Below are 57,671 nucleotides of genomic sequence, written 5' to 3'. Positions count from 1 at the left end.
TCAGCGCTTAAGTTTGGATGATGCGATATTAATTGCCCTTCGATATAATCCGAATATTCAAAACAAAGCTTTGGACCGTATCATACAACGATACCGACTGCGCTTAGCAGAAAACCAATTTGAATTGCAATATGCCTTGAGTGCCTCCGCCAATGCCAATAATGATCGTTATGAAGGCGTTGGTAGTCAAAAAACCTATTCAGCATTAGCCAGTCCTGAAATTGACTGGCAAAGTAAATTAGGCGGCAAAGTTTCTTTAAAAATGGATAACACCGGCAATACGTATGATAATTATCATCCCACGCTCAATTTTTCTTTTACTCAACCTTTATTGCGTGGATTTGGCAAGATCAATGAAGCGAGTTTGTTAGATGCAAGAGACCAAGAATATTTAAATAAGCTTAACCTTAACCAATCGGTGGCTGATCAAATTACAGCGGTGATTAGCAACTATCGAAGTTTGATTTTGAGTGGAAATAACCTGATAACCCAGAAACGACAACTTGAAGAAGCAAAAAAGCAATATGAAATTAATGAAAAGAAAATCCGTGCTGGTCAATTAGAAAGAACGGCCAATATTCAACAGTCCTATCAAGTGGAGTCCTTGAGGCTAGCTGTTGAGCAGGCCATTAACCAATTCGAAAATGCCAGTCAAACATTACTGCAAAATCTCGGATTAAACCCACTGGTTAGGATAAGTGTTCCCGATGATGTTTCGATTCACCCTATTGAAACTCCTGAGTTGCAAGGCACGATTGATTACGCTTTGGCACACAATGTTGCTTATCAAGCTCAAAAACTGGTAGTCAAAGCGGATGAACGTGCCTATGAGGTGGCGAAGAATCAACAGCTTTGGAAACTCGATTTATCCGCTAATGTACAAACAGGGACTGTCACCAATGTTGACCAAATTGGTAGGGGAATCAAAGGAATATATGATGGTCGTAACGTGTCAGAGTCTGCGCGAATTAATCTAACGATTCCCCTGGGCGATGTTAGTTTAAAAAGTAAGTTAATCAATGCGAAGGTTAAATTAGAACAAGATAGAACGCAATTATTAGCGAGTAAGAGAGCATTAATCAGCCAAGTTACAACCTTAATTAATAATATTAAAAGCCAGGCAAAGCGCTATCAACTGGCCGAAAAGCAAGTGAAATTGGCACGCCAAGCTTATCAATTACAGATAAAAAGGCAATCCGCCGGGATTGCAACGTCGTTAGATGTCAATAACACGCAGAATCAGCTGATTAATGCGCAAAACAGTTTAATCAATGCCAAAATAAACTATTTAAACCAGTTATCCGAATTGGACAAAGTACTGGGGACAACGTTGCAAACTTGGCATATCAATTTGAGGTATGGGCAATGAAAAGCGCATTGAACGTTCTTTTAGTAGTGGTTCTGATGGGTATGAGCGCTTGCTCAAAAAGTCCATCGAAGCCAAACCAACAAAAAGACAGCACTTATACGGTTAAGAAAAGCAGTATGCATAAGACCTTGCATTTTAATGGGATTATAGAACCTATCGCCCAGACGAGCCTGATAAGCCCTGTTGATGCCGTGGTTGAAACCGTTGTCCACCCATTTGGTGAAACAGTTAAGAAAGGCGAGAAAGTTTGGGTTTTACATTCGGCAGAATTACAAAAACAATACAACGATGTTTTGACGGAGTATTTGAAGGCGAAAGATAATTTCTTAATTGCCAAGGCAAAGTTCAGTGGCACAGACGATTTATGGCAGTCGGGCTTGGTGTCAAAAAATGCGTATTTGAGTGAAAAATCAAATCTAGATACCCAGCAGGTTAACTTGGAACAGTCTCGCAACCGCTTAACCGCTTTATTGAAAAAAATGGACAGTGAGCAAACGGAATCACTCAGTAAACTAAACCTAGCTGAATTTGATAAAGTCCGACGCGCCTTGGCGGTGAACCATCAACGTATCACCCTCAAAGCACCGGCCGATGGTTTGGTGCTTTATCCACCCAAAAGCAGTGATAAAGATCAGGTTTTAAGCGTGGGTGCTGCGGTTAAATCGGGTCAAGTCGTTGCTTTGATCGGTGATTTGTCAGGTATCCGGGTGTCGATTGATGTGCCTGAAGTGGATATTGACCAAATCCATCGGGGAATGAAAGCCACCGTAACAGGTGTGGCACTCGGTAAAGAAATGCTTGAAGGAAAGGTTGTCGCAGTGAATGGACAGGCGGTCAATAGTAATAGTGGGTTGCCGAGCTTTGCTGCAACCATTGAAGTGAAACAGTTAACGCCTGAGCAAATGCTTCGTATTCGCGTTGGGATGAGTGCGATGATTGATATTTCGATTGATCAAAGTGAAGCGCTAGCCGTACCAATACAAGCGATTCACCAAAAGCAAGGCCAGGCGATGGTAACGGTGATTGAAAAGGGTAAACACGTGGAGCGTCCCATTCAAACTGGCAGTGCTCAACAAGATAAAGTGGTCGTGGTGTCAGGATTAAAAGATGGTGAACAGGTGGTTTTAAATGGAAATGGTTGAACCGGTCATTCACTTGCACCAATTGATAAAACAATATCATCTGGGATCGCAGACCATCGATGTATTAAAAGGCATTGATTTGTTGATTCAACCCGGTGAGATGGTTGCGATTATTGGTGCATCCGGTTCTGGTAAATCAACATTAATGAATATTATCGGTCTACTCGATAGACCAACCTCCGGTGTTTATCAATTACAAGGCACTGACGTGTCTCATCTTACCGATGATGCTTGTGCAAGCCTTCGCAATCAGCAGATTGGTTTTGTCTTCCAGCAATTTAATTTGTTGCCCCGGCTAACGGCGGAAGAAAATGTTGCATTGCCATTGGTCTATGCGCAGGTCCCTCTTGCTGAACAACGAGCTCGTGTGAAAGATGCCTTGACCAATGTGGATATGTACCAATATGCCCATCATCGCCCTAGTCAGTTATCCGGTGGTCAGCAGCAACGAGTGGCCATAGCGCGCGCCTTAGTCAATAAGCCTTCTATTATTTTAGCGGATGAACCTACGGGCGCTTTGGATTCGAAAACAAGCGCTGAGGTGATGCAATTATTTCATCAGCTCAATGGTCAGGGATGCACCGTCGTCATCATTACCCATGATCCCAGTGTCGCACAGCAGTGCCAGCGTATCATCCGCATTAGCGATGGCTGTATTAGCCCAGGAGGTCATGGATGAAGATGCGGCAGCACCTCCAGCAAGCCTTATTGAATATTATGGCTGCCAAACTACGCGCATTTTTAGCGTTATTAGGTGTGCTGGTGGGAACGGCTGCGGTGGTTGCATTGATTAGTTGTGGCCAGTTAGCCACTGAAAAAGCCTTAGCGCAGTTTAAAAAATTAGGAACAGATTTATTGGCCATTGGCGTGTATTCCACCACCCATGGAAAAGGGACTCATTCGACGGATATATCCTTAGATAATTGGCGAAAGTTGCCGGGATCCGTGCCCGCAATCAAACGCATCGCGCCGTATATCACCACCTACCAACAAATGAGTTACCATGGCAAAACTGTCCAAGGGGCTATTATCGGGGCAGATGAATCGTTGGCAGAGACCATTCATATTAGGCTTAATGAGGGTCGGTTTATTTCCTTTGTTCATCAGTATGAACACTTTGCGGTGGTGGGCCAGGGGTTGGCTAAGGAATTAAAGCAAATTGATGGAAAAGAGCCCATCGGGCAAACCATACAGGTGGGACAGGTTATTTATACGATTATCGGGGTGGCGAAGAAATGGCAACAAAGTGGCTTTTTCAACGAAGATGTGAATCGAGCCATTATTGTGCCAATTGCCGGCATGAGTTTGTTGAATAAAAACGCGCAAGTGAATAATGCAGTGGTCACGTTACTTCCCAATCAATCGATTGAAGAAATCACCAATCAAGTACGCCAATATATTCATTTGATTGAGCCCAACAAAAATATCTTCTTACGAAGTGCCCAGCAAATCATTGATAGCATGGAAAGCCAGGGGCGGACATTTACATTACTGCTTGCGGTTATCGGTAGCATATCTTTATTAGTCGGTGGCATTGGGGTCATGAATGTGATGCTGGTATCGGTGACCGAGCGCAAAAAGGAAATTGGTATTCGCAAAGCCATCGGTGCCAAGCAGCGAGATATTCAGCGACTTTTTTTGGTTGAATCGATGACACTGTCTTTTCTAGGAGGGGCATTAGGGGTGATGTTGGGCATTGTTGTCACCTGGATCATCGCCTATTTCAGCCGTTGGCCATTTTTCATAAGCTTAATCCCTGTGCTAGCAGGATTTATCATCTCAGTAGCAACGGGTGTCTTTTTTGGCTATTATCCGGCAAAACGTGCCGCCCAATTAGATCCAGTAGTGTCATTACGCAGTGAATAATGGCATTAGCCAAGGCAAAAGCTTATTTTTGTTTAAAGCCCTCGCTTTCGTGGTCCGGGTCTGGCCCTGTATCTTTGGCCGTTGAACTAGGGCCTGCTGCGTTACTTTGGAAAAAACGCATAAAATTACCCACTGGGTTCCCAAGTTTTTCCTGTTTTAAGTTTTTAATGTCGTCTTTTGTTTTTTGAAACGATGCGTTATCGTTGACGGTGCCTATTTTTTCAACTGGCAGCAGATCTTTGACTCCCGTTAACTTCTCAACAAAACTGTTTAACAAACTTTTAAACTGATTAAAAAAGCCAGGCGCTGCTTCTAATGGTGTTTCGTATTTCTGAATAATATTAAATGTATTCATTAAAACGGTCTCAAAATCCGTGGGTATGCTAACATCCGAAGATCGTTGTAGGAATTTTAAATCGCTAAGCATAGCCACCGCTGCTTCCTTTGACTTCTCTGGCATTTTTGATGCCTGTTGTTTAACAAGCGTCTCAATATCATTAATCAAATTTTGAAGATGCTGGTGGATAAGTTCGTTATCAGCAACTAGATGGTTCCATTGCCACTTTTTGAATTCAAGAATAACCGAAGCAAAAAGTAATTTATCGTTTACCTCACCTTCCGCAGTAGAAGGGTGATTTTCCTCTTTAGGCATTCTGTTCCCCTGTTGTTCCAATCGATTAATATAAATATATCATGATTACAATATAATCAATATAGGCCGGGTGCCCTTCTTTGTAAAGTAAGCGCAAATTTGTCCTGATGGCAATGTGGCTCGATTTTCGCTAATCTGTTCTATAATTAAATCAGAATAATTTTAATCAACTTAAGACAATGAAAATAGGATCGTTTCAATACCTTCAAAACCAAGGATGGAATATTCAACCATTTCCTGACCTTGATTCCGAAAACACCTTAATTTTAATTTTTGCGAGCCCGATATTTAGAGCGGATACAAAACCAATACAAGAATTAGCAAAGGTTTATAAAAAATCAAAAATATTGGGGTGCTCAACGGCCGGGGAAATATTTGGTCCGAATATTTTTGATAATAGTATTTCTGTTGTTGTCGTTCAATTTGAATTCACCAAGCTTCATTTAGCAAAGGCTGAGGTCAATAGCTCCCAAGACTCTTTTACCGCGGGTTCGCAACTGGCAAATGTATTAAATAACAATCAGCAGCCTAAAAATATATTTGTTTTATCGGATGGGCTAAATGTTAATGGATCGGAATTAATTAAAGGGCTAAACAAGCATTTGCCTAAAGCCATAACGATTACGGGTGGTTTGGCAGGCGATGGTTCCGATTTTAAAAATACTTGGATTATCTATCAAGGTGAAATAATGGACCATAGTATTGGCGCCGTGGGTTTTTATGGAGACCAAATTCATGTTGGCTATGGGTCACGGGGTGGTTGGGATATTTTTGGTCCCGAAAGGGTGGTGACTCGTTCAAAGGGTAATGTTCTCTACGAACTTGATAATCAACCTGCATTAAAGCTATATAAAACCTACCTGGGTGATAGAGCCAGCGAATTACCCGCATCAGGATTACTGTATCCTCTTGCTATTAGAAACCCTCAAGATCCCGAGTCGCCTCCAATAGTTCGGACGATATTGGGGGTGGAAGAAAAATCCCAGTCATTAACTTTTGCTGGTGATTTACCCTTGGGATACTATGCGCAATTAATGCGTGCTAATTTTGATAGGCTCATTGACAGTGCTCAAGAAGCAGGTGAATGTGCCAATAATCTGATTTTTAAAAACAATGCCATTGAAAAACAACCTATTTTGGCAATTGGAATTAGTTGTGTCGGGAGAAGGTTGGTTTTAGGGGAGCTTACGGAGGAAGAGACTGAAATAACACTTCAGTCGATCCCAAAAGGATCAACGCAAATTGGTTTTTACTCTTATGGTGAATTATCCCCTATCTCAACGGGTAGCTGTGAGTTGCACAATCAAACCATGACGATGACAACACTGTTAGAGCTTCCCCATGAAACATCGAGGAAATCATAACCAATGACGGAAATCCATCGGTTGCTTCAGCGACAGCTGAAAAAATATGATATCACTATCGATAACTTGCCTAATCAACTTGAAAATTGGGTTGAATTTATTGCACATATCAACAAAAAATATCATGAAAATGACCAAGATAGATATCTACTTGAGCGCTCGATTGACATTTCTTCACAAGAAATGAGAGAAAATAATGCCAAATTAGAATTTGCCCAAGATTTAGCAAAAATGGGCTATTGGCATTATAACGCAGACACAGGCGTTGTAACGTGGTCGAAAGGATTATTTAAAATTTTGGGATTAGAACCGGGTGGCCACACACCAGACTACCCTGAGTTTTTAGAAATGGTTCACTCAGATGACAAAAATAAATTAATAAATTTAGTCGATAAGGCCTTAAAAGATAAAGTTAATTATGACTATGAATTACGAGTGCTAAGCAAAAATAATCATTACCGATGGTTTCGAACAATCAGTCGAGTCAGCGCTGATAAAAATGAAATATCCGGGATATTAATGGATATTAATAAAAAGAAAAAAATAGAAGCAGAAGTTCAAGAACTAAATTACAAACTTGTCTCAACAGCTCGACATGCTGGCATGTCTGAGGTGGCAACGTCTATCTTGCATAACGTAGGTAATATATTAAATAGCTTGAACGTATCTTCGACCATTTTAAAGAACAATATGTCCGGGATGTGTCACCAAAAACTATTGGCGATTAAAACGATCCTTGAGGATAACAAAGACAACTTAAGCGATTATCTTTCCAATGATCCCAAAGGAAAGCTAACCCTTCCTTATTTGGAGGCACTCGCCGCTAATATAAAAGAAGAATATGAAAAAAATATAAAAGAAGCGGATAGTTTAGAAAAAAATGTCAATTTCATTAAAGAAATAATCTCAAGGCAACAGTCGCTTAGTGGTGGATCAAATCTCATTGAAAAAATTTCAGTCGCCGAGATAATTGATGATGCCGTGAAATCCGTTATTTTGGAGCAATATCAAATCAATGTTCAAATTAGTATTGATACCAACATTAGTACGTTTGAAACAGATAAATCCAAATTATTTCAAATTCTAACTAATTTACTGTCTAATGCGAAAGACTCCGTTTTGTTAAACAATGTTTCGCAAACTAAGGTCATTATCGTTTCAGCCAACAACATAGATGGAAGCGATATTTCTATCAAAGTAGCCGATAACGGCGTTGGTATCCGAAAAGATGACTTAAATCGAATTTTTTCCTTTGGATTTACAACTAAGAAACAGGGGCATGGTTTTGGTCTTCATTGCTCCGCCATTTATGCTCGAGATCTGGGCGGTCATTTGTTTGCTGAAAGTAATGGCCCTGGAAAAGGTTCTCAATTTGTATTGGATATTCCGTTGAATCAGCACAAAACTAGTTCGAGGGAGCCATGATAACAACTGCCTTTCGCATCCTAATTATCGATGATAATCCTGCAATCCATCAGGATTTTATGAAAATATTAAGTGTTAGCAAAAGTTCCCTATCTTTAAACCAGTTAGACCGAGCGCTATTTGAAGGTGAAGCGGATCCCAGCGAATCGTCTCTGCCTGAGTTTGAAATTGATTGTTCAACTCAAGGTATCGAGGGAGTAGAAAAAGTTAAACAAGCAATGGAAGACAGCAAACCCTATTCGCTGGCATTTGTTGATATAAGAATGCCGCCGGGAATCGATGGGATAGAAACGATTAAACGGATTTGGGCTCTCGATCCTCAAATACAAATTGTCATTTGTAGTGCCTACTCCGATTATTCTTGGGAAAGCACGGTCCATGAATTAGGCGTTAGCGATAATTTATTAGTGTTAAAAAAACCATTTGATTTGGTTTCCGTAAGACAGTTAGCCAGTGCTTTAACGCAAAAATGGGTACTCACAAAAGAAACACTAAAACAAACCCAATTTTTAAATCAACTCGTAGAGGAACGAACCGAATCCTTACAAAAATCGCTCTCATTATTAAGAGCAACTATTGAGTCTTCTTCTGATGGCATATTAGTGATTGGTTTAACGGGTGAAATTGTTGATTATAACAATAAAATCGTGCAGTTATGGGATATACCAGAGTCTTCTTTGAGCGAGATAAGTGGCAATGATTTGGTTGAACATATCTCAACAAAACTATTAGACCCAGAGCAACATAACCGACATGTTAAAAAACTTTCCCTGCATTTTGATACCCCCAGTGTTGAGACATATCATTTAAAAAACGGGAAAATACTCGAGTGTTGTTCAAGGCCCCATTATATTAACCATCAAGTCATGGGGCGTGTATGGAGCTTTAGAGAGATCACCGAGCAAGCAAGATTAAAAGAAAAGTTAGAGTATCAAGCAACCCATGATGCCTTAACCAATTTGCCAAATAGGTTGTTGTTGATTGACAGGATCGAACAAGCAATCCGAATTTATTCTCGGCACAAAAAGAAATTTGCCGTGTTATTTTTTGATTTAGATCGGTTTAAAAGGATTAATGATAGCTTAAGCCATGAAGCAGGCGATCAGTTACTTTGTCGTGTTGCTGAACGTTTGCGCACGGTTGTGCGAAGAGAAGACACACTTGCAAGGCTAAGTGGTGATGAGTTTGTCATGGTGTTTCAATCATTTACCTCGGAAAAAGATATCATTCATTTGGCTCAAAAAATTCTTAACACATTTATCGAACCATTTTATATTGCTGATACAACCATCAATGTTCACGCCAGTATTGGAATTAGTATCTACCCATCCGATGGTAAGACAGTCAATTCCTTATTGAGTAAAGCGGATATGGCAATGTATCATGCTAAATTTCTGGGTGGCAATCAATTCTCATTCAATACGGAAAAATTGAACAAACTAAACACACTGAAATTTCAACAAGAAATTGAACTTCAAAATGCCATTGCTAATCAAGAATTTTTTCTGCTTTATCAACCGCAATTTGAGATGAAGTCGAATAAAATCCGATGCTTAGAAGCGTTGATTCGATGGAATCACCCAGAAAAAGGCATGGTGCTACCGTTGGATTTTATCCCAACGGCAGAAAGTTCAGGACTGATTGTCCCCATTGGGGAATGGGTTATAAGAGAAGTTTGTCAGCAGATAAGCAATTGGCATAAACAGGGATTTCCATTCATTCGCGTGGCATGCAATGTCGCTAGCAAGCAGTTAAGACAACGTAATTTTTCATCATTGGTATCAAGTATCATAGAAGAATACCAAGTAAAACCCCATTGTCTTGAAATGGAAATAACTGAAAATGTTATTTTTGACAAGGAAATACAACGAACGATCAATAACTTAAATGCTTTAGGCGTTCATATCGTTTTAGATGATTTTGGTACGGGAAATTCAAGTTTGAACTTGCTAAAGCAAGTTGCGATAAATACCCTTAAAATCGATAAATGTTTTATTCACAATATATCGAAGTCACTCGGTGATGAAGCCATCATTGAAGCAATCATAGCCATTGCTAAAAGCATGAATTTGAATATTATTGCAGAAGGTGTTGAAACACAAAAACAATTAGAATTTCTCAAAAAAAGGCAATGTAATGACATTCAAGGGTTTTTAATGAGCCAACCGGTATCTTCCCATGAGATAGAATCGTTTCTAAGAAAAGAGACTAAACAATAAGAGCATTTACTTTAAATTCGCTGCCATGAGTTTTTCGACCACATCCGGATTAGCCAACGTGGAGACATCGCCTAAGCTTTCTTTATTAGTAATATCTTCAGTCACCAATTTTCGCAATATTCGACGCATGATTTTACCGGATCGTGTTTTCGGTAAATCGGGTACCCAATGAATTTTTGCTGGTTTGGCAATGGCACCGATTTCAGCGACTACTAATGCTCTTAGCGCACTGAACAAGTCATCGGAGGCGGTGACGCCTTTTTGTAAAGCCACAAAGGCGCAAACGGCTTCACCTTTGATATCGTCGGGTATGGCAACAACGGCCGCTTCAGCGACATCGGGATGGAGAACCAAGGCGCTTTCAATTTCGGCACTTCCGAGACGATGTCCTGCCACATTGAGCACATCATCCATCCGCCCGGTTAAATGAATATCACCGCCTTCGTCTCGATAAGCGCCATCGCCGGTAATATAATACCCATCTTTAAAATAGGTTTGACGATAGCGTGGATGATCCTTGGCGATGGTTCTTGCCATGGAGGGCCAAGGCGTTTTGATAGCCAGCGCCCCTTCTTTGGTTCCGACTATTTCTTTGAAATGCTTATCCAAAATGACCGGTTCAATGCCCGGCAAAGGAATGCTGGCGGCTCCTGGATTTTGATGGTGATAAGGCGGCTGATCACTGACCATAATTGCCCCCGTTTCGGTTTGCCACCAGGTATCCACTATCGGGCATCGGCTTTGACCAACGTGTTGATGATACCATTGCCACACTTCGGGATTGATGGGTTCGCCCACACTGCCCATTAAGCGTAATGAATGTCGGCTTGACTGACTAAGCCATTCGTTGCCTTCCCGCATTAATGCGCGAATGGCGGTGGGTGCCGTGTAAAATACACTCACTTGGTGTTTGTCAACGACTTGCCAAAATCGAGAAGGGTCCGGCCAGTTAGGAACGCCCGCAAACATCAACGTGGTCACGCCATTGCATAAAGGGCCATAGACAACATAGGAATGACCGGTTATCCAACCCACGTCTGCTGTACACCAAAATATGTCATTTGCTTGGCAGGCAAACACTTGCCGATGCGAGAACGCCGCTTGGAGCAAATAACCGCCAGTCGTATGCACTAACCCCTTGGGTTGTCCGGTGCTTCCGGAGGTATATAAAATAAATAACGGGTCTTCTGCACCCATTGGCTCAGGCGCACAGATATCATCGACTTCTTCTTTGAGGGTGTGCCACCAATGATCGAAATCTGACTGCCAAGAAACCTCATTGCCTAAGCATTTAACCACCAACTTGCGAATGGGGAGTCCTTCACACGCTTTATCGGCATCTTGTTTTAAAAGATAGTGTTTGCCACCGCGTTGATAGCCATCGGCCGTGATCACCAATTGGCAATCGGCGGCAACCAGGCGTTGTCTAAGCGCATGGGCTGAAAAACCGGCAAAGACAACGGTATGCACTGCCCCAATTCGGGCACAGGCCAACATTGCTATCGCTGCTTCAGGGATCATGGGCATATAAATGGCAACTTTATCGCCTTTGGCTATTCCTAATTTTTTTAAGCTATTTGCCATTAAACAGACTTGTTGGTGCAATTGTTTAAAGGTTAGCGTTGCATGGTCATCGACAGAATCACCTTCCCAAATAATGGCAACTTTATCACCCAGTTCCGGCAGATGACGGTCAAGACAGTTTTCTGAAACATTTAATTCCCCACCATCAAACCAGCGCACCTTTCCCGCGTGAAAATCCCCCGACAAGACATTGTCCCAGGGTTTTGACCAGGTTAACAATGCGCGTGCCTGTTGATGCCAAAATGTTTCCATTTCTTGGGTTAAGGCCTTTGCATTCATGTTTTAGTCCTTCATGGCGGCAATGAGTTGGATAATGGCAGAAAAATCCAAGTGATCCTTACCCTCGTTTTGCATTTGCTGGTAGAGTGTTTGTGCTAATTTTCCCATTGGCAAGGTTTGATGGTATTCGTTGGCACATGTTTGACTTAAATTTAAATCTTTGAGCATCATCGCTGCAGAAAAGCCAGGTTGATAGTCTACATTGGCCGGCACATTTTCTAAAACCCCTCCGACAGGGACATAATGTTCCATAGTCCAGCATTGGCCTGAAGCATTGCTGACAATTTCATGGAGCTTTTGCTTGGGTAAACCTAATTTTTCTGCCAGCACAAACGATTCACTAACGGCTAGCATAGAAATTCCCAAGATCATGTTATTGCAAATTTTGGCCGCTTGGCCATTGCCTTCAGACCCGGCATGAATCACCTTTTTAGCCATGCAATTTAGAAGCGGTGTGAGTGCGTTTAGGACGTTGATATCGCCGCCAACCATGAAGGTAAGTTGTCCTGCTCGAGCACCGGCAACACCCCCGGATACGGGAGCATCGAGGCTGTGCAATCCTGCGATTTTTGCTTGTTGATGAATATGCCGGGCGGTGCCAACATCGATGGTGGAGCAGTCGATGTGGTAGCTTTCTTTTTGGGCGTGGGCAAAAAGACCCTTTTCCCCGAGACAAACGGATTTGACCTGATCGCCAGTCTGCAACATGGTAATGATGACGTCACTTTGTTTGGCAAGTGTGGCCAGATCGCTAGCGCCTTTTCCCCCCGCTTGCACCAACGTTTCCATGGCAGGTTGAGCTAAATCATAGCCAATCACAGTATTGCCCGCTTTCAGACAATTAATTGCCATGGGAAGGCCCATATGACCTAAGCCAACAAACCCGACTGTCATCATGACCTATCTCCTCTATGAGTATACCAATTAGCTGTGGGTTGGCATCACAAACGCATTGCCTTCATGGCTTTGTTCTGGCCAGCGGCAGGTGATGGTTTTTCGTTTTGTATAAAAATGCATGCTTTCCCCCCCATGCATGTTGGTGTCACCAAAAGCGGACTGTTTCCACCCGCCAAAAGGGTGGGAGGCAACAGGAACAGGGATTGGAATATTAACACCGACCATTCCTACATTAACCAGGTGGCTATATTGCCTTGCTGTGTAGCCATCCCGAGTAAAAATGGCGGTCCCATTACCGTATTGATTTTCATTGACTAATTGCAACGCCTCATCAAAATTGTCAACAGTTAATACCACTAAAACTGGGCCAAATATTTCTTCTTGGTAGATGGTCATGGATGGTGCGACGTCGTCGAATAAGCAGGGTCCAACGTAATAGCCTTCTGGATGTTGGAGATGGCGATAGTGCCGGCCATCAACAACTAAATTGGCCCCTTCCTCAACGCCTTGATTGATTTTATCGAGGACTTTTTGTCGGTGTTGTGCGGAAATGAGTGGTCCCATATCGACCTCTGCCGCATCACCCCTGTCAACCCGGATGCTTTTGACGAGAGGAATTAAGTGTTCAAACAATTGTTCTTTCGATTTTTCACCGACACAAACGACCACTGATAATGCCATACAGCGTTCACCTGCTGATCCAAAAGCAGCACCATTGATAGCAATGGCCGCTTGTCTCATATCAGCATCTGGCATTAAAACGGCATGATTTTTAGCACCACCGAAGGTATGGGCTCTTTTTCCAAGGGATGTTGCTTTGCTATAAATCGATTTGGCAACGGCCGTCGAAGCAACCGCGGTGCAGGCAACGATATCTGGGTGATTGATTAAGTAATCAACCGTCGATTTATCCCCTTGTATGCACTGGGCAACACCTTCAGGTAAACCTGCTTGATGCAATAATTCGATGCATTTTAATGCCGCTGAAGGATCTTGTTCGGAAGGTTTTAGGATAAAACAATTGCCAAAGGCAATGGCCGGAATGACCATCCAAGCAGGCACCATGACGGGAAAATTAAACGGGGAAACACCCATGCAGATACCAATGGGTTGACGGATGGTTTGACAATCAATTTGTTTCGCCACATCGCAACTCATGTCCCCTTTTAGGTTGTTAACCAAACCACAATGAAGTTCCACGACTTCAATTGCTCTGGCGACAGAGCCTCGAGCATCATCGAGGGTTTTTCCATGTTCTTGGGTGACTAAATGCGCGAGTTCGTTTTGATGGTCCAGAAGAAGCTGACGAAAACGAAATAAAATAGCGGCGCGTTTAACGGGGGGTGTATTTGACCATATCGGGAATGCGGCTTTTGCCGCAGCAATGGCTTTATCGCAAGTAGAATGGTTTGCAAGGCGGACTTGACCGATTGCTTCGCCGGTTGCCGAGTTATGGATGGTTAGACTGTTCTCTTCCTCATTTTCGTAAGCTCTGCCATTGATCCAATGGGGGACGGAATATACCATTAAACGCTCCTTTTCCTTGATGACTGCCTATTCTTCACGCTCCGTTAGCACAACTTGGTAGCTTTTTTTATTGTTTTGCTGCAGGCCTATCATTTCAATCACCTTATAGCGATGGGCGTCAATTTTACCTTGACTAATGGCGCTATTGATGGCCTCATCTAAATTAGAATTCGATTGACCGAGTATGTCTTGTTTGTTGTTATTTTTCATGTTTTATGTGACATAATGATTAATCGAGAAAGTTTATCATAGGAAAACAGCTTGGCGGAACCTTTTTCCAATAATTGTGAAAATATGGTAATTTCAGGTAGAGAAGCTTTGACTTTTTCTGGCAGACTGATTAAATTACTCACCAGGATTACAGTTTTAACTCACACAAGGTATGTGATATGGGAAGACCAACAATTTTAAGGATACCTAAAGGATTAGAATTATCTCCGGCATTGCAGAAAAGCCTGGTTGATTGCATAGGGACATATGGAACGCCAGAAATGTATGTCGATGGCAATGACATAAAAGCGGCGACTTTTGAACGGATGACAGCGCTAAAAAATGCTTTTACCTTTATGTTAAGCGCGAAGGGATCTACCCAGTCGGAATTAGTGAAACGCGCTGAAAAGGCTCGGGATTTATTAATCAAAGAAGTCGATAGCAAAGATGATAAAACCGCCGAAAAAATTATCGGGCAGTACGCCCAGTCGTTGGTTGATATCTTAGCTCGCCAGTTTAAATTAGAGCTTGATGAAGCAGAAAAACAGTTAAACCGGGCAGAACAATATAATCTTCTTCATGAAACAAGACCCTTCGTTGCGACCTTTAGCCCGATTCAAGGAAAAGAAGGGTATTTCTTGTTGCAATATGATAAACCCATCCAAGCCTTCACCGAACATACCATTGAAGAATTAAAAGCCATTAAGCAATATTCCGCAAAATCATCTGGCCAGACTAAACCGATATTTCCCGTCTGGTTTGGGAAGCTATCGCCTGCCGTGAAGATATTTCTTTTTAGGGCCAAAGCGAATAAGTTATCCGATACGGACATCCGCAAACATCTCAATATTCTAAACAGGCTTTGGGATGAAAATGCCAGACATTTGGATCACTTAACCCATAATTGTATTAAAGACTTCGTTATTACCAAAAACAAAAATTTATTGCCTCATTGGTTAGCAGAATTGCCCGAAATCTCACAACAACTGTTGTCGGATTTGTTAAATGACAAGTCTTCCCCCTATCACTTTAAATCTGAGATTGAAAAGATCGAAAATTCGGGTGAAACGATCCCGGATACATTCGGTTTACCCGCCTGGTATTTTTTTCTTCCTGACTATGAAAAAGAGTATTTGATCCAATCGCTCAATTTAATCGAAGACTTACGTTCCGTATCATTGTCATCGCGATTGCGTTCATTACCCGGTTTAGCCAATGGCGGTATTCATTCGGCTGTGATCCTGGATAAAGATGGCAAAATTGTTGATGAATGCCAAAATCGTTATCGGGGTGCTCATCTTGTTTCAAGGGACAATCACGCTTGGCCCATGAGTTTGCAAGGGGAAAACCTTTATCAGAATTTATCCTTATTGCCCAAAGAGCCGAAATTGTATGTGACAACGCTTATTAGTCCCCATGATTCTTCTTGGGCGCGAGCCATCACGAAAAAACATCCCGATAGTTGGCTTAATTACCTGTTACAAATATTATTTCAATATATGGCGACAGTGGATTTTGTCAATTTACCCGTCAATTATTATGGGGGCGCGCTATTACCTTGGCAAAGTGATATACCTCAAAAAATAGATAATTATTTGCTAAAACTGCAAAATACTGGCAGTCATGGCACCGGTGATAAAGAAAAATTGTCGCGTTTTGAATCGCTGTTATATGAAGCAAAAAATTTACTGAATCACAATGTGGAATCAGCCTCCTGGAATGCTGTTAATCTTCGCTTAGCGGCAATATTCCATCTCATCGGACAGAGCTTAGGTGTCACGTTTGGCTCCTGCGTGAGTGGTAAAGATCGTTACTCTGTTTTGTTAAGCTATGTTGATGCAATGAAAGTATATAAATTCATCAACGGGCATTGGCCTGCCTTCGAAAATGGAAAAAATAGCCAATTTAATCAGTTGCTTATGTCAATTCTTCGAACGAATCACCACGCCATGCTCGCCAATTTAAATGCGCATGGTTCAAGGGGACTCAAGAACTTAAAGGATTATTTGAATGGGATCGCAGAGCATGGCGATAAAGAATGGTTAGCGCAACAAAATCAAATGGCATCCACCAATGAGTTAAAGGATATGCGTAATGAATACCTTTATACGGAGGGCATGGGTGAATATTTATTTCGATGCATTGATATTGGTGCGGAGCTTTGTAGCAAAATCAATGAAAAGGTACACGCTATCTCACAAGAAGAAAAATACTGGAAAGGTCTTGGGGATCCTGAGGGCATCCGTCAGCTGCAAAAAATCTTTGCCACGTCGGCCCCATCAGCCAGTCCGTCTTCCTCCTCGTCAGAGCATTCATCGAGCGGGTACTCTGTTATAGGATTATTCAAAATGTTAGGCAGCTCTTCACAAAAGACCATCACTGGTAGCACCGATCCTTATAAATCGCGTTCCCCTGAGCTGGTTTTAGCGGAAGTATTTGGCTCCATTCATGGAAGTCTTGAGCGCCAAAGTTATTATCGCTACCCTGAAACAAAGCGATTTTATAGCATTCTAGAATCGCTGACCACCCTGACGGACAAGGTGAGCGGAGAAAGCGCTCAATCAATGGCGGAGCAAGTTTATCAAAAATTAGATAAATTGTATGATGAGATCAAAAAACAAGTAAAACCAGTTACAGTTGAAACGGAAGTAGGTTCGGATAGTCAGGGTGAGAAACACACGCCATTCGTCATTTAGCTAGGGACGTTCCCTAGCTTATTCCAAGAGTTAGATGTGGGGTGTTTCCAACGTTCCAAAGATGAGCGAATGGGTGGGATATCCACCCACGAGACTTGAAAACTAATCAGGCTTCTTCTTTGCCAACAACCGCATTGATGCGATTTTCTAATGTGTGAATAAGTGCATTCACCTCATCTTTTTGGCTAATGCTTGCTGGTTCACGTCGTTCTATCAATTGATAGGCAACTTCTAATGCTGATAACAGCAATAATTTGTTATCATCCAGTAAGGGGTATTGCTGCTTATATTTCACCATCAACGTGTCAAGCTTTCTTGCAGCCAAATTGAGTTTGTCAACTTTATCATTTGGGCATTTAATGTCGTAGAGTTTACTGAGTAAACGGATTTGGCATTGCTGTGATTTAGCCATGGTTGCTAACCTGTTAAAACAAAAGAATAGACTGCGACAATAGTAGCAATTTTGTCAACAACTAGCAAATCAGGTATAATCCATTTTTTTACTTCCCAGGTATGACTATGTTGGCGTATTCTCAAGAAGCAAAACTCCCGTCCTATGACCAAATACAGCTTAGCTTAGCGCCATTGAATTTACCGTTATCGGCGAGTGAGTTGCATGGCTTAATCTGTGGGTATATTTGTGCGGGTAGTAAAAGCCAAGCCGAAGCGTATTTGCGAACATTGATGTCTAGCTTTAAACAACAAGACGCGCATGAGGCCTCCTCTCTTTTGTTTACTTGCTTTTCAGTGAGTCAGCATTTGATTGAAGCGTTCGATTTTTCATTCCAGTTGCTCATACCCGATGATGATACGAGCTTAGCGGTGCGTGCCCAGGCATTTAGTGATTGGTGCGAAGGATTTACTCAAGGATTAACCTTATCGAATGTTGGGTTTGACCATTTTCATGATTTAGAAGCAAAAAATGCCCTTGGCCATATTGAAGAATTCGCTCAACTGGATCATGATTCTTTAGCCATGGATGAAGATGATGAGTCTGCGCTCATGGAAATTCGAGAGTATACGCGGCTGGCAGTGTTACGTTTGTATGGTGATTTGCATTGCCTAGCCAAGCAGCAAGATGACGTTGTCCACTAATCTATTGAATAGGTGGACGCGTTGATCGCGTCCCAAGTCAAACAAATTAATTAACAATAACTTGACAGTGTGTCAACAAGCGCCTACCGTACTTGATCGACACATCGTTGGAAGGAGCCCTATGATCACTGTAGAAGAATATCGCCAAAGACGGGAAAGATTCGCACAGGGAATGTCACCCAACAGCATAGCTATCATTCCTGGCGCATCAGAAGTCCTACGCAGTGGCGATAGCCATTATCGATTTCGACAACAATCGGATTTTTATTATTTAACGGGTTTTGAAGAACCAGATGCGTTGCTGATAATCATGGCAACGGAAAAACCCGTCAGCATTTTATTCAACCGAAGCCGAGATTTGGCCAGCGAGCAGTGGACAGGTCGACGTCTAGGCCAAGAAGAAGCCCCAAAAAAATTATTGGTCGATTTTGCCTATCCGATAGAGACGTTTGAAGAACGGATCCCTGAACTATTAGCGGATAAGACAATGATTTATTACCACTTAGGACAATATCCACGCTGGGATAATGCCGTCATCAGTGGTTGGGAACAGGTGAAAAAACTGTATCGAAAAGGCGTCACTGCTCCGCAAGGCATGTTAGAAATTTCGCCTATCGTCAGCGAGATGCGATTGTTTAAATCAAAAGCAGAAATAGCGCTGATGAAACAGGCAGCGGCTATTTCGGTTGCTGCCCACAAACAGGCGATGCGCCATTGTCCTAAAGCAGAAAATGAATGTGAACTAGAAGCCGTTTTAATCTATGAGTTCACCCGCCAAGGGTGTCGATATCCTGCCTATGAGCCAATTGTTGGCAGTGGTGAAAATGCAACGGTTTTGCACTATGGCAGTAATAATCAATCCATTGACAAAAAAGGGTTGGTTTTGATTGATGCGGGGGGAGAATATCAGAATTATGCCGCTGATATCACCCGAACATTTCCTGCAAGCGGTAAGTTCTCACCCGAGCAAAAGGCTATCTATGAATGGGTTTTGAAAGCTCAAAAAGCGGGCGTGGCGTTGATACGTCCAGGGGTTTTATGGCATGAAATTCAACAAACGATGGTGCAAATTTTAACGGAAGGGTTGGTTTCATTAGGCTTACTGACCGGATCGGTGGAGTCTTTGATAACAACGCAAGCTTACCGAAAATATTATATGCACAATTCGGGTCATTGGCTTGGCATTGATGTGCATGATTGTGGGGCTTATAAACGCGATAATCAATGGCGGCCATTACAATCGGGTATGGTCCTTACCGTTGAACCAGGGTTATACGTGCATCCTGAATTGGACGATGTCGATGATAGGTGGCGGGGCATTGGCGTTCGGATTGAAGATGACATTTTAGTGACTGAGACAGGTCATCTTAACCTGACAGCTGAGCTTCCAGTGGAAGTCGAAGAGATTGAGGCATTAATGCGTGGCTGATTGGCAAACGGATATACTCATTGTCGGCGGTGGATTAACGGGAGCAACGTTAATTCATGCGCTCAAAACAAGCGGCTATCGCTGCTTATTATTAGAAGCAAATTCCTTTGCTGATAATTTAGCATTGGATTTAAATAGCCGTTCTATCGCCTTAGCCCCCGCTAGCATTAATATCTTGGACCAGTTAGGCCTATGGGATTCTGTTAAACCATTGGCCACCCCGATTTGGGCGATTCATGTTTCCCAACAAAAGCATTTTGGCCGTGCAACGATTCAAGGGGATGAACCATTGGGTTATTTGGTTGAAATGCCTCATCTTAGCCACTTATTACAGCAATGGTTGCCTGAGAAAAACGTGCTCACCCAAACCCAATTTCAATCGTATGATGCTGAAAAACAGAAAGTTATTTGTCTTCATAAGGGCAAGCAAAAAATCATCGAAACAAAATTCATCGTTGCTGCAGATGGGATGCAGTCAGCGGTTCGAAAGGCGGGACAGTTTCAACAAACACAACGCGACTATGGCCAATCAGCTGTTATCACCAATATCCAATTGAATCGCGATCATCAATGTCAAGCATTTGAACGGTTTACTCAAGAAGGGCCCTTAGCCATGTTGCCATTAAGCGCACAACGATGTGCAATGGTCTGGGCAATGGCCCCTCTCAAAGCAGTTAAACTAGCTGCCCTTAACGAAAAAGAATTTTTATCGCAATTGCAACAGGCCTTTGGATATCGATTAGGGCGGCTACAAGCTGCAGGAAAGCGAGTGGTCATTCCATTGCAGCAAGTGATTACTGAGAACCCTGTTAAATGGCCAATTGCATTAGTGGGTAATGCCGCACAAACACTCCATCCTGTTGCTGGGCAGGGCTTTAATCTTGCGTTGCGTGACGTGGCGACGTTAGCTCAACTCGTGTGTCAGCAAGGTTTGTCAATTGGCATGTTAGACATATATCGTCAAAAGCGAGAATCCGATAGAACGGCAATTGTTCGCTTTACTAATGGATTAATTGATCTATTTCGCTATTCAATACCGGGGGTTAACTTGGCAAGAGGATTAGGGTTATTAGCATTTGATAATAGCCAGCTATTAAAACAACAATTATCGCACTATGCGCGAGGGTTTGCTGGGTTTACACCGGATTTAGCCTGTGGTATCCCCATCAAGCAAGGAGTCAGTCATGTCTGATGCACTTTGTGTCATCGGTGCGGGCGTGGTAGGGTTGTCTGCCGCGTTATCGCTTGCAAAAGAAGGTTATGCGATTAATCTGATTGATGGAAAACCTATTAAAAAGAAACCCATGTCCGATCCGGCGAGAGTCTATGCTTTGAATGCAACGTCGCATTCGTTACTGACTGATTTGAATGCTTGGCCCAAACAAAAAGCAGCACCCTATTTAACGATGGATGTATGGGATGGGAGCAGCAAAGCAGATATTCAGTTTGATTGCCGTGATTTAGGGCAGCCAGCATTAGGTCATATTGTTGCAGAAGCAGATTTAAAACAAGCACTAGTCAAGCAGCTAGCAACCTATCCAACTATCTTCCTACACGAGAATGTCAAGGTTGAATCAATCGAAGACCAGGCAGATAAAGCCATTGTCCATTTAAGCCATAACGACTCGATTAATGCATCGTTAGTGATGATTGCCGATGGCCCAACCTCGCCCATGCGCAGTCATTTGAAAGTACCGATGCATGAATGGTCCTACCATCAGCAAGCGTTTATTGCGACAGTTCATTGCGAAAAGCCACACCAACAGTGCGCAAGACAAATATTTTTACAAGACAGTATTTTGGCTTTTTTGCCGCTCGCTGATGCGAATCAATGCGCCATCGTATGGTCTTGTCATCCGCATCGAGCAAAGCGTTTAAGTGGATTAGATGAAGCCGCCTGGGGGGTTGAATTAACCCAAGCTTTTCAATCGCGATTAGGCAAGGTGTCACTATTAAGCCATCCAATTCAGTTCCCATTAACCATGCGTCACGTCAAGCAATACCACGGCAAACACTGGTTGTTAATGGGTGATGCGGCCCATACTGTGCACCCTATGGCGGGATTAGGCCTGAATTTGGGTTTGGCGGATGTGCGTTGTTGGCATGAATTAATCCAAGATAATCCACATCGATTGACTTCTCCTCGTTTGCTTGGCGAATATCAACGACGTCGAAAATCGGCGATATGGCCGGTCATTTGTTTGCTGCAAACGTTAAAGCATCTCTTTAATACCAATCAGCCAGGGATGCAAATCATACGTTCTCAAGGCCTAAGTTGGGTGAATCAAAGTCCCTGGTTGAAACGACAAATAATTAGTAAGGCAATGCGCGCTTAAACAAACAGGACTTCTAAATAACTTCGATTCAACAACCCCTCATCCCGCCCGTTGGGCACCTTCTACCCATGTCTGGGATGAAGGGAGCAGGAAGCAAGTTATTTAGAAGTCCTGTAAAAGAAGAAACGAGCACCAACATTGCTATCTACCCATGATGCCATTATAATGACCACTTATTTATCATTAATATCGTATTATGAGCAATATTAACGCCGTTGTTTTATTGTCTGGTGGGCTCGATTCAGCAACCTGTGTTGCGATTGCTAAACAGCAAGGGTTTGATGTGCATGCATTAAGCTTTTCTTATGGCCAACGCCATGCCGTTGAATTACAAGCCGCCAAACGAGTTGCTCACCATCTTGGGGTAAAGCAACATCATATCGTCGACATGGATTTGGCAAAATTTGGTGGTTCCGCATTAACCGACAATACCATTAACGTGCCTGACTACCAGGAAACGAACCACATCCCAGTCACCTATGTGCCAGCAAGAAACCTGATCTTTTTAAGTATGGCAACGGCATTGGCTGAGACGCTAAATGCCAGAGATATCTTTATTGGCATTAGCTCTGTGGATTATTCGGGCTATCCCGATTGTCGCCCCGACTTTATAAAATCCTTTCAGCAGACGGCAACTCTTGGAACAAAAATGGGAACGGAAGGCCAGTCTGTGACCATTCACAGCCCCCTACAACATCTTTCCAAAGCGGAAACAGTGAAATTGGGGATAAATCTTGGTGTTGATTATGGTTTGACTGTTTCTTGCTATCAAGCAAACAAGCAAGGTGCTGCTTGCGGGCGATGTGATAGCTGTCATTATCGAAAGCAAGGGTTTAAGCAGGCGGGCATAAAAGACCCGACGATATATACCCAGATTGCCTCAATAGACTAATTTTGAATGATCACGGGTATAGTTCATTTTCAGCCCCGCCCGCATTTTCGTGGGGCATGCCAAAATGAGAGTGCTGGGTCAGCGGGATATATTCGACACCAAAATTGAGGCCTGTTTTTTTGGTGTTCATTTCAATGTCATGCTCTAACTGTTTAAAAAAGGGAGTCAATAGCGTACTGGGTATCAAGCTTTCATTTTCTCTTTCTAGCGAGGATAGCATTTGATTGACATCGTTGGGGGAAGTGGAAAAGCCAAATGTCGGTGGTGGCTTGCTTCTTGAACCACCATGTGATGTTTCACCAAAAGCACAAGAAAGCATCAACCCCATAATTAAAAGTAATATTAAATGGAAATGGGTATACCCTCGGTGAATAACTTGCTGATTGTTCCTTTTTGTCAAACTCATAACACCAACCCTGGCTTAAATGAGCCTTGGATCCAAAGCTCCATTTGTTTGTCCTGTAGAAAGCAATAAAGTATAAAATAATAGAAGCAATAGCAAGTCACGCACAATTTCAGGTTCAAAAAGCGAAACACAACGAAGCCCTTATTAGTCCTAAAATTATACAACACTAACACATCCCTTTGTTTGGCATTTACTTTTTAATAGATAATGTCAAATCCTTTCGATTTATCAAGGGTTTTTCGCGAAATAACATTTGCAAAACCCTTGTCATTTGTGGAAAAATTAGATCAATATATTCTGATTATAAGAAGCCTGACAATGGTTGTAGATAAAGCAGGTTATCGTTTGAATGTTGGGATTATTTTGGTCAATGATGCAAATCGTGTTTTTTGGGGAAGGCGGCAAGGCCATGATGCATGGCAATTTCCTCAAGGTGGGTTGGCTAAAGGTGAAACAGCACTGCAAGCGATGTACCGAGAATTAAAAGAAGAAGTTGGTCTAGAAAAAGACGACGTCGAAGTGCTCGGCAGCACGAAGCGCTGGTTGAAATACCGGTTGCCCAAGCAATATTTGCGTCATGGTTCCTCGCCATTAGTGATTGGCCAAAAGCAAAAATGGTTTTTGCTGCGCCTCATAGCGAGTGAACAAAAATTGCGGCTCGATTTAAGTGATTCGCCCGAATTTGATAGTTGGCGATGGGTTGATTTTGAAGAGCCACCAGAACATGTGATTTTTTTTAAGCGCCAGGTATATGCCCAAGCAATGAAAGAATTGCATCGGTTTGTAAACAAGCGAAAACCCCACAAAGGCATCCCCAAAAAGCGAGGTAGTAAAAACAATTAATGCTTAAGGTCTTAAAAAAAATAGTCCAAGATGTCACTACTGCAGCTGACCTTGCTCAAGCCCTTATTACGTTGGTGCAGCGTGTCAAAAAAGCCATTGATGCAGATGCTGTCGCCGTGTTTTTGCTCGATCAAAAAAACTCTGACTACGTGTTGTTAGCGTCGGAAGGTTTGGTTAAAGATGAAAAGTCGATTGTTCGCATCCCACTGGATGAAGGGCTTATCGGATTAGTCGGTCGCCGAGAAGAGCCCATCAATATTGATAACGCCCATGTGCATTCCGAGTTTCATTACTCCCCTATGGTTAATGAAGACAGACTGCATGGATTTTTGGGTGTTCCCATCATTCAGCATCGCCGACTTTATGGTGTCATTTGTGTTCAACAAGAGTCCATTAATTATTTTGATGGCACGGAAGAGGCTTTCTTAATCACCCTGGCTGCCCAATTGGGAGGCATTATTGCCCATGCAGAAGCAACAGGCGAGCTGTCAGAGATGACAGAAATCAACAAAACTAAAAAGAAAAAAAGCGCATTTAAAACGAATCGATTGCAGGGAGATGCCGCGGTCACCGGCGTGGCTATTGGTGAAGCATTTGTTATTTATCCTCCCGCGGATTTGGATGCTATTCCTTACCGGGAGGCTGAAGACATTGATGATGAATGTGCGCAGTTATTAGAAGCATTAAAGCATGCTCGCGAGGACATGGAAAAACTTGGTCAGCAAATGCATGATAAAGTTGCCGAAGATGAGCGCGCCTTATTTGATGTTTACTTGCGAATTCTTCATGAAGATAGCCTGGGGCAAGAAGTTATCGAGGTGATACAACAGGATAATCTAAGTGCTCAAGCAGCCTTATCTCAGGTAGTCAAAAAGCACATTCAACAGTTTGAAAGCATGGAAGATGCCTATCTTCGAGAACGAGCCAGCGATTTTCGCGATCTGGGTCGCCGAGTATTAGCCCATCTACAATCTAGCCAAAAAGAAGAGTGTGAATATCCGGAAAAAACCATTTTGGTCGGGGATGAAATTCCCGCTTCCGTTCTAGCTGAAGTCCCCGAAGGTGTCCTGGCTGGCATTGTTTCTTCAAAAGGGTCTTATAACTCCCATGTGGCCATTTTAGCTAGGGCCTTGGGTGTTCCTAGTGTCATGGGCGTTAGAGGGCTACAGTTAGATGGGTTAACGGGACAGACAGTGATCGTTGATGGTTATGCGGGGCAGGTCTTTTTATCGCCTTCGCGGACCCTGTATAACGAATTTAGCAAGCTTGCAAAAGAAGAGCATGAATTAAATCAAAGCTTGGGTGCATTACGCGATGAACCGGCTGAAACAACTGATGGTTACCGAATTTCTTTGATGGTGAACACGGGGCTTGCGATGGATGCGGGTTTATCCATGAGTGTGGGGGCGGAGGGCGTTGGCTTATATCGATCAGAAGTTCCTTTTATGAATAAAGATCGATTCCCCTCGGAAGATGAGCAAACCATTATTTATCGCCAGATTTTGAAAGCTTTTTCACCAAGACCTGTCACCATGCGCACCTTGGATATTGGTGGTGATAAAACATTGCCTTACTTTCCCATCGAAGAAGACAATCCCTTTTTGGGTTGGCGTGGTATCCGTGTAACCCTTGACCATCCTGAGTTTTTCCTCGTTCAGATTCGCGCCATGTTAAGGGCGAGTGAAGAGTTAAATAACCTACGTATCCTCTTGCCCATGATATCCTCCTTAAGCGAAGTGGATGAGGCTAAATATTTGCTTGATCAAGCCTTCTCGGAGCTCGTGGAAGAAGGATATAATCTTCAGCGACCGAAAATCGGGGCAATGATAGAAGTTCCCGCCGCAGCGGTGTTGGCCAAAGAGCTTGGTCGTCGCTGTGATTATATTTCGGTGGGGAGTAATGACTTATTACAATATTTGTTAGCTGTTGATCGTAATAACGCCAGAGTCGCATCCTTGCTTAGTCCATTTCACCCCGCAGCTATTCAAACATTATTACGTATTGTTGAGCAAAGCCACGCAGCCGGCGTTGAAGTGAGTATATGTGGGGAAATGGCATCCGATCCCTGTGCTGTGATATTATTGCTAGCCATGGGATTTGATAGTCTGAGTATGAACTCAGCAAGTTTACCAAGAGTAAAATGGGTTGTGCGAAATTTTGCCATTCACCAGACTAGAAAAATATTAGATGATGTGCTGAACATGGAACACCACAAAGATATTCATCAATACCTACAAAATGCTTTAGTTGAAGCAGGATTGGGTGGACTGATCCGGGCGGGGAAATCATAGTGATTATTTTCAATGACATGGTGACACACGGCACCATTTATGCGATTGCAGGTGCATTTGCTGGCCTCGTTTCGGGGTTATTTGGCATTGGTGGTGGCGTTGTTGTGGTGCCTGCGTTAGCTTATATATTCAGTCACCATGATTTTGTGCCAGCAGGCATGGCAATGCATATGGCTGCGGCAACATCTTTGGCAATTATGATTTTTACCTCTCAGTCGACAGTACGGGCTTATACACGCCAAGAGCAGGTGCTATGGCCAAGATTCAACTCCATGATCCTTGGCATTGTCATTGGAACCGTTTTAGGTGTAACGTTTGCCAGTTATGTTCCCACCGATGTGTTACGAATTATCCTCGGCCTATTTTTATTGGTGGTAGCCTTTGAAATGGCGATTAACTTTAAAGTAAAACGATCGCGTAAGCGCCCGTCTTGGTGGTTTAATTCTTCTGTTAGCAGTTTAATCGGATTTAAGTCAGGTTTATTGGGGGTTGGCGGAGGCGTCGTGGTGATTCCTTATTTAAACTGGTGCGGTGTCAATGCTCGAAAAATTGCAGCGATTTCAGCACTGTGTACCATGACTGTTTCTATAGTGGGGGCTAGTGCCTTTATTGTTACCAGCTATCATTTACCCGACTTGCCTTCTTATGCAACGGGGTATGTCTATTGGCCGGCTGTATTATTGGTTGCCTTCCCCAGCATGTATTTTGCGCCGATTGGTGCCAAAATTAGTTATAATTTGCCGATGCATAAATTAAAGGTGGCGTTTACACTCATTTTAATTCTGACAGCCATCGATTTAATCATTGACTAGGAGCACCCGTGCTAACTCATCCCTCATTTAACCCCGTCGCATTTTCAATTGGCCCCCTTCAAATTCATTGGTATGGTTTGATGTATTTGCTGGCGTTTCTTTTGGGTTGGGGATTACTTATCTTGCGTGCTAATAAACCTGAAAAAAAGTGGTCAAACGAAGATATTGGCGATTTGGTGTTTTATGTTGCGCTGGGCGTTGTGGTCGGTGGGAGGCTTGGGTATGTCTTGTTTTACCAGCCGGAGCAATTTTTACATAATCCCTTGGACGTTTTTAAAATCTGGCAAGGTGGCATGTCGTTTCATGGGGGGCTGATCGGCGTATTAATTGCTATCTATCTTTTTGGCAAAAAATTCCATCGCTCGTTTTTGGAAGTGTTGGATTTCGTTGCGCCAGTCGTTCCGCTAGGCATCGCCTGTGGTCGGATGGGTAATTTCATCAATGGTGAATTATGGGGGTGTCCTACCGATATGCCTTGGGGGATGGTTTTTCCAAAAATCGATCAATTGCCGCGTCACCCTTCCCAATTATATGAATTCCTTTTAGAAGGGGTGTTGTTATTCATCCTCCTGTGGTGGTATTCCTCTAAGCCAAGGCGTCCCGGAAATGTCGCTGCCGTATTCGCCATGTTATATGCCACATTCCGCTTTTTTGTTGAATTTTTCCGTGAACCGGATGCGTTTCTTGGCTATATTGCCTTTGGTTGGTTAACGATGGGGCAGCTATTATCGATACCGCTATTTTTGGCTGGGGCTATCTATTTCTTTTGGAGAAAATCATCATGAAGACCTATCATCAATTAATCCACCGCATACTCGATGAAGGGACTGAAAAATCGGATCGCACAGGAACAGGTACATTATCGGTTTTTGGGCACCAGATGCGATTTAATTTACAAAACGGGTTTCCCTTAGTGACCACAAAAAAATGTCATCTGCGTAGTATTATTCATGAATTATTGTGGTTTTTAAACGGTGATACTAATATTGGCTATCTCAATGAAAATGGGGTATCCATTTGGGATGAATGGGCAGATGAGCGTGGCGATTTAGGACCTGTCTATGGTAAACAATGGCGGAGTTGGCCAAAGCCTGACGGCAGCAGCATCGATCAGCTTTCGCAACTCATGCATGCACTGCGTACAAACCCGGACTCTCGTCGTCTAATTGTTAGCGCCTGGAATGTGGGACAATTAGATGAGATGGCGTTAATGCCTTGCCATGCACTTTTCCAATTTTATGTTGCAGATGGTCAGTTATCTTGTCAATTGTATCAGCGATCCGCGGATGTCTTCTTAGGGGTTCCCTTTAATATCGCTTCTTATTCGTTGCTTACCCACATGATCGCTCAGCAAACGGATTTAGAGGTGGGTGAATTTATTTGGACTGGTGGCGACTGCCATTTATATTTAAACCACCTCGAGCAAGCAAGAACGCAAATTACACGAGAGCCATATCCTTTGCCCACGTTAAAAATGATGCGAAAACCGGCGGATTTGTTTTCCTATTGCTTTGACGATTTTGTCATTGAAAATTATCAATGCCACCCTGCCATCAAGGCACCCATAGCCGTTTAAATCTGACATTTCCCCGTAAATTCTATATTGGTGTAGAAGAGTCAGCTTAAATTAGGGGTGTTCTTTAGGTTAGGGCTTTTAAACTCTTAGATAGCGGCTGGCGTTGGCGCAGATCTTTAATAAAGTTGCCGCCAATGGCAATAACATTAAACACAAGAATACCTAGAAGTGCCTTATGCAACCAATCAACAATAATGGAGAACATATAAGGTTGTAAGGCAATTACCGTTAAGCATCCGGGGATCATAATCCACATGGCTTTTTGCAAAGGGACTTTGCGATTATGCAAAAAGACCCAGGAAGATAATGGCTGCTGGATGGCGCCTGCGATGGCCATAATTGGAAAAACAACCATGACGGACATGTTCAACATAAATAACGCTGCCTGGACACTGATAAATAAGCCAACGCCACTGACCGTTAGTGCGCCACACACAAACATTGCTGCAAAACCAAGCAATAATTGGTTGCCCCTTAAAAGCCCAGTCTCTCCTTCATCCGGAGACCAATGGTTATGATGACAGATTAAGGTAGCAATGATTAAAAGGTACCCAATCACCATGAGCAAGCGAATTGTCTGAGTGGAGAGTTTGGTAATATATAACGAGCCAATAATGGCACCCAAACAGGTTGCAGTGACAAGCGTCACTAAAGTTAAGATATCGACATGAATATACTGTACATAAAATAAAGACAGGATGAAACCTGGAATAACTTGCACACCGTTTACGATGGCGGGCAATTGTTGATCGGGAAATGTTCGAAATACTTTTGCCAAAGCAACATTAATAACAAAGCTTCCCACGCCAAACGTATCCGCAGCGAATGCAATGATGCCACTCACAATTAATTTCAGCTTTTCAAGGATGCTGAGTTTTTGTTTTGGGGTATGTAACCATTGCCAAAACATTTTGACAGCATAAATTCCTGTAAATAGGCTGGCAAGAGTATAAAATAGGGTATTTGCCACAGGTTAGTATCAATTTATAAAAGGTTTATTTTAGCGAATTGAGGTTTTTAAGTAAAGTGCAATTTGCACACAAAGAACATTATTTGTAAAATTTGTTTATCAAAATCATACGCCTAAGCGGGTTAACTATCATGATTGATTCTGCTATTTTAATCAATATTTAGTTAAAATTTTGACAGCCTGTTAATAAATCATAAATTAAGTTGCCTTTCTTTAATATTTCTTAAACAATGAGAGTATTAACCATTTTAAGGATTAAAAATGGACACAAATGAACACAGGGACATCGGTGATGCGATTACTGTAAAACTCAGAGATAACCCTTACCTCGCCCTAAACGAAAACAAGACAAGCCTTACCATGATGTCTCTAATTAACGGCATCCCGCAACCGCTTGATACGTTAAAGCTCACTTTAGGTGAAATTGTGGCGATGCCGGACTATTTCACCGATCCCGATTGGAACGTGAGGCTTCAGCTGGAATCCTGTCAAAAATACAGTTCCGTCGAAGATTTAGGTAAAGAGTTAATACGAAGAGAAGTGTCCGATGGCGAAGAAAAGGCACTGCTTGACGCTTTACATGATTTAGCCAACCCAAAGCGGAAACGTTCATCAGTCGATACCGTTTTTAAAATTGCCAGTGCCAGTTATTTTCCGGTTAAATCAGTCAATGATTTAATCCAGCAAGTCATGTATTACTTTCGAGTGAAGCATTACGATAAGAAGCTCGATAAAAATCAAACCCATTTTACCCCTTGGTCTGTCCGCGTTTATACCATCGGTCATACCATGGCATTGGATTATGCGCAAACCGCTTATCAGCTTAAAAAGCTAGCACAAGAACCTTCATTTCGTTCAGATAATCCTTTTTATTTAAAAACTGTCAATCACCTTGTTGACCATAACCAGCTTACGCCCGAATTGCTGCAAGCGTTTGCCCATCGTTACCATGCGATGAGCTTTGAAATTGAAATGTACACCGCTCATTACCTCTCGGATCATTTTGCTGCAGGACATATGTCGTTAGTTGGTGATTTGCGGGTGGAATTCCCTGAAAAATTTGGTTTTTTAGGGGGGATTGCTGTAAATACCATGCACAATGAATTAAATCGAATAAGTGTTTATACCAAAAAACCGTATGATCCAACTCCCAATGAAAAAGATGCGCCGGTGGATGCGTTTGGCGATGGCACATTTGACCAATGCAAAAACGCTTATAACAAACAAGCCTGTATCGAAAGTTTGCAGGCATCGGTGGCGGATTTGGAGGCTGTGCTTGACGGTCAACAAAGGCCTGATCCGGAAAGTTATGGTGCTTTAAGTTATCTCCCGGATGTTGATTATAATTATCGCCAGCCCGAACCCATGTTTCTCTACCACAATAAAAAAATATGGGTGCGGGGTGATTTAAAAAAAATTCGCATGATAGGACCTGATGATTTTGATCAATTACAACAACATCCTAAATCATGGGGTTACAAAGAGGTCAGTGGCAAACTTCAGCTACTTTATATTTTATTTAAGCTTCGGGTGTTACCGTTTTACAACACCAAAGAAATCCCCTTATCAGCAAAGGATGAGTTAACCATTAAAGAGCAAGAATCAGGTCGTATAAAAGAGAGGCAGCCCATCCCCGCACCGCCATGTGGATTGCACGTTGTGCCTGAATTAAAGGAAACGGCCTTTTTTGAAAAAGGCGGCTCACCGTATTTAAACTATGCTGAGAAAGTAAAGGGAGAGGAGGCAAGCGAAATCCCAAAGAACATGGTTTTAAATTAACCTTGTCATGCCATTGTATTGAGAAGAACTGCGACACGGTCCGTGATAATTACGTCGCCCTCCGCGAATGCGGAGGTTCCAGGAAACCAAGGATTAAGACATAGAAGAAAATTACGATAGACCTTATTATTTTTTGTCTCAACAAACGGAATTAAGATCAAAGATAGTAGAAACTGAGCATGCTTTATGTTATATAAATTTTAAATGGGAAAGCTTTGAGCAGCACATTTTTTAAAATAAGGCGTCGTTATGAACGCAGTGAAGCAGAGCAGATGTATGTCCAGAGACAGAACTGGATTGCTTCACAAAGCTCACAAAGATTGAGCAGTAAAAAATGTCTATTGCACGGATGTGGCTACCAATGTGTTTAGCCCATAGGATTAAATGATGATTATCGGGAGTCTTGTCAGGGACGTGTTCTCCTAAGGCTTCGACTAATTGTGTGTCATTTCATGGCAGATCTGTCTTTTCTATAGCGTAATGGTTAAAACCTTGCAACAGCTATTGAATTTAAGGCTATTTTCTGCTTAATATGATATTCCTGCTGGATTTAGATTGTATAAGGACGTGCCATGCCAGAATCACTACCTCCTCGAGGGATTAACTTTAACAACTTGACCTTAGCAGGTTCAGTAGGGCTGGGACCTAATTCCCATGGGGTTAGTCAAGCAACCTTAAAAGACAGTGGTCTGAAAGGATTTTTTAAGCCCGTATCTGACAAGACTTACTACCCTGCTTCCCTTGCCAAATGGTCCGTTGCAAACAGTCTGATGTATCGCCTTTATATGGGTAATGATGCGGCAGAAGAACGGTTGGTATTTTACGAAAATGGCGATATCGCAGGCACTTTCTCCGTAGCAGCCCCTAATGCAAAACCGCTGCTTTTTGCAGGCGAATCGGAATCAGATTCGTTATTAAACCACTATCGAAATCCCTCTGCTGAAACCATGATTCAGCTTAACATGACGCAACTTTTGGTCACATCTTGGGCTCAAAAAGAAGACGATTTACATCCAGCGCAAATTCTATTTTGCTATGACGGCATTGATGAGCTTCATCACTATATTAATCCGCGATATGTCCGCATCGATTTTGATATGTCCAATTATCCCAAGACAGGGGAAATAAAAGGGTACCGCTGGGTGGATGGGAACTGGCGTGAAGTTGCTGATAAAAATATGCGCTTTACAAAATCCGACGTCACCTATTTCCCCAACTTAACCGATGGCCCCTACTATTGGCCGACGAAAACTGGGGTGCTTGGATATAAAGAAAGTAAAAATGTGTCATCATTTCAAACATTACCCGATACTAAAATTCTCCATAAAACTGGAGAGCCGACAAGTTTTAAACTACAAAAATTTGAGGCGATTTTAAGACAATTATTGTTATTTCAACCCAATGCGACACGACTTCGATTAAAACAGTATTTTTCAGAAAATACAGATGGAAAGTTCATTGAGGAAGTGCTGGATCATGCCCAGACTAACTTCGATGAGTTTTATTTGGCAACGGTTTTTTATCGTGGTGATGAGAAAACAAATGATCCTGCGTTTAAGGATTTCTTAAGAAGACGCCCATCGGCTTATAAGAAGGTCGTTGAATTTGCGAAACAAATCAATTTACAGCTTGAAAAAGAGGATTTGCCTGGGGCATTTAATCTGACTGAAATCGAGCAAAAATATCACCAAATATGGCGGGATTCATATTGGCCGCAATTTAATGATATCCGGTTAAGAGCATTTAAATTTTACCAAAATTTAGGAAAGCTGGTCTCAGTATCGGTTGAAGAAAGCGCTAAAAGCCCCCTATTTTCTGATATCAGTGAAACAAGTGGCAAAGTGACACGTGCGATGGATTTATTCCCCTCTTTGTCGGTGAGTTCGATTAAAGAAATCAAAATAATGTGCGATGCCAATAGCCCATTACGTCCAGCGTTTGAAACCTGTCATAAAGTTATTCCCGAGCTTATCAAGGAAATTGAGTCATACTTCGAAGTGCTGACGCCAAAACTGACGGTTGAGGATAATACAAAACTTGTCAAACAATTAGAATCAGCGGGTAAATCACTCATCCCTTTACTAGAAAAATTGGGAGAAGGGACTGAGACGATTGAAAATTTGCGTGCCTTGTTACGGTTGATGAATGAAACAACGGTTGATGTGAATTTAAGTCAACATATTAATTTGCAGCTCATTGGTGGCGATAAGCCCATTGATTGCCAAGATAAAAATGGGCACCCAGAAGCAACATTGTTACCCTACAATGATCCAACTGTTATCCAAGATGTCATTCAAGTGATGTTTAAGTGGGCCAATAATAATAAGTCGCAGCTTCATCAGCTCGTCAAAGAAGCCATAGAACTTTACGGTAGCACAAAAAATCGCTCACAACCTGTCAAAGAGTATATTCAACTCAGTGCAGAAAGTGGAGCAAACCAACTTGCCTGTATATTTAGTTGGGGCGGGTGGGAATGTGGATCATCGTTAGTTTCAACCTCATTAAACATGCATTTATTTAATTTAATTCTGCGTAAACTCAATCATTCCGCTATTCAGCCAAAGCTAGAAGAATTGAAGGACGCTTATTTTAACGATGCACTCTATATCCAAAAATTGAATAAATTTGTTAAATCGGACATCAATTTAAGCCACCCATACCATGATACAACTTTCCCTAAATTTGAACTGGCAGTGTATGAATGGCTCGATAAACAATGGGACTTGAAGCAAAAATCTGGAAAAACTAGTCCAGAAGCCCTTGTATTCGAGAAAAAATTAAGTTCTGCAGTTTCAGCCTATAACGAAAACCGCTCAGTCGGCGCAAGTTGGTTTCATGATAGTTCCACTGAAATTACTAAGATGGTTGCCGAGGGTAAATCCTATAAATATATTTTTTCGAAGGTCATTATAACCAGTGGTCAATCGGAGAAGTCACTCGCCTATAAATTATTTATGCAAATTTGGCCAGAAGTGATAAAGGCGAATCCTGAGTTAGACATTCTAAAATTTAAATTGCATGGGCAAGAAGTGCTGGAAAATCTTCAGCCAGGGGCTAAAAAGATGGAGCAAAGCTGCAAAGAACAAGAGGATAACTTGGCACTCCAGGCGGTCACTAAGTACTCTGGGAAATCATCGTGGTGGTAATTGTCTGCGAGCTTGAATTCAGGTATATTTGCAGGTACCAGATAACGATTTAACAGAAACTTGGCGTCAATGTTATTGGATTACGTAAAAGCTTTTTTTCATTATTTAACACCCAAACAAACGCTCACGCGGCTTTTGGGTTTTTTTGCAAACATCAAAACCACGTGGTTTAAGAATGCCTTCATCCGAATTTTTATCCGAATCTATGGGGTAAATATGGCGGAGGCACTTCGCACAGACGCAAATGAGTACGATACCTTTAATGATTTTTTCACCCGACATTTAAAAACCGACGCCAGGCCTATTGCTGATTCTATCATAATCAGCCCTGTGGATGGTTATTTAGCCCAATTTGGACGCATCGAATCAGGTCAACTTATCCAAGCCAAGGGGCGACACTATCGCTTGGAGTCCTTGCTAGCCGGTGATTTAAACGCCTACGAGGCCTTAAAAAATGGTGCTTTTGCAACCCTTTATTTATCGCCTAAAGATTATCATCGCGTGCATATGCCCGTGGCTGGCACGCTTTTGCAAACGACCTACGTCCCGGGGAAACTATTTTCTGTACAGCCAGCTACAACCCGTGTTATACCTAACTTATTCGCCCGCAATGAGCGGTTAATTTGCCTATTTGACACCCACCTAGGTTTAATGGCTTCTATCATGGTAGGTGCGACCGTCGTTGGCAGCATGGCTACGAGTTGGGGTGGGGTTCTTCCGCGCAAGAAAATTTTGGAGCGCATTGATTATCGCAACCAAGATTTTGCTCAACCCTCTTTACCACAAGGGGGTGAAATGGGACATTTTCAAATGGGATCCACGGTTATATTGCTGTTTGCCGATGTGCAAGCAGCGCAATGGGCAAAACAGTTGACCGTAGGTCAGGCGGTTAAATTTGGGCAGCCATTAGTCTAAGACAAAAGAACGCTGCTATTTTTGATTGTTCTAATATAGGAGAGGCAACGGATGGCCAAAAGAAAGCTATTTGTATTGGATACGAATATTCTCATGCATGATCCGACCGCAATATATCGGTTTGAGGATAATGACATCTATTTGCCAATGGTGGTTTTAGAAGAGCTTGATAGCCATAAAATGGGTCTCTCGGAGGTGGCAAGAAACGTTCGGCAAACCAACCGGATGATTGTGGAAATGATGGCAAAAGCAACCCATGAACAAGTCGTGAATGGATTGCCAATCCCGAATTATCTTGCACAACAGGAAAAAACGGGCCGATTATATTTCCAGACAGATGAATTCCATGGCACGACCATCCCTTCTTTGCCAGGTAATAAAGCCGATAACACCATTTTAGCAACCACCTTAGGCCTTAAAAAGAAATGGCCGGATCACCAGGTCATCATTGTTTCAAAAGACATTAATTTGCGCATTAAAGCGGGTATTTTAGGTATCCAAGCGGAAGATTACTATAACGATAAAGTGCTAGATGATGTCAGCCTGCTTCATCGTGGTTTACATATGCTAGATAATAATTTTTGGGATAGTCAGCCTAAAAACATGCAGGTTTGGCAAGATAGTGGCAATTCCTATTATCAATTCGAAGGCGAAATAACGCAAAATTGGTATGTCAATGATTGTTTGATCACCCAAGATGAAGAGTTTCAAGGAATTGTCAGAAAGCGAGAAGGCACAAAAGCTATTGTTTCCGTTGCCCGCGATTATATGTCTAGCAATCAAAGTGTTTGGGGAATCAAAGCGAGAAACACAGAGCAGAACTTTGCTCTGAACTTGTTGCTTGACCCAGATATTGATTTTGTGTCTTTGCAAGGGCAAGCTGGAACTGGCAAAACCTTGTTAACCGTTGCGGCTGGATTGAGCCAAGTGATGGATAAGCAGCTTTATAACGAGATTGTGATGACAAGGGTAACGATTCCAGTTGGGGAAGACATCGGCTTTTTGCCGGGCACCGAAGAAGAGAAGATGACCCCTTGGATGGGTGCCCTAATGGATAATTTAGAAGTGCTGCACGCATCTCAAGAAGGCGGCCGTTTTGGCCGGGAAGCGACGGCGGATTTGCTGCAAAATAAAATAAAGATTCGCTCATTGAATTTTATGCGGGGGCGAACATTTTTAAATCGCTATATTATCATCGATGAGGCTCAAAACCTTACTTCTAAGCAAATAAAGACATTGATTACCCGAGCAGGGCCTGGGTCTAAAATCATTTGCTTAGGCGACATCAAGCAAATTGACACGCCCTATTTAAGTGAAACGACCTCGGGTTTAACTTATGCGGTGGATCGGTTTAAAGAATGGGAGCATAGTGCACATATGACATTAATGCGAGGGGAGCGATCAAGACTTGCCTATTATGCAGCAGAGCAATTATAATTAGCTGGGCCTGAAAGCAGGCCCTTTTTTATTAGACTCAGAGGCCCTATATGCAGCTACAAGCGATTACCTACGATGATGTTCTTTTGATCCCATCCTATAATCATCACGAATCCCGTCGGGAAGTTGATATCTCCATGACTGACCGTTTAGGCAAATTATCATTGGATTTGCCTGTGTTAAGTTCCAACATGGATAAAGTGACCGAATCGAAAATGGCAAACTTTATGTCGGATAAAGGCGGCATGGGCGTGTTGCATCGGTTTATGAGTATCGAAGACAACGTGAAAGAATTTAAGGCATGCCAAGGAAAAGCCTTTGTTTCAGTTGGTTGCAACCAAACGGAATTGGAACGCGCAGCAGCGTTACGTGATGCGGGGGCTCTCTATTTTTGCGTGGATGTGGCGCATGCGCATGCCAAATATGTTGGTAAAACGTTAAAGCAGCTGCGTAAAATCTTACCCGATCATTGCATTATGGCGGGCAATGTCGCCACTTATGCTGGTGCGGATTATTTAGCTTCATGCGGTGCCGATATTATTAAAGCAGGCATTGGTGGTGGTTCGGTTTGCTCAACCCGTATTAAAACAGGATTTGGTGTGCCGATGTTGACTTGCATTCAAGACTGCGCCCGCTCAGACCGATCTATTGTGGCGGATGGCGGCATTCGAACTCCAGGTGATATTGTCAAGGCATTAGCATTCGGTGCCGATTTTGTTATGATTGGCGGTATGTTGGCTGGAACCCGTCCCACGCCAGGTAATGTGATTACCAAGGAAGGTGGCAGAAAAGTGAAAGAATATCGAGGCATGGCTTCCCAAGAAGCACAAGTCAACTTTCTTGGTGAAATGCGAGAGTGGAAAACGGCCGAAGGCGTTTCAACTGAAGTTGCTTATCGAGAAGATGAAGATGCCATCATTGCTGACATCGTTGGTGGTTTGCGATCTGGCTTAACTTATTCTGGTTCAGATACCATTGGTGAGTTGCAACGAAAACTCAATTATGTGCATGTGACCCCAGCCGGAAGGATTGAGAGTTTGCCGCATAAGACGTTGGGTTAATTGATGCGTTTTCTAAAGCGACCATCACCCCAGATGAAAACTGAGCTATTGGCAGGTGTGACAACCTTTTTAACGATGGTATACATCGCCTTTGTCAACCCATCGATTTTGCATGATGCGGGGATGGATCAGGGCGCGGTGTTTACCGCAACCTGTTTAATTACAGCGTTTGCCTGCTTGATAACGGGTGTTTATGCCAATACACCTATTGGCATAGCACCGGGCATGGCGTTGAATATCTATTTTTCCTATAACGTCGTTCAAGGGCTTGGCTTTGATTGGCAACATGCCTTAGCCATGGTGTTTATTTCCGGTCTTGGTTTTTTTATCATCAGCCTCACGCCATTAAGGCGTCTGCTCATTGAGACGATTCCCCAGAACTTGCAAATTGCCATCTTAATTGGCATTAGCCTATTGATCGCTTCAATAGCCTTGAGAACAAATGGCATTATTGTTGATAATGCTCAGACGTTGTTAAGTTTGGGTGATGTAACGCGGATGGAAGTTTTGCTATTTCTAGGCGGGTTTTTGTTGATTTCACTGCTTGATTATTATCAGGTGAAAGGCGCCATTATCATTGGTATCTTAACCATTAGTGCGGCTGCTTTATTGCTTGGGAAAACGCAATGGCAAGGGCTTGTTGGATTACCTCCTTCGATGGCACCGACGTTTTTACAATTGGATTTTTCTGGGATGGGTTCAGCCAATGCACTGAAAGCGACATTCACGTTTTTCCTCATTGCTGTATTTGATGCAACGGGCACGTTAATTGGTTTGCTCAATCGCTCTTACTTCATCAAAGAAAATAACCATAATCAGCGATTAACCAAAAGCTTAACCGTTGATGCGGCTGCCTCTTCTCTCGCGGGATTATTGGGATCTGCCAGCACCTCTCCCTTTATTGAATCCGCGGCAGGTATTGAGGCGGGCGGGAAAACCGGTTTAACCGCGATTGTGATTGCAGTTGGATTTGTATTAATCTTGTTTTTTTTTCCGATGGCAAAAATGATTCCAAGCTATGCCGTAGGGCCAGCATTGCTTTATGTTGCTTGTTGTATGATGCGCCATATAAAAGATTTAGCGCTCGAGGATATGACGGAAATCGCGCCTTGTATTGTGACCATTATGATGATCCCATTCACAGCCTCCATTGCGGATGGCATTGGTAGCGGCATCATTGTCTATGTTATTTTAAAAGCACTTGCTCGCAAGAAACTCTCGCCTCTTCTTTGGATATTAGCCCTTTTGTTTGTTGTATTCTTTGCGTTAGGACGGGGGGCATAGGGTGGTCGATATTGTCTTTTATACGAGAGACTTAGTCCGTCATTTTCCTCTTGGATTTGAAAGTCTGATAAGGATAACCTGCCGATATGCTTGAACAATCATTTCGAGAAGGATGCCAACGGTATTTATTAGATCCCGCCATGCCATGGCTATCAAAGTGGACTTCCCCCATCGGCTTGACCCTGGCTTCGGGTTGTTTGGGTATCTTATGTAGCATAGCAATTGTTGCAAACTGGCCAATGACTGCTACAATCCTGCTTTTATTCTCTGGTTGGTTGGATATGGCAGACGGCAGCCTGGCGCGTTATCAAAATAAGCCATCGTCGTTAGGAGCTGCCTTAGATATTTTTGTGGACCGAGTGGTCGAATGTGCTGTTGTGGTGGCGTTGTTCTTGCAATTCCCCCCTGATCGAGGATTAATGTGCCTGCTGATGTTTGCGTCGATGCTGTTATGCATCACCTCCTTTTTAGTCGTTGGCATTTTCACTGAAAATCAAACACAAAAGAGTTTTCATTATAGCCCAGGATTAATGGAGCGAGCAGAAGCATTTATTTTTTTCATTATGATGATATTTTTGCCCCAATACTTTACTATATTGGCAATTAGCTTTAGCCTTTTGGTTCTTTGGACGGGTATATACCGTATTTTTGAATTTATCCAGGTAAGTAGGCAAACAAGCCAATAACAAATGTGTAACTTTGTATTTTGCGGTAGACGTAACAAATATTAGAGGACAAATATGACACAACCTTTATTGAATCCTTCTGACTTAATCGCAGGTGAGTTGAATATTCAACCAACTCAGGTTAATGCAGCCATTGAATTATTGGATGGTGGTGCTACCGTCCCCTTTATTGCGCGCTATCGTAAAGAAGTAACCAAAGGGCTTGATGATCAACAATTGCGTCAATTATCAGAGCGCTTAATTTATTTACGCGAGTTGGATGCACGCAAACAAGCAATTTTACAATCATTAACTGAGCTAGGAAAACTCACCCCAGAATTACAAGTTTCCATCATTCAAGCAGACAATAAAACGCGATTAGAAGATATTTACTTACCTTACCGGCCCAAGCGCCGCACCAAAGCACAACTAGCACGCGAAGCAGGCCTTGAGCCCCTAGCGGTTTCGCTTCTAAATGATCCCACGCAATCCCCTGACGCATTAGCACCCACTTATGTGGATGCCGACAAGGGAATTGCGGATGTGGCAGCAGCTATAGAGGGCGCCCAACAAATTTTGATGGAAGATTTCGCCGAAAATGCTGATTTGGTTGCAACCTTGCGGGAAATGGTTTGGCAAAAGGCAAAATTAAAAGCAACCAAGCACAAGAATCATGCTGAAGCCAAATCGAAATTCAAGGATTATTTTGATTTTTCACAAGCGATTAAATCAATACCATCCCACCGAGCGCTCGCATTGTTTAGAGGCCGACGTGAAAGTGCCTTGCAGGTGAGCATGGTGCTTGACGATGAGCAACCCATGCTTGATTGCATCTATCAAACGTTTAACCTTGCTGAAAAAGGCAGACCCGCGGATCAGTGGCTTTTGTCGACGGCACAGCTTGCCTGGAAAATTAAATTATTGACTAAAATCGAATTGGAGCTGTTAAATCGCTTAAGAGAAGCGGCTGACGATGCAGCCATTACCGTTTTTAGTAAAAATTTAAACGATCTATTATTAGCCGCCCCAGCAGGACAGCATATCACCCTTGGATTAGATCCTGGTATCCGGACCGGGGTGAAAGCTGCTGTGGTGGATGCAACGGGTAAATTGTTAGATTACACCACGGTCTATCCTTTAGCTCCCCAAAATGACTGGCATGGCGCTATCACGGATTTAGCCAAATTAATGGCTAAATATCATGTGAGCCTTGTGAGCATCGGCAATGGCACCGCTTCACGCGAAACGGAACGCTTGGTGACGGAGTTAGCTAAAATCTATGCAGATATCCCCTTTAAAAAGATGGTGGTCAGTGAGGCAGGTGCTTCCGTGTATTCTGCCTCGCAACTAGCAAGTGAAGAATTTCCCGACATTGATGTGAGTATTCGCGGGGCTATCTCAATTGCTCGTCGGTTACAAGATCCCTTAGCTGAATTAGTTAAAATTGATCCCAAATCTATTGGCGTTGGACAATATCAACATGATGTTAATCAAGCCAAATTAGCGCGCACGCTCACAGCGGTGGTCGAAGATTGTGTGAATGCAGTGGGTGTTGATTTGAATACGGCTTCGGTGGCGTTACTCACTTACGTATCGGGATTAAATGAAGGGTTAGCCAAACAGATAGTGGCGTATCGAGACGAGCATGGAAGATTTAATAATCGCCAACAATTATTGAATGTGCCTCGGCTTGGTGAAAAAAGTTATGAACAATGTGCTGCCTTTTTGCGTATCCAAGGGGGCGATAATCCGCTAGATACGTCCGCTGTTCACCCCGAAGCCTACCCTTTAGTTGAAAAGATGATTCAAAAATCGGGATTGAGTTTAGCTGAGCTGATTGGCAATATGGACGCGATTCGATCGTTAAAAGCACAAGACTTTGTCGATGACCATTATGGTTTACCAACGGTACAAGATGTTATCAAAGAGCTTGAAAAGCCCGGCCGTGACCCTCGTCCTGAATTTAAAACCGTGCAATTTAAAGAAGGTGTTGAAGCCATTAAGGATTTACACCTCGACATGGAATTAGAAGGCGTTGTTTCCAATGTCACTAATTTCGGAGCCTTTGTAGACATTGGTGTTCACCAAGATGGATTAGTCCATATTTCGGAGATGAATAATCAATTCATCAAAGATCCGCATCAGGTTGTGAAAGCGGGTGATATTATTAAAGTCAGAGTCATTGAAGTGGATGTGGATCGCTCCCGTATTAGCTTATCCATGCGACCCAAGGGGAGTGCTCCGGTTGCCAAAAAAGTGGAAACAACCGCTGTTGTTAAAAAAGCATCCCATAAAGCCAATAAGACCAAACCACTTGCTAAACCAGATAAGACAAAGAAAGTCGAAAAAAAATCGGATGCTAAGGTATTTAACACCGCTATGGCCGATGCGCTGTCGAAATTTAAAAGGAATTTATAATGATTCGGAAAGGCGAAGGTGAAGTAACAATTCAGACGCTGGCGATGCCGGCTGATACAAATGCCAATGGCGATATCTTTGGGGGCTGGCTTGTATCGCAGATGGACTTAGCAGCCGGTGTGATGGCCAAGCGGATTTCTAAGGGGCGAGTAGCCACGGTTGCTATCAATAGCATGACCTTTTTAAGGCCGGTTCATGTGGGCGATATAGTCAGTTGTCGTGTCAGGTTGGAAAGACAAGGCCGCACGTCGATGACATTCTCCGTTGAAGCATGGGTACAACCCGCCGCAGGGGGGGATAGTTATCCTGTGACGGAAGGAACCTTTGTATTTGTGGCGATTGATCAAAGTGGGCGTTCGCGTCCAATTGAGGCGAGTTAATGAGTGATGCAATAAAAAAGCTTCATCAGTGGATCGATGACATTGCTGAAGCGTTGATAGATAATACGCACTTTGAGATTACCCATTTTTCCTTTTTGGAACATGATATCAGTTTGTTGGCTTCTTTATTGGACAGGCTAGAAGCACAACCTCAAGAAATTGGCGACAACGAGCAAGATTATTCGGCCTGTTTGTTTGCTTTTGACATATGCATCATCCAGCTACAGGCTGCTATTGAGAATGGCTACCACCCTGCTGAACAACGCCTGCAGCAGCTCATGACTCTGATGGCTGACAAGTTAAACCATACAAAACATAGTATTAATTTTTGGTTGCCGCTGCTCAATGCCTTTTATGAAGTTCATATTGAATTATCCGATGAATTAAAAGATGCTTATGTTGAATTGGCCAGTGTTGAAAGTCCGGGTGATGCCGATAGCGATGTTGATCAACTGCAACTCATTCGTGAGATGATCTTAGAGTTATCTGATTTATCAGTGTTTGATATTACTCAGCATTTCTTTGCCCAAAGCCATGCTATGCCAGCGGAATTTTATTATGATCTGCTCTATGATTTATTTGCAATTGATGAAGGGCATGACATTGCCATTTTATGTTTAATGCATCCGAAAGCGGATGTGCGGGCGGTTGTCATGGAGACAATTGACCAAGTGATTGATAGCTTGGCACTAAGCCCTGAATCGTTAATGCGGTTAACAGTCATTCAACATTGGTTCCCAGCTTCTGTCCAACCTATTTTTGAACGGTGGATAAAAGCTCAACGTCGCCAAGGTGTCATGTATCAACCTAACCAACACAAACCAAAACAAGTCAAATTAAAAGCCAGTGAGATTGATGGGAGTGGCACGCAGGTTATCTATATTAGTTTTAAAGAAGGAAAAATGCACCATGCGTGCAGCGTCATGCTCTATTATGGCGAGGGGATAAAAGACATTTGGTTTACCTCTTCGTTAGATGCCTCTGTTGATATTGACGATATTCCCGATTCCCAAGGGCTTATCATGCGAACGGTGGATAAAGACTATTTACAGCGTATTTTGAATCATTTTTTATTTCAAACTATCGCATTGGGGCGGATGCCGGATATTCGATTAATGCAATTGCAAGAACACTTAGGGCTTAATGTGCAACCCCAACTATTGGATCTCGATGCTATCTTAGACGAGTTCGGTGTATCCATTCAACCGGTCACGCAAGATGTCATCGAAACCTCTCTCAAATCAAGTAAACATTGGCCTTATAATAAAGCATTTACTGAAGCTTGGTATGTGCAGGATGCGCGCATTGATGCGACAGTCAATCGATGTTGCCGTTTTGAGCAAGGCGTGAAAATGTGTGATAAAATATTAGCAAAACAGCAAGTCATTGATGATATCTTTGAAAAGCAACGGGATCGGTGGTTGTTTCATTTCATCTGGCATATGTTATGGTTAGCTGCCCATGCTAAGAAAAATGAACGTGCTTGGCAGGATTGTTTCTTTATTGCCTATGAAATTGCGCAAGGAAGGCGATTAGCCGAAATCCCCATCATGGTTGCCATTGCCGATGAAACCATTGAAAATAGTTTGGAGACAATGGAAGAGCGTGGGACCTATTTGACTCGATTACGTTAAAGTTTCAATATAATCAGGCAGCATTCCAAACTATCCACGTCATCGATGACATCGTTTAGTGAAGATAACACAGGTATTGGTAATTTATGATTAAATTAAAAACCTCGGATGAAATTGCAAAGATGCGTACAGCGGGCCAAAAGCTCGCCAAATTAATATCCGAACTTGATGCATTTATCAAACCGGGTATGACCACCATGGATGTGGACAGTTTTTGTGAAGCGTATATCGTTAATCAATTGCAAGCCATACCGGGCAGCAAAGGTCAATATGGCTATCCTTATGCCACCAATACCTCCGTCAATCATGTGATTTGTCATGGCATGCCCTCGGATAAGCAAGTTCTTAAGAAAGGAGATATTGTTAACGTCGATATCACCTTAATTCATGAAGGTTTCTACGCGGATAGCTCGAAAATGTTTTGCATTGGCCAAGTACCACCCCATGCCCAACGGCTGGTTGATATCACCCAGCAATGTTTATATAAAGGGATTGCCATGGTCAAACCCGGCGCAACCGCCGGTGACATTGGTCATGCGATTCAACAACATGCTGAAAGTAACCATTATTCAGTCGTTCGTGAATATTGCGGCCATGGCATTGGTAACACCATGCATGAAGATCCACAAATATTGCACTATGGCCAGCCAGGACAAGGCATTACCTTAGAACCCGGAATGACCTTTACCATTGAACCCATGATCAATCAAGGCCGCAAGGAAGTTCGCCACATCCGTAAAGACAATTGGGATATCGCCGTCACCAAAGACCGAAAGCTCTCCGCACAATGGGAGCATACCATGCTAGTCACCGAGACAGGTGTAGAGATTTTTACCTTGCGTGAAGAAGAACGCGAATGGTTTGAGTCGTTGTAATCTGATTAGCGATTTATCCAATTACTTAGAAAAATACCACCAACAGTAAGCGTAGTGACAAGGCTGCGCTGGTGTTGGTCAGACTCCCATGAAGGTGTTTTAAAAATGAATGTTATGGTCTATAGTTATACATATATCATTCCATTGGAGAAATAACCATGGGTCTTAAAAACTTGCTTAAAAAAGGAGCTGAACAATTTATAACAGAAGTTGTCGGAATAGGCAGAGAAGCCACTGCTACGCTGAATGTAGAAAGCATAACCCACCAAGAGGTGCTACAGTTGTATAATGATGTTAACATCGTATATGCAAAAAATAAGACAAATCTTGAACCAGACGTGGAAAAAGCGGCCAAATCTTTTTTGGATGATCTTAATGAACTTCTCCAAAAGGATAGTAACCAGAGTCCATTAAAAAAGCATCACCCTACTGGCCAAGTCAAATTGGCTCAAGACGCCATAGACATCATTTATAAGCATAAACCCAAACTAGAATCATCCCCAGGCTTCTGGAATCAACTGAAAGCACATATAAATGTGTTTATTGAAAGAACAACGGGTATAAAAGATGCCCTTAGCACTAATAAAACGCAATTTTATAAGGCCATTTCGAAAAAACAAGAACGCGTTGAAGCGTTAAGACATGATATGTCTGATAAGATAAAAGGTCCCTAAGCCATACAAGTAACGAGTTTGGCAACCAACGAAATTTGGCTGCGATTTAGCCTGTAACATGCAACTATTTAATTTTAGTCCGGAATGATTTTGCCATATCGTCTGTTAATTTTTTAATATTGATATTCATGCTATTGACTAAACTATCCATGTTTATCATAGGAACGTTGGTTTTATAGAAAACCTGCCTTTTGAGGACGATTTCATCATTTCGATAAATCAAATAAGCAGCCCTTAAAATACTATTGCCACTTATATCAATTTCAAACTCCGTGATATTGATTTGCAGGGTATATTTGGGTTTAAAGTCAGAATTCCATGGGGAATTCTCAAAGACTGCTTCGGGTATCATGGTGTTTAGGTTAGCCATAATTACCCGGCTAATATTTTTATTCAGATCCTCTGCCCATTGGTAATCCTCCTCTAGTTTTAGCTTTTGGGGCGTGCAGTGAATCATGATTTCGTTCTTTTGTATGTAATCAGGGGTTTGGATTGTATTGATGCCGATTCTAAGATTTGGATTAGGGTTTTTATGTACCATGGATGGTGGTATCGGATTTAAGACATAAAACGTGATGGCTTTGCTGCGTGCACAAGCTGCTAAAAGTACGCTTATCAATAAGAAGATGGAAAACAAACGATATTTTTTCATTTTCTACCTCTTATTACCGATTCAGGGTTTCGCGATAAATAATTCGCTAAATTTTTTGCAGAAGATGCGGCAGATTCTATTTCGTTTAAGCTGTTTTCGGCACTTTTGGCAAGGCTAGGTACGTTTTGATTTAAGTCCCGAGCCAAATTATCAACACTATTTGTCATTGCCTTAGTTGATTGGATTGTGTCTTTAAGCAGCTTCGATTGAAAAAACTGACTGATATCTTCTAACGTTTTTTGAGCGGTTGCTAGCGCATCATCGATAGTTGTATATTCTTCAAGCGAATTTCTGGTTGGAAAAAGGGGGTAGCCACGATAACTTCCGATGGTAACCTGCGGCAAGTCAGGCACTTGAATGAGCTCAATCTGGGCGATACCCGTTAATAAATTGGGTTTGGTCACATTGGCTACATAGCCGTTTTTAATCAAAAGACTAACGGGATCCTGGCTGAAATTAAACGACTTTTCCACAAAAAACTGAACATAAACTGGAAGCTTAACTTTATTGGCAACGGTATTTTCCGTGATTTCTATTAGCCGTATTTCACCAATTTTTACACCGCGATAGGTGACTGGCGCACCAGCAACCAAGCCATTTAAAGACCCTTTAAAAAACATCACAAAGGTTTGCCGTTGAGAACGTTGGTATTCTCTATAAAGATAAATAGTACCCATGAGTATGATTAATAATGCACCCACTACAAAAATACCAACAACGGTATGATAACGTTCATTTTGCATAGTCATTCCTAGAGCAAAAATGTCATATAAAGACTGGTAACTATCAGCCAAAAAATACCTCTAGTCATTGTTCGAGAAACCGCCTTACTTAATGTGGTATGATTGACTGCTGATTCAAAATAGTAAAATCCAGCGACTATTGCTACAACAAAGCTCAATATTAACGTTTTGAACGCTGAATAGATTAATTCGAATCTTGTCCTTGCACTCAATATGTGGCTGATAAATTCGTAGGTAGATAAACTTAATTTATAATGAAACACGAGATAAAAGCTTAAAATTACCGCACCTATCGCGTAGGCAAATAAAAAAATCGAGGTTAGCGACACACCAATCATGATAGGTATCACCTGTTCGGTAAGCGCATCGGTGCCAGTTTGATTGGCTTGTTGGGTTTTAGTGTCAATAAATCTTACAGCACTTTGAATACATAATATCAGGCCAATGAATATGGGGAGAAACTCTCGTGTTAGTATCGACTGAGCAATTGGCAAAACTTGCTTTTGTAAATGAAAAGGACTCAGCGTCACATACACCATTTGTGCGATTGAAATGGACAATAAAGCAGAGATAATGATTAAAGGAATGACTAACCTGACACCCGAAAAATAGACAACCACCCACAATCTAGACCAATTGATAGTTAGCTTGCCTAAAAGCATATCCTTTGCTGTTTGTGATAAATGTCCGACAAATTGAAAAATAAAGATTTGGGATCTCGTAAATTTGATTATATGAGTGCCCGATCGGTGAATGACAGACATTTTTTATCCCTAAAAAATAGCATTTTTGAATGATCACGGGTATAAATGATGAATTCGACATCCCTAACTTATTGAAAATACTATAATGCAAGCCCGAAGTCAAAATAGAGTCGCATCGTTTGGATGCGACCCTTCATGATTTTTCCTGGTACTTTTTGGCTGTCTCTTGGGGAAGAGGTAGTCAAGAGACAGCCCTACCTACTAATTTACTGCCGGGCTTGAGGTTGAAGGTAGCTCGATTAAATCGGCTTTTTTCTCAACTTGTTTTTCAAGGCCTACTGGGAAGAGGTATTCCCAAAGTGTTATTTCACCACGCCACCAGGCTTTCAGATTGGCAAAGATGGTGCCTTCCCCTCTCAGCCATGCGCGAGTGTTGGCAAACATGCAGCGCTCACCGCGCCACCAAGCGCGTGTTTCTGCAAACCAATGATCATATAACACCGCAAACCCATCATGGGAGCGATCGTATTTGCTAAATGCGGGCTTTTTAGCGGTATAGTTAGGCTTCATGGCATTGATTGTGTTAAACACAGCAGCAACTTTTGGAGAGCTTTGGGCAATATCCATGTCAGGGAACGTTTTTTGCCATAAGGCTTTGACGTCCTCACCATACTGATTGACAATCTGGGCAATTCTTTCTTCAGGGATGGGCGTTTGAGAAAGCGCTTTTTCTAACTCGTTGTTATTTCTATCCCACATTTGGCGTATGGTTTTATCAAACCGTGTCCACGATTTTAATTGTAAGCTTCTTGCTTTTTCTTCCTTATCAAAATGATGGGCAAAAAAGACTTTTTCCAATTGGCGCTGGAAATCCGTAATTGCTAACGAGACGATACGCTTCTTCTGCTTTGGAATATTGAGGTTAGTCATTGCTTGTCTTTCTGGCACACCGGAATGAATAAAGAAGCTGGACGGTAAACTGCTAACCCCTAGCTGTTTTATCAAACGCTCTTTGTTGAGAATCATGCGTGACGTACCATGACACCCATATCGACCAGCTCGATTAATCGATTGAATATATTCACGCTCTGAGCCAGGCATATAAGTGAGGAGTACCCCTAACCCATTGGTTTTTGCTTGTCCATGAAGTTTGATATCAACCCCTCGGGCATACATATCGGTGGTGATGGTGATATGATTCGATTGTCCAGCCACTTGGTCGGCATGACGCTGTTCAACATCAGAAGAACAGCCAGAATGGATTCGCGTCAGACTGCCTTTATCAAAATAGGCTTTTAGCTTCTCTGTTAAAAGCGCACTTTCTTTATCATCTTCACAAATAATGAGTACCGGTTGGTTAGCGGCTTGCAAGGAACGAATATTTTCAACCAATGCGTCAAGTTGTGCTTTTTCATGACTGCATAAACGCAATGGCAAGTCTTCTCTTTTAAGCTTATTATGCCTTGGGAAATCAATAAACGTCATATTAAACAAAGACTGTACTTCGGTTTGTTCAAGCTCGCTCCCGGTGGTCCCTGTAAAGGCAATGAGGGTCGAATTGGCATAATCGTCGAGAAACCCTTTGCTGGTATTAAAGTAAATGATTTCGCTTTCTGGGCGAACCACAAACGGATGTTGCGCTTTGGAAATGGCCTTGCTCAACGCGCTCATATCCGGGTGCTTTTTTGTCCAGTTTAAGCGGGCATGCAAGCATTGCTGAACGCCATTGGCAAAAGAAGATTCCCGTTGCTCACGATTATCTTTGACCACCACAGCGCGGCTATAGAGCTGCCGTCCTTTACCAGGTACGGTGATGACTTCATCCAACGATACGTTGAAATCATGTTCATAAGACAGTTGAAGAGCAGTCATGGCCGCATCATGCCAGGTTTCTAGCTGGTCATCGCTAACCGCTTGCAGCTGCTGCATTTGCTCTTCGCCCAGATGGTTGGCAACAAAATCGCGAAAGGCTTCATTGCAACCATCGACATCGGCATAATAGAGGGTTTGATGCGTTTCATTTTGGAAAAATTCGATGAGGGTATCGTATACCCAATTCATGCTGGCACTGTAATTCACCGTGGTCGTGGCGTAATTGTATCGCGTTTGATACGCATCAAAATATGTCTGATCGGCCTCATCCAACAAGAGTGCTCGTAAGGATTCTACAGGCCGTGGGTCATTGTTTTGGCTTAATTGTTGATTCATATACAAGCTAAACTGGCTGACATCGGAGAAATGGATTTGGCTATTTTTAAATTCATCAGACGTGCTTTGTGATTGAATAACCGCTGTTTTGGCGCCTAGCAAGTCGAAATAGGATTGGTAATTCATGTACTCGCGTTTAGCCAGCGTCATATTTCGGGTAATGAAGTCAACCGTTTTTCCTTGGGCTAACAGAGCACCTGCAATCACCATAAACACCCGCGTTTTCCCTTCACCGGAATCAAATTTACCTGTCAATGGGCCTAAAGAGCCATCTCGAAGGGCTTTATACACGGCCAGATATTGAGTCTCATTTAGCTCATAGGCATTGCCTTCCCTTCCCATACTTCGGTGCAACAACTCAGCACTGATAGTGGTTAATCTTTCATAATCGATAGACTGGGAGGTCGCAACTTTCGCTAATGCATCCTTTAAGGTTTCAATCGTCTGAGCTTTTGCCCAGATTGCTTCGTCTTGCAGAACGCGTAAGGTTAAAGGCCTAATCCCTAATTCGGGTGTAAACGCAATATGTTCCAATGCTTTCATGCGGGCTTGTTCATGATAAAAACCATTGCCTAAGTCATTACGTTCACAAGGGGATAGGCAAAACTGGCGATAGGATTCTTTAACATTATCCGTTGCTTTCCATTTGGCTACCTGGGAAACCGAGGGATAAGGAGGCGACTGATAAAGCGGCGCTAGCCAATCATGGTTGTCAAATTCAAATAAAAGTGCGAGAGCGTCATTATCAATGGTTAAATCCGCATTGGCATGTTTTTCCAGAATCGTGACGATCAGTGTTAATTGCTCTCCATCGGGGGAGTGGTTGAATAAGTGATCTAAAAAGCGCTCTAATAAACCGATGCGATTATCCTGGAAATAGGTCGCTAACGATAACGCTGTTTTATCATTGATGGCCGTTACCAGGGTGCGCAACTGCTTTAAGCGTGAATGGCTATAGCGACCATCGGTGATCATTTTTTGCATTAATGCTAACAATGGCTCACATGCAATGGGCTTTTCGGCGAGATCAAGGCAAAATTTTGTCCATGTTTCTGCCATTTTATTCAGCAAGTTATCGTTTTTTTGCCAATACCCTGCCTCAAATCCGCTATAGATAATTTCGTATAAATTAGCAGGGAGAAGGCTTACTTTACCCTTGATTTGATTTAATCGCGGCGTTAAGTGTTCAAGCCAAAATGACAGCGCATTTTTAGCATAATCACCAAAACCTTCTTTATCGTTTTGACTTCGTTTCAGCGCACGTAAGATAAATAACCAGGATTTGCTGTCGCCATTTTGGTTAAGAAGTTGCAATACTTCCTTCAATTGCATGGCCGTTGTCAATTCAAACACCCGGTCATCGGTCAACGATAGGACAAATTCTTCTTTGTCTTCTTTCATCTGATTGGCAAGAATCAATAAATCAGAGACCAATTCAGCATGCTCGGTTTTGGGGAAACGTTTGAAGAAATGCAAACAAGTATCTCGAGCGATACTGGGTGGTAAGGCATTTTTAATTTGCTCAATAATGGCTTTATCTAATGCGACGTCGGTTAAGCTGTTGAAGAATGATTCATCATAATATTGACCAAACGTGTGCTTAATTTGTTGATGAACCATTTTGTAATTAATGGTATGCAGGGATGCGGTCGCATTAACAACCGATTCATAATCCAGGGCAATTGGTTGCGATGAATCGGATTCTATCGGTCCTGGCAATGCACGAATAAAGCTGACTAATTTTTCAATCGTCAAATCTTGGTTGTGTGTCATTTTTGATAATAAATCCAATGCATACACAGTCGTCGGATTATTTAAATCCAATCCTTTCAGTTGATGCATATTTTCATAATTAATGCCAAATTGACTTTTAAGACCAATTAATTTGAGATAGGAAGCCGCGATGAGTTCATCCTTGAGAAGTTCTGTAATTTTTTTCGAAATCTCCCAGCTTTCTTTGGCCAAATCTTCTTTGCTAGTAATCGGCGTACCTTGCAACATTTCGCCTAAGGCGCGAATTTCGCTTAAGTGATAAGTGATTTGATCTAAATTTGAGTAATCGAGAAAACGCATGCTGTTTAAAAAGGATTTCAGCCGGTCACTATCGCTTTCGAGTAACAAGGGTTGCATATTGTTGAGAGGCTGAACAATGCTGTTGATTTTCCCAGAAAAATTAGTCAGCCATTGCCAATCAACGGTTAGCCCTTCAAAAATCTGGTCAAATAGACCCACCAAACTATAAGCTTCTTTGGGGTCTGGGCTGACCTTCATTAATGCAAATACACCCAGCATCATGATGCGTATCCATTTTTTCGCACCCAATGAATTTAACCAGCCGGGTAGTTTATTCATGTATTTGAAATAAGTGATTAATTTGATTAAATCGTCATGAGACTGTTTAGGGTCATGTTTTGCTTTCGCACTATTTAGCAATCCCGTGGTGGCACCCGCCATCTGGATATAGGCAAAAGAAGCAGTGAGGTTTTGCCATTCCATGCCTTCTACAACCGTATCAATGTTGTCAACCGCTTGTTGGTAAAAGCTTAAAGGCGCCTTGTGAGGTGTCCATGCTAGGTATCGATATAATCCTCGCAAAGTCGCTTGTTTCATTTTCTCTTCATCGGGAAGGGAGATAAGGTCCCCTAAGTTATCTTTGTCATTTTTTTTGTCTTTCTCTTCCTCCGTAGTCGGATCGACGTCTTCTAATGTGGGGCTATGGCTGGTGAGAGTTTGGGGACTGTTTGGTTGACTTACGTTTTCTTCCTCTGCTTTTTGCGATGACTGGCTGGTTCTTTTTAAGTATTCAAGAATATCTTTAGCACTATTAACCGTTTGATAGCCTTTATCGTTGTCCTCACTGAACTCATAATGAACCGCTGTTAAACCCATTTTGGGGGTAACAAACGAACAGGGTTCTTTAACGCTGCTTTCTTCAATGGCACGGATGGCACCACTGGCTTGTAAAGGCAAGTCCGTCAGGCATGCCCATTGTTGGGCTAAATTTTCATGCTGGCAATTATTGAGAATAGTTAGCATTCTGCTTAATGCAACTGGCATAGAGCGCACATGCTCAAAGCTAACTGGCGTATAAAATTTTAACTCTAAGCTATGAATTTGACGGCTAAATTGGGTAAATTGCTTAAGTAAGGTGAGCATATCGTCTTCATTGGTATTTGCCATATGCTTGCTAATTAGCGTTTCCCACCAAGCTTTTTGTTGCTCATCCATCCCCGTTAGCTGTTTAAACGCCGCTTGCCAAGGTTGCTTATCAAGTAGTTGAGACAGGTCATTGACATGTTGAAAAAATTGGTAAGTTTTACCATTTTCGGGTTGCAGTTCACGTAAGGTATTGAGGACTTTGTGGAGGGCTGAATCCCCTTGGGTGGCGTGTAAATGCCAAAGACTATCGAGTTGTTTCCAGTTGAAATGGTAATAATTATTAAGCTCACTTAAAAAAACTTTTTGCGATTCGCTTAAATTGTTTAGCCCAGGATGGGCAAAGAAGGCTTCCCCTTGGAACACTTTATCGTGGCAAAAGGTTTTAACGTGGATATAATCATTGCCAACATCCGCCTTTTCCGCCGCATTCTCCAACATTCTCAGTAATTTTTCTCGATTATGCACATAATAGTGAAGCTTATTCGCATCTAAATGACCTTTGCTTTGATCATGGCATAATCGGATAAGCGATGATAAAGAATCCGCATGTAAGGTGATAAGTAATGGCAAATTTTGTCGAAATGCTTGTAGGTCGTTGCTGTCATAATTCTTTTCCATTAAGGCGCGGTGGGCACTATCCAGCAGTTTTTTAGTGGATACGGGGGCCTTACTTAAGAGAGTACTGGCAATCATTTTGCTAAGCGGTAAAGGCTCTTTTTGAGTGAACACAGAAAGAGCGAGTCCATCATAGTTTGGTTTATCGGTTTCTTGATAATCCAGTGTAAATGCGTCTTCATCATTGGGTTTACGAACTAATCGAAAACCCGTTGGCAAATGGTGGTAATCGATGCCATCGATAAATGCATTTGGGTTGATTGCAATCGCTTTAGCCGCATCTTCGCTCATGCCTTTCACCATCGGATGGGCTTTGCTTTGCACCTGATCATAATCAATGGACAAATCGCGCAATATACTGTCATCTTCACTGATATCAATGCGTTCATCGCCTTTCTGATACACCGCGATCTTGCCCATGATGCGATACCACAATTGTCGTCTTTCTGGCGAGGATGTTGCTATTTGACTTTGGTCACGTAAGATTTGCGAGAACTGGTCAAAATCGATATGGGGCAGATCCTGTGACTCCGTGATTTCTTCGATATTTTCTTCGGTATCTAATTCCTCAACCACTTCCGTTTGAAAAGCAACATCGACATCTATATTCACTGTCACGGATTGATTGGGTTGAGGTTGTGGGCGAGTGCGTTTGGCAAGGCTTTTTTGAGGCTTCTTTTTTGTTAACGGATCAGCACTTTGTTGCATTGCTGATTCAAGGAGGTTTTGCCATATTAATTCGTCAATTGCTAATTGATTGGCAGAATGGGTGTGGCCAATTAGCGTAACTGGGTAGCAAAGTCTATGTTTGTTTATCAATGATTGGATCGTTTCAATATGAGGGAGTGCACCTTTTAATTGGAGTGTGGGGGAATTTTTTTCTTTTAATTCAAGTAAGTGTTTTTCAAAATCTTGCGGTATACCTTGCGATAAATCAATGATGTAAAACATAGCGGGTTTCCCTCAACAAAAATAGATGGGAAATTGTACACTATGCAGTCCATAAGATCAATGAAAATTGGGCAAGGTGATGTCCAAATGAACATGTTTGCTTGGGTATCATCATTGCTTTGGCAAAAGCGATAAAACAGCATCAACCACAGGTTGAACGGGGATGCTGGCGATGGTTATATTTTCGTTGGCATAGTCTTTTGAATGGACGATACGAAATCTATCTGGGTGCATATAAGGTCCACAGTCACCGGGATCGGCAGCTGAAAAGAGGGCTACGGTTGGCGTATTCAACGCAGCAGCAAGATGCATCACACCCGTGTTGGGTGCAACAAAGACATTCACGCGCTTTAAGTAATTCAAAAACCGCTGGAAGTTGGGCGGTTCACACTGGAGAACCAGATTGGAGGCCCCCAATGAGAGGATGCGTTCGCCCATTTGTCTTTCTTCGGGTAATAAATCCATCATAAAGCGCATATCCAACTTTCGTTGTTGGGCGATATCCGTCAAAGCGGATATCAACGATGCGAAGGATTGCGGTGGCCAGAGACGGTGTCTTTTTTCTTTTGTTCTTCCCCATTTATCAAAACCGCTATAAGTCGGATGCAGGCCAATAACGAAGGTATCACTTGTGATTCCATATTGTCCAAGTTGCTTGGCTATGTCAACGTCATTCGGGGTGAGATAGGGCACCGCACGGATTGTATCTGGTTGGGGATTAATGAGTTTGATGCAACGTAAGGCATAATGCTCGTCGGCGTGACTATCATCCATCATGGTGGCCGTTTCAGGTAACCAAGCCACGGTCCTTGGCTTTTTCTCAAAGCAAAAGACCTTATCAAATTGGTTTTGGTTGAGAAAATGACGGACGTTGCGAACTTGTTGAGGACGCTTTAAAAAATGATTGCTGTAGCAATGGATATGGTTGGGATTCACCCCATGTGCTTTAAGCAAACGCACACCATCGGGGCTTGTTAAAGCGTAGATATCTGCATTGGGGTAGGTTTTTTTGATTTCTGCTAAAGCGGGTAAAATCATAACCATATCGCCCAAGCGACCAATGCGAACAATAAGAATTTTCATGGGCTTAAACAAACCAATTTAAAGCGAAAGATTATACAAAATTCGTGAAAACTATTCTACAAGGCTCAAAAATCTCTTTTAGGACAAAACACAAAGAACTAATACGTGTCCGTGAAGCGCGCCTGTGCCCGTGCCCGGATAAGGGGCTGCTGAATCGAAGTGATCATTTTGATGTGTAGAACATTGTGCCTGAATTATTTTTACGTGAACGCAAACGTTCACGACTATTATCCTGTTCCCACTGCTAACACCCTCTACTCATCCAGATCAGTAGAAGACTTTTCCTGCGGTGGGCAATGCCAAGTCTTTAAAATGTCGCCTTCCGCATTGATGGTTTCAAGTTTGATAGGGAATTTCCAAAGCGTGTATAAATGCTTTAGCACTTCACCCGCATCGTCGGCTAATGGCACTCTGTTATGTTGGAAATGGCGTAAGGTTAAAGCGCGGTCACCTTCCACATCCACAGAATACACTTGAATATCGGGCTCCAAATAACTTAAGTTATATTGTTTGGACAAGCTTTCGCGAATATGTCGATAACCCACATCGTCATGGATGGCTTCAACCATGAGATCCGCTTGACGGTCGTCATCCACAATTTGGAATAACTTTAAATCGCGAATCATTTTTGGCGATAAAAATTGGCTTATAAATGATTCATCTTTATAATTTCGCATGGCGTTGTCTAAGCTTTGTTGCCAGGTAGTATTTGCAAGAAAAGGAAACCATTCTTTATCTTCAGGTGTTGGATTTTCACAAATTCGCTTGATGTCTTGCATCATATTGTATCCCAACGTATAGGGATTAATGCCGCCAAAGTAAGGACTATTGTATTCCGGTTGCATAATCACATTGGTATGGCTTTGCAGTATCTCAAGCATGAATTCATCTGTGACTAAGCCTTCATCATAGAGTGCATTAAGCAATGTATAATGCCAAAAACAAGCCCATCCCTCATTCATGACTTTCGTTTGGCCTTGGGGGTAAAAATACTGGGCAATTTTTCGGACGATACGAATTATTTCCCGTTGCCAGGGTTTCAACAGCGGGGAGTTTTTTTCGATGAAGTATAAAATATTTTCCTGAGGTTCTGATGGAAACCGTTTTTTATCACCATTTTCATCCATGTCTTTCTTCTTGGGAATCGTTCGCCATAGTTCATTGACTTGTGATTGGAGATAAATTTCCCGATTTTGCTGGCGAATTTCTTCTTCGTGAATGGATAATTCAGGCGGATGCTTGTATCGGTCAACGCCATAATGCATGAGAGCATGGCAGGCATCTAGAATGTCTTCTACTTCTTCAATGCCGTGTCTTTCTTCGCATTCAGAGATATATTTTTTTGCAAAGACCAGGTAATCAATGATGGCATCTGCCGATGTCCACATTTTAAATAAATAATTGTTTT

Annotated in this window: 44 protein-coding genes (2 of these 44 cut by a window edge); 30 read left to right on the top strand and 14 right to left on the bottom strand. The window is 42.4% G+C overall.

The annotated features are described in order from the left end of the window. The 4 genes in view from AB3348_RS10660 to AB3348_RS10645 are tightly spaced (each overlapping or abutting the next) and all read left to right on the top strand, a layout consistent with a single transcriptional unit that may run on beyond the window. Positions 1–1,369: the 3' portion of a TolC family protein gene (locus AB3348_RS10660; RefSeq protein WP_367607600.1), read on the top strand. It extends 200 nt beyond the left edge of the window; 1,369 of the gene's 1,569 nt are visible here — the last part of the coding sequence; its start codon lies off the left edge, out of view; it ends in the stop codon at positions 1,367–1,369. Continuing rightward, positions 1,366–2,511: an efflux RND transporter periplasmic adaptor subunit gene (locus AB3348_RS10655; protein WP_367607599.1), complete on the top strand. Its 1,146-nt coding sequence runs from the start codon at positions 1,366–1,368 to the stop codon at positions 2,509–2,511. Before AB3348_RS10660 ends, AB3348_RS10655 begins: the two co-directional genes overlap by 4 nt. Next, positions 2,498–3,190, top strand: a complete 693-nt coding sequence (locus tag AB3348_RS10650) for an ABC transporter ATP-binding protein (RefSeq protein ID WP_367607598.1) — start codon at positions 2,498–2,500, stop codon at positions 3,188–3,190. Before AB3348_RS10655 ends, AB3348_RS10650 begins: the two co-directional genes overlap by 14 nt. After that, positions 3,187–4,377 (top strand): ABC transporter permease, encoded by a 1,191-nt coding sequence (locus tag AB3348_RS10645; RefSeq protein WP_367607597.1) that lies wholly within the window; start codon positions 3,187–3,189, stop codon positions 4,375–4,377. The genes AB3348_RS10650 and AB3348_RS10645 overlap by 4 nt, the downstream gene beginning before the upstream one ends. A gap of 22 nt (positions 4,378–4,399) precedes the next feature. Here the strand turns inward: AB3348_RS10645 and AB3348_RS10640 are convergent, their stop codons facing one another. Beyond that, complete coding sequence (locus tag AB3348_RS10640; RefSeq protein WP_367607596.1) at positions 4,400–5,029, bottom strand: hypothetical protein; 630 nt, start codon at positions 5,027–5,029, stop codon at positions 4,400–4,402. Positions 5,030–5,208: 179 nt separating this feature from the next. Here AB3348_RS10640 and AB3348_RS10635 point away from each other — a divergent pair, with 179 nt between their 5' ends. From AB3348_RS10635 to AB3348_RS10625, 3 genes are read left to right on the top strand one after another with little or no spacing between them, the layout of a single operon-like run. Continuing rightward, positions 5,209–6,393: an FIST signal transduction protein gene (locus AB3348_RS10635; RefSeq protein WP_367607595.1), complete on the top strand. Its 1,185-nt coding sequence runs from the start codon at positions 5,209–5,211 to the stop codon at positions 6,391–6,393. Between the two features lie 3 nt (positions 6,394–6,396). Continuing rightward, positions 6,397–7,818, top strand: coding sequence for an ATP-binding protein (locus AB3348_RS10630; protein ID WP_367607594.1), 1,422 nt, complete (start codon positions 6,397–6,399; stop codon positions 7,816–7,818). Then, positions 7,815–10,037: an EAL domain-containing protein gene (locus AB3348_RS10625; RefSeq protein ID WP_367607593.1), complete on the top strand. Its 2,223-nt coding sequence runs from the start codon at positions 7,815–7,817 to the stop codon at positions 10,035–10,037. Before AB3348_RS10630 ends, AB3348_RS10625 begins: the two co-directional genes overlap by 4 nt. A gap of 6 nt (positions 10,038–10,043) precedes the next feature. Here the strand turns inward: AB3348_RS10625 and acs are convergent, their stop codons facing one another. Genes acs through AB3348_RS10605 form a run of 4 tightly spaced genes read right to left on the bottom strand, consistent with a single transcriptional unit; the run spans position 10,044 to position 14,534 of the window. Further along, positions 10,044–11,900 (bottom strand): acetate--CoA ligase, encoded by a 1,857-nt coding sequence (acs, locus tag AB3348_RS10620; protein WP_367607592.1) that lies wholly within the window; start codon positions 11,898–11,900, stop codon positions 10,044–10,046. Between the two features lie 3 nt (positions 11,901–11,903). Further along, the gene (gene mmsB / locus AB3348_RS10615; protein ID WP_367607591.1) at positions 11,904–12,797 is read right to left on the bottom strand and encodes a 3-hydroxyisobutyrate dehydrogenase; all 894 of its coding nucleotides are present in this window, start codon (positions 12,795–12,797) and stop codon (positions 11,904–11,906) included. Positions 12,798–12,824: 27 nt separating this feature from the next. Continuing rightward, positions 12,825–14,324, bottom strand: coding sequence for a CoA-acylating methylmalonate-semialdehyde dehydrogenase (locus tag AB3348_RS10610; protein ID WP_367607590.1), 1,500 nt, complete (start codon positions 14,322–14,324; stop codon positions 12,825–12,827). Positions 14,325–14,351: 27 nt separating this feature from the next. Continuing rightward, positions 14,352–14,534 carry a hypothetical protein gene (locus AB3348_RS10605; protein WP_367607589.1) on the bottom strand — a complete coding sequence of 61 codons (183 nt, stop codon included), beginning with the start codon at positions 14,532–14,534 and terminating at the stop codon, positions 14,352–14,354. Positions 14,535–14,713: 179 nt separating this feature from the next. On the opposite strand from AB3348_RS10605, the gene AB3348_RS10600 reads away from it, so the two are divergent. Further along, positions 14,714–17,230, top strand: a complete 2,517-nt coding sequence (locus AB3348_RS10600) for a hypothetical protein (RefSeq protein ID WP_367607588.1) — start codon at positions 14,714–14,716, stop codon at positions 17,228–17,230. Between the two features lie 106 nt (positions 17,231–17,336). On the opposite strand, the gene zapA is transcribed toward AB3348_RS10600, so the two are convergent. Then, on the bottom strand, positions 17,337–17,642 hold the full coding sequence (gene zapA / locus AB3348_RS10595) for a cell division protein ZapA (protein WP_367607587.1): 306 nt from the start codon (positions 17,640–17,642) through the stop codon (positions 17,337–17,339). A 107-nt stretch (positions 17,643–17,749) separates the two neighbouring features. On the opposite strand from zapA, the gene AB3348_RS10590 reads away from it, so the two are divergent. From AB3348_RS10590 to queC, 5 genes are all read left to right on the top strand, one after another. Further along, on the top strand, positions 17,750–18,325 hold the full coding sequence (locus AB3348_RS10590) for a UPF0149 family protein (RefSeq protein WP_367607586.1): 576 nt from the start codon (positions 17,750–17,752) through the stop codon (positions 18,323–18,325). A gap of 121 nt (positions 18,326–18,446) precedes the next feature. Beyond that, a complete protein-coding gene (gene pepP, locus AB3348_RS10585) occupies positions 18,447–19,754 on the top strand; it encodes a Xaa-Pro aminopeptidase (RefSeq protein WP_367607585.1) in 1,308 nt (435 codons plus the stop codon). Beyond that, entirely contained in the window at positions 19,747–20,946 is a 1,200-nt protein-coding gene (locus tag AB3348_RS10580) for an FAD-dependent monooxygenase (RefSeq protein WP_367607584.1), read from the top strand. Before pepP ends, AB3348_RS10580 begins: the two co-directional genes overlap by 8 nt. After that, positions 20,939–22,090: an FAD-dependent monooxygenase gene (locus AB3348_RS10575; RefSeq protein ID WP_367607583.1), complete on the top strand. Its 1,152-nt coding sequence runs from the start codon at positions 20,939–20,941 to the stop codon at positions 22,088–22,090. The genes AB3348_RS10580 and AB3348_RS10575 overlap by 8 nt, the downstream gene beginning before the upstream one ends. A gap of 196 nt (positions 22,091–22,286) precedes the next feature. Beyond that, positions 22,287–22,982, top strand: coding sequence for a 7-cyano-7-deazaguanine synthase QueC (queC, locus tag AB3348_RS10570; protein ID WP_367607582.1), 696 nt, complete (start codon positions 22,287–22,289; stop codon positions 22,980–22,982). A 10-nt stretch (positions 22,983–22,992) separates the two neighbouring features. Here queC and AB3348_RS10565 read toward each other — a convergent pair whose 3' ends face one another. Continuing rightward, entirely contained in the window at positions 22,993–23,388 is a 396-nt protein-coding gene (locus AB3348_RS10565) for a hypothetical protein (RefSeq protein ID WP_367607581.1), read from the bottom strand. Between the two features lie 318 nt (positions 23,389–23,706). Between AB3348_RS10565 and AB3348_RS10560 the strand changes: the two genes are divergently transcribed. The 5 genes from AB3348_RS10560 to thyA are packed head-to-tail and all read left to right on the top strand — an operon-like array spanning position 23,707 to position 28,910. Continuing rightward, entirely contained in the window at positions 23,707–24,231 is a 525-nt protein-coding gene (locus AB3348_RS10560) for an RNA pyrophosphohydrolase (RefSeq protein ID WP_367607580.1), read from the top strand. Beyond that, positions 24,231–26,522 carry a phosphoenolpyruvate--protein phosphotransferase gene (ptsP, locus tag AB3348_RS10555; protein ID WP_367607579.1) on the top strand — a complete coding sequence of 764 codons (2,292 nt, stop codon included), beginning with the start codon at positions 24,231–24,233 and terminating at the stop codon, positions 26,520–26,522. Before AB3348_RS10560 ends, ptsP begins: the two co-directional genes overlap by 1 nt. Beyond that, entirely contained in the window at positions 26,522–27,334 is an 813-nt protein-coding gene (locus AB3348_RS10550) for a sulfite exporter TauE/SafE family protein (protein ID WP_367607578.1), read from the top strand. Before ptsP ends, AB3348_RS10550 begins: the two co-directional genes overlap by 1 nt. Before the next feature lie 8 nt (positions 27,335–27,342). Further along, positions 27,343–28,119: a prolipoprotein diacylglyceryl transferase gene (lgt, locus tag AB3348_RS10545; protein WP_367607577.1), complete on the top strand. Its 777-nt coding sequence runs from the start codon at positions 27,343–27,345 to the stop codon at positions 28,117–28,119. Continuing rightward, positions 28,116–28,910 (top strand): thymidylate synthase, encoded by a 795-nt coding sequence (gene thyA / locus AB3348_RS10540; RefSeq protein WP_367607576.1) that lies wholly within the window; start codon positions 28,116–28,118, stop codon positions 28,908–28,910. The genes lgt and thyA overlap by 4 nt, the downstream gene beginning before the upstream one ends. 64 nt (positions 28,911–28,974) lie before the next feature. On the opposite strand, the gene AB3348_RS10535 is transcribed toward thyA, so the two are convergent. After that, positions 28,975–29,880 (bottom strand): sulfite exporter TauE/SafE family protein, encoded by a 906-nt coding sequence (locus tag AB3348_RS10535; RefSeq protein WP_367607575.1) that lies wholly within the window; start codon positions 29,878–29,880, stop codon positions 28,975–28,977. 261 nt (positions 29,881–30,141) lie between these two features. Between AB3348_RS10535 and AB3348_RS10530 the strand changes: the two genes are divergently transcribed. From AB3348_RS10530 to AB3348_RS10475, 12 genes are all read left to right on the top strand, one after another. Continuing rightward, positions 30,142–31,659: a type IV secretion protein Dot gene (locus AB3348_RS10530; RefSeq protein WP_367607574.1), complete on the top strand. Its 1,518-nt coding sequence runs from the start codon at positions 30,142–30,144 to the stop codon at positions 31,657–31,659. A gap of 572 nt (positions 31,660–32,231) precedes the next feature. Beyond that, positions 32,232–34,805: a hypothetical protein gene (locus tag AB3348_RS10525; protein ID WP_367607573.1), complete on the top strand. Its 2,574-nt coding sequence runs from the start codon at positions 32,232–32,234 to the stop codon at positions 34,803–34,805. 69 nt (positions 34,806–34,874) lie between these two features. Continuing rightward, positions 34,875–35,720: an archaetidylserine decarboxylase gene (gene asd, locus AB3348_RS10520; protein WP_367607572.1), complete on the top strand. Its 846-nt coding sequence runs from the start codon at positions 34,875–34,877 to the stop codon at positions 35,718–35,720. 51 nt (positions 35,721–35,771) lie between these two features. Further along, positions 35,772–37,157, top strand: a complete 1,386-nt coding sequence (locus AB3348_RS10515; protein WP_367607571.1) for a PhoH family protein — start codon at positions 35,772–35,774, stop codon at positions 37,155–37,157. 50 nt (positions 37,158–37,207) lie between these two features. Next, the gene (locus AB3348_RS10510) at positions 37,208–38,218 is read left to right on the top strand and encodes a guanosine monophosphate reductase (protein ID WP_367607570.1); all 1,011 of its coding nucleotides are present in this window, start codon (positions 37,208–37,210) and stop codon (positions 38,216–38,218) included. A gap of 33 nt (positions 38,219–38,251) precedes the next feature. Continuing rightward, complete coding sequence (locus AB3348_RS10505) at positions 38,252–39,502, top strand: NCS2 family permease (protein ID WP_367607569.1); 1,251 nt, start codon at positions 38,252–38,254, stop codon at positions 39,500–39,502. Positions 39,503–39,588: 86 nt separating this feature from the next. Then, positions 39,589–40,188 carry a CDP-alcohol phosphatidyltransferase family protein gene (locus tag AB3348_RS10500; RefSeq protein ID WP_367607568.1) on the top strand — a complete coding sequence of 200 codons (600 nt, stop codon included), beginning with the start codon at positions 39,589–39,591 and terminating at the stop codon, positions 40,186–40,188. A 54-nt stretch (positions 40,189–40,242) separates the two neighbouring features. Then, the gene (locus AB3348_RS10495) at positions 40,243–42,585 is read left to right on the top strand and encodes a Tex family protein (RefSeq protein ID WP_367607567.1); all 2,343 of its coding nucleotides are present in this window, start codon (positions 40,243–40,245) and stop codon (positions 42,583–42,585) included. Beyond that, complete coding sequence (locus AB3348_RS10490; protein WP_367607566.1) at positions 42,585–42,965, top strand: acyl-CoA thioesterase; 381 nt, start codon at positions 42,585–42,587, stop codon at positions 42,963–42,965. Before AB3348_RS10495 ends, AB3348_RS10490 begins: the two co-directional genes overlap by 1 nt. Then, on the top strand, positions 42,965–44,599 hold the full coding sequence (locus AB3348_RS10485) for a hypothetical protein (protein WP_367607565.1): 1,635 nt from the start codon (positions 42,965–42,967) through the stop codon (positions 44,597–44,599). Before AB3348_RS10490 ends, AB3348_RS10485 begins: the two co-directional genes overlap by 1 nt. 86 nt (positions 44,600–44,685) lie before the next feature. Continuing rightward, positions 44,686–45,474 (top strand): type I methionyl aminopeptidase, encoded by a 789-nt coding sequence (gene map / locus AB3348_RS10480; protein WP_367607564.1) that lies wholly within the window; start codon positions 44,686–44,688, stop codon positions 45,472–45,474. 158 nt (positions 45,475–45,632) lie between these two features. Then, positions 45,633–46,148: a hypothetical protein gene (locus AB3348_RS10475; RefSeq protein WP_367607563.1), complete on the top strand. Its 516-nt coding sequence runs from the start codon at positions 45,633–45,635 to the stop codon at positions 46,146–46,148. Between the two features lie 64 nt (positions 46,149–46,212). Here the strand turns inward: AB3348_RS10475 and AB3348_RS10470 are convergent, their stop codons facing one another. The 6 genes from AB3348_RS10470 to AB3348_RS10445 all read right to left on the bottom strand — a co-directional run. Beyond that, a complete protein-coding gene (locus AB3348_RS10470) occupies positions 46,213–46,800 on the bottom strand; it encodes a membrane integrity-associated transporter subunit PqiC (protein WP_367607562.1) in 588 nt (195 codons plus the stop codon). Continuing rightward, positions 46,797–47,543: an MlaD family protein gene (locus AB3348_RS10465; RefSeq protein WP_367607561.1), complete on the bottom strand. Its 747-nt coding sequence runs from the start codon at positions 47,541–47,543 to the stop codon at positions 46,797–46,799. Before AB3348_RS10465 ends, AB3348_RS10470 begins: the two co-directional genes overlap by 4 nt. Before the next feature lie 8 nt (positions 47,544–47,551). Further along, positions 47,552–48,307 (bottom strand): ABC transporter permease, encoded by a 756-nt coding sequence (locus tag AB3348_RS10460; RefSeq protein WP_367607560.1) that lies wholly within the window; start codon positions 48,305–48,307, stop codon positions 47,552–47,554. A gap of 201 nt (positions 48,308–48,508) precedes the next feature. Beyond that, the gene (locus AB3348_RS10455; protein WP_367607559.1) at positions 48,509–55,180 is read right to left on the bottom strand and encodes a helicase-related protein; all 6,672 of its coding nucleotides are present in this window, start codon (positions 55,178–55,180) and stop codon (positions 48,509–48,511) included. Positions 55,181–55,291: 111 nt separating this feature from the next. After that, entirely contained in the window at positions 55,292–56,263 is a 972-nt protein-coding gene (locus AB3348_RS10450; protein WP_367607558.1) for a glycosyltransferase family 9 protein, read from the bottom strand. 254 nt (positions 56,264–56,517) lie between these two features. Beyond that, on the bottom strand, positions 56,518–57,671 hold the 3' portion of the coding sequence (locus tag AB3348_RS10445; RefSeq protein WP_367607557.1) for a SpoVR family protein. The gene runs 370 nt beyond the window's last position; 1,154 of the gene's 1,524 nt are visible here — the last part of the coding sequence; its start codon lies off the right edge, out of view; the stop codon is at positions 56,518–56,520.

The organism is Legionella sp. W05-934-2 (assembly GCF_964199965.1).
GTDB lineage: Bacteria > Pseudomonadota > Gammaproteobacteria > Legionellales > Legionellaceae > JAFIFT01.
The sequence above is the reverse complement of the archived record's forward strand: the minus strand, read 5'-3'. Positions and strand labels throughout refer to the sequence as shown.

Bases quoted from the DNA above. Each gene is read 5' to 3' on its own strand.
- AB3348_RS10655 (WP_367607599.1), top strand. From the start codon at position 1,366: ATGAAAAGCGCATTGAACGTTCTTTTAGTAGTGGTTCTGATGGGTATG.
- AB3348_RS10650 (WP_367607598.1), top strand. From the start codon at position 2,498: ATGGAAATGGTTGAACCGGTCATTCACTTGCACCAATTGATAAAACAA.
- AB3348_RS10645 (WP_367607597.1), top strand. From the start codon at position 3,187: ATGAAGATGCGGCAGCACCTCCAGCAAGCCTTATTGAATATTATGGCT.
- AB3348_RS10640 (WP_367607596.1), bottom strand. From the start codon at position 5,029: ATGCCTAAAGAGGAAAATCACCCTTCTACTGCGGAAGGTGAGGTAAAC.
- AB3348_RS10635 (WP_367607595.1), top strand. From the start codon at position 5,209: ATGAAAATAGGATCGTTTCAATACCTTCAAAACCAAGGATGGAATATT.
- AB3348_RS10630 (WP_367607594.1), top strand. From the start codon at position 6,397: ATGACGGAAATCCATCGGTTGCTTCAGCGACAGCTGAAAAAATATGAT.
- AB3348_RS10625 (WP_367607593.1), top strand. From the start codon at position 7,815: ATGATAACAACTGCCTTTCGCATCCTAATTATCGATGATAATCCTGCA.
- acs (WP_367607592.1), bottom strand. From the start codon at position 11,900: ATGAATGCAAAGGCCTTAACCCAAGAAATGGAAACATTTTGGCATCAA.
- mmsB (WP_367607591.1), bottom strand. From the start codon at position 12,797: ATGATGACAGTCGGGTTTGTTGGCTTAGGTCATATGGGCCTTCCCATG.
- AB3348_RS10610 (WP_367607590.1), bottom strand. From the start codon at position 14,324: ATGGTATATTCCGTCCCCCATTGGATCAATGGCAGAGCTTACGAAAAT.
- AB3348_RS10605 (WP_367607589.1), bottom strand. From the start codon at position 14,534: ATGAAAAATAACAACAAACAAGACATACTCGGTCAATCGAATTCTAAT.
- AB3348_RS10600 (WP_367607588.1), top strand. From the start codon at position 14,714: ATGGGAAGACCAACAATTTTAAGGATACCTAAAGGATTAGAATTATCT.
- zapA (WP_367607587.1), bottom strand. From the start codon at position 17,642: ATGGCTAAATCACAGCAATGCCAAATCCGTTTACTCAGTAAACTCTAC.
- AB3348_RS10590 (WP_367607586.1), top strand. From the start codon at position 17,750: ATGTTGGCGTATTCTCAAGAAGCAAAACTCCCGTCCTATGACCAAATA.
- pepP (WP_367607585.1), top strand. From the start codon at position 18,447: ATGATCACTGTAGAAGAATATCGCCAAAGACGGGAAAGATTCGCACAG.
- AB3348_RS10575 (WP_367607583.1), top strand. From the start codon at position 20,939: ATGTCTGATGCACTTTGTGTCATCGGTGCGGGCGTGGTAGGGTTGTCT.
- queC (WP_367607582.1), top strand. From the start codon at position 22,287: ATGAGCAATATTAACGCCGTTGTTTTATTGTCTGGTGGGCTCGATTCA.
- AB3348_RS10565 (WP_367607581.1), bottom strand. From the start codon at position 23,388: ATGAGTTTGACAAAAAGGAACAATCAGCAAGTTATTCACCGAGGGTAT.
- AB3348_RS10560 (WP_367607580.1), top strand. From the start codon at position 23,707: ATGGTTGTAGATAAAGCAGGTTATCGTTTGAATGTTGGGATTATTTTG.
- ptsP (WP_367607579.1), top strand. From the start codon at position 24,231: ATGCTTAAGGTCTTAAAAAAAATAGTCCAAGATGTCACTACTGCAGCT.
- thyA (WP_367607576.1), top strand. From the start codon at position 28,116: ATGAAGACCTATCATCAATTAATCCACCGCATACTCGATGAAGGGACT.
- AB3348_RS10530 (WP_367607574.1), top strand. From the start codon at position 30,142: ATGGACACAAATGAACACAGGGACATCGGTGATGCGATTACTGTAAAA.
- AB3348_RS10525 (WP_367607573.1), top strand. From the start codon at position 32,232: ATGCCAGAATCACTACCTCCTCGAGGGATTAACTTTAACAACTTGACC.
- asd (WP_367607572.1), top strand. From the start codon at position 34,875: ATGTTATTGGATTACGTAAAAGCTTTTTTTCATTATTTAACACCCAAA.
- AB3348_RS10515 (WP_367607571.1), top strand. From the start codon at position 35,772: ATGGCCAAAAGAAAGCTATTTGTATTGGATACGAATATTCTCATGCAT.
- AB3348_RS10510 (WP_367607570.1), top strand. From the start codon at position 37,208: ATGCAGCTACAAGCGATTACCTACGATGATGTTCTTTTGATCCCATCC.
- AB3348_RS10505 (WP_367607569.1), top strand. From the start codon at position 38,252: ATGAAAACTGAGCTATTGGCAGGTGTGACAACCTTTTTAACGATGGTA.
- AB3348_RS10500 (WP_367607568.1), top strand. From the start codon at position 39,589: ATGCTTGAACAATCATTTCGAGAAGGATGCCAACGGTATTTATTAGAT.
- AB3348_RS10495 (WP_367607567.1), top strand. From the start codon at position 40,243: ATGACACAACCTTTATTGAATCCTTCTGACTTAATCGCAGGTGAGTTG.
- AB3348_RS10490 (WP_367607566.1), top strand. From the start codon at position 42,585: ATGATTCGGAAAGGCGAAGGTGAAGTAACAATTCAGACGCTGGCGATG.
- AB3348_RS10485 (WP_367607565.1), top strand. From the start codon at position 42,965: ATGAGTGATGCAATAAAAAAGCTTCATCAGTGGATCGATGACATTGCT.
- map (WP_367607564.1), top strand. From the start codon at position 44,686: ATGATTAAATTAAAAACCTCGGATGAAATTGCAAAGATGCGTACAGCG.
- AB3348_RS10475 (WP_367607563.1), top strand. From the start codon at position 45,633: ATGGGTCTTAAAAACTTGCTTAAAAAAGGAGCTGAACAATTTATAACA.
- AB3348_RS10470 (WP_367607562.1), bottom strand. From the start codon at position 46,800: ATGAAAAAATATCGTTTGTTTTCCATCTTCTTATTGATAAGCGTACTT.
- AB3348_RS10465 (WP_367607561.1), bottom strand. From the start codon at position 47,543: ATGCAAAATGAACGTTATCATACCGTTGTTGGTATTTTTGTAGTGGGT.
- AB3348_RS10460 (WP_367607560.1), bottom strand. From the start codon at position 48,307: ATGTCTGTCATTCACCGATCGGGCACTCATATAATCAAATTTACGAGA.
- AB3348_RS10455 (WP_367607559.1), bottom strand. From the start codon at position 55,180: ATGTTTTACATCATTGATTTATCGCAAGGTATACCGCAAGATTTTGAA.
- AB3348_RS10450 (WP_367607558.1), bottom strand. From the start codon at position 56,263: ATGAAAATTCTTATTGTTCGCATTGGTCGCTTGGGCGATATGGTTATG.